The organism is Xanthomonas sp. DAR 35659 (genome assembly GCF_041242975.1).
Classification (GTDB): domain Bacteria; phylum Pseudomonadota; class Gammaproteobacteria; order Xanthomonadales; family Xanthomonadaceae; genus Xanthomonas_A; species Xanthomonas_A medicagonis.
The window spans coordinates 2,714,005-2,771,150 of record NZ_CP162488.1; the positions used below are offsets into that span (position 1 = coordinate 2,714,005).

52 protein-coding genes (1 of these 52 running past the window's edge) are annotated in these 57,146 nt (G+C 68.8%); 44 read left to right on the forward strand and 8 right to left on the reverse strand.

The features are described from left to right. Positions 1-92 precede the first annotated feature (92 nt). The 4 genes from AB3X07_RS11450 to AB3X07_RS11465 form a co-directional block, all read right to left on the reverse strand. Positions 93-1,016: an IS110 family transposase gene (locus tag AB3X07_RS11450; protein WP_369938742.1), complete on the reverse strand. Its 924-nt coding sequence runs from the start codon at positions 1,014-1,016 to the stop codon at positions 93-95. Positions 1,017-1,322: 306 nt separating this feature from the next. Then, complete coding sequence (locus tag AB3X07_RS11455; RefSeq protein ID WP_369938743.1) at positions 1,323-2,642, reverse strand: AAA-associated domain-containing protein; 1,320 nt, start codon at positions 2,640-2,642, stop codon at positions 1,323-1,325. Positions 2,643-2,658: 16 nt separating this feature from the next. After that, positions 2,659-4,416, reverse strand: coding sequence for an ABC transporter permease (locus AB3X07_RS11460; protein WP_369938744.1), 1,758 nt, complete (start codon positions 4,414-4,416; stop codon positions 2,659-2,661). 643 nt (positions 4,417-5,059) lie between these two features. Beyond that, positions 5,060-7,849 carry an EAL and GGDEF domain-containing protein gene (locus AB3X07_RS11465; RefSeq protein ID WP_369938745.1) on the reverse strand — a complete coding sequence of 930 codons (2,790 nt, stop codon included), beginning with the start codon at positions 7,847-7,849 and terminating at the stop codon, positions 5,060-5,062. 196 nt (positions 7,850-8,045) lie between these two features. On the opposite strand from AB3X07_RS11465, the gene AB3X07_RS11470 reads away from it, so the two are divergent. Further along, positions 8,046-10,145, forward strand: a complete 2,100-nt coding sequence (locus AB3X07_RS11470) for a PAS domain S-box protein (RefSeq protein WP_369938746.1) — start codon at positions 8,046-8,048, stop codon at positions 10,143-10,145. 4 nt (positions 10,146-10,149) lie between these two features. After that, positions 10,150-11,874 (forward strand): EAL domain-containing protein, encoded by a 1,725-nt coding sequence (locus tag AB3X07_RS11475; RefSeq protein ID WP_369938747.1) that lies wholly within the window; start codon positions 10,150-10,152, stop codon positions 11,872-11,874. Between the two features lie 161 nt (positions 11,875-12,035). Here AB3X07_RS11475 and AB3X07_RS11480 read toward each other — a convergent pair whose 3' ends face one another. The 4 genes from AB3X07_RS11480 to flgA all read right to left on the reverse strand — a co-directional run bounded on the left by AB3X07_RS11480 (position 12,036) and on the right by flgA (position 14,720). After that, a complete protein-coding gene (locus AB3X07_RS11480) occupies positions 12,036-13,265 on the reverse strand; it encodes an ATP-binding protein (protein ID WP_369938748.1) in 1,230 nt (409 codons plus the stop codon). 85 nt (positions 13,266-13,350) lie between these two features. Continuing rightward, the gene (locus tag AB3X07_RS11485; RefSeq protein WP_369938749.1) at positions 13,351-13,695 is read right to left on the reverse strand and encodes a flagellar protein FlgN; all 345 of its coding nucleotides are present in this window, start codon (positions 13,693-13,695) and stop codon (positions 13,351-13,353) included. After that, positions 13,692-14,009: a flagellar biosynthesis anti-sigma factor FlgM gene (gene flgM / locus AB3X07_RS11490; protein WP_369938750.1), complete on the reverse strand. Its 318-nt coding sequence runs from the start codon at positions 14,007-14,009 to the stop codon at positions 13,692-13,694. The genes AB3X07_RS11485 and flgM overlap by 4 nt, the downstream gene beginning before the upstream one ends. A gap of 66 nt (positions 14,010-14,075) precedes the next feature. Beyond that, positions 14,076-14,720 (reverse strand): flagellar basal body P-ring formation chaperone FlgA, encoded by a 645-nt coding sequence (gene flgA, locus AB3X07_RS11495; protein WP_369938751.1) that lies wholly within the window; start codon positions 14,718-14,720, stop codon positions 14,076-14,078. A gap of 355 nt (positions 14,721-15,075) precedes the next feature. Here flgA and AB3X07_RS11500 point away from each other — a divergent pair, with 355 nt between their 5' ends. The 42 genes from AB3X07_RS11500 to fliN form a co-directional block, all read left to right on the forward strand. Beyond that, positions 15,076-16,020, forward strand: a complete 945-nt coding sequence (locus AB3X07_RS11500; RefSeq protein ID WP_369938752.1) for a chemotaxis protein — start codon at positions 15,076-15,078, stop codon at positions 16,018-16,020. A 169-nt stretch (positions 16,021-16,189) separates the two neighbouring features. Then, positions 16,190-16,594 (forward strand): flagellar basal body rod protein FlgB, encoded by a 405-nt coding sequence (gene flgB / locus AB3X07_RS11505; RefSeq protein WP_369938753.1) that lies wholly within the window; start codon positions 16,190-16,192, stop codon positions 16,592-16,594. A 2-nt stretch (positions 16,595-16,596) separates the two neighbouring features. Beyond that, entirely contained in the window at positions 16,597-17,004 is a 408-nt protein-coding gene (gene flgC, locus AB3X07_RS11510; protein WP_369938754.1) for a flagellar basal body rod protein FlgC, read from the forward strand. 41 nt (positions 17,005-17,045) lie between these two features. Then, a complete protein-coding gene (locus AB3X07_RS11515; protein ID WP_369938755.1) occupies positions 17,046-17,711 on the forward strand; it encodes a flagellar hook capping FlgD N-terminal domain-containing protein in 666 nt (221 codons plus the stop codon). A 25-nt stretch (positions 17,712-17,736) separates the two neighbouring features. Next, positions 17,737-18,960 carry a flagellar hook protein FlgE gene (flgE, locus tag AB3X07_RS11520; protein ID WP_369938756.1) on the forward strand — a complete coding sequence of 408 codons (1,224 nt, stop codon included), beginning with the start codon at positions 17,737-17,739 and terminating at the stop codon, positions 18,958-18,960. Positions 18,961-19,066: 106 nt separating this feature from the next. Further along, positions 19,067-19,822 carry a flagellar basal body rod protein FlgF gene (locus tag AB3X07_RS11525; protein WP_369938757.1) on the forward strand — a complete coding sequence of 252 codons (756 nt, stop codon included), beginning with the start codon at positions 19,067-19,069 and terminating at the stop codon, positions 19,820-19,822. Positions 19,823-19,949: 127 nt separating this feature from the next. Next, positions 19,950-20,735 carry a flagellar basal-body rod protein FlgG gene (gene flgG, locus AB3X07_RS11530; protein WP_369938758.1) on the forward strand — a complete coding sequence of 262 codons (786 nt, stop codon included), beginning with the start codon at positions 19,950-19,952 and terminating at the stop codon, positions 20,733-20,735. 23 nt (positions 20,736-20,758) lie between these two features. Continuing rightward, entirely contained in the window at positions 20,759-21,460 is a 702-nt protein-coding gene (flgH, locus tag AB3X07_RS11535; RefSeq protein WP_369938759.1) for a flagellar basal body L-ring protein FlgH, read from the forward strand. An 8-nt stretch (positions 21,461-21,468) separates the two neighbouring features. Beyond that, complete coding sequence (locus AB3X07_RS11540; protein ID WP_369938760.1) at positions 21,469-22,587, forward strand: flagellar basal body P-ring protein FlgI; 1,119 nt, start codon at positions 21,469-21,471, stop codon at positions 22,585-22,587. A 1-nt stretch (position 22,588) separates the two neighbouring features. Next, positions 22,589-23,809, forward strand: a complete 1,221-nt coding sequence (flgJ, locus tag AB3X07_RS11545) for a flagellar assembly peptidoglycan hydrolase FlgJ (protein WP_369938761.1) — start codon at positions 22,589-22,591, stop codon at positions 23,807-23,809. Between the two features lie 11 nt (positions 23,810-23,820). Beyond that, positions 23,821-25,695 (forward strand): flagellar hook-associated protein FlgK, encoded by a 1,875-nt coding sequence (gene flgK / locus AB3X07_RS11550; protein WP_369938762.1) that lies wholly within the window; start codon positions 23,821-23,823, stop codon positions 25,693-25,695. Then, the gene (gene flgL, locus AB3X07_RS11555) at positions 25,692-26,897 is read left to right on the forward strand and encodes a flagellar hook-associated protein FlgL (RefSeq protein ID WP_369938763.1); all 1,206 of its coding nucleotides are present in this window, start codon (positions 25,692-25,694) and stop codon (positions 26,895-26,897) included. Before flgK ends, flgL begins: the two co-directional genes overlap by 4 nt. Positions 26,898-27,232: 335 nt before the next feature. Continuing rightward, positions 27,233-28,417: a flagellin gene (locus AB3X07_RS11560; protein ID WP_369938764.1), complete on the forward strand. Its 1,185-nt coding sequence runs from the start codon at positions 27,233-27,235 to the stop codon at positions 28,415-28,417. Between the two features lie 197 nt (positions 28,418-28,614). After that, positions 28,615-29,949 carry a flagellar filament capping protein FliD gene (gene fliD / locus AB3X07_RS11565; protein ID WP_369938765.1) on the forward strand — a complete coding sequence of 445 codons (1,335 nt, stop codon included), beginning with the start codon at positions 28,615-28,617 and terminating at the stop codon, positions 29,947-29,949. 168 nt (positions 29,950-30,117) lie between these two features. Beyond that, on the forward strand, positions 30,118-30,537 hold the full coding sequence (gene fliS / locus AB3X07_RS11570) for a flagellar export chaperone FliS (protein ID WP_369938766.1): 420 nt from the start codon (positions 30,118-30,120) through the stop codon (positions 30,535-30,537). After that, positions 30,534-30,836 carry a hypothetical protein gene (locus AB3X07_RS11575; RefSeq protein ID WP_369938767.1) on the forward strand — a complete coding sequence of 101 codons (303 nt, stop codon included), beginning with the start codon at positions 30,534-30,536 and terminating at the stop codon, positions 30,834-30,836. The genes fliS and AB3X07_RS11575 overlap by 4 nt, the downstream gene beginning before the upstream one ends. Then, entirely contained in the window at positions 30,833-31,411 is a 579-nt protein-coding gene (locus AB3X07_RS11580; RefSeq protein WP_369938768.1) for a PilZ domain-containing protein, read from the forward strand. The genes AB3X07_RS11575 and AB3X07_RS11580 overlap by 4 nt, the downstream gene beginning before the upstream one ends. Before the next feature lie 90 nt (positions 31,412-31,501). Continuing rightward, positions 31,502-32,134, forward strand: coding sequence for a response regulator (locus AB3X07_RS11585; RefSeq protein ID WP_369938769.1), 633 nt, complete (start codon positions 31,502-31,504; stop codon positions 32,132-32,134). Positions 32,135-32,402: 268 nt separating this feature from the next. After that, positions 32,403-33,800 carry an RNA polymerase factor sigma-54 gene (gene rpoN / locus AB3X07_RS11590; protein ID WP_369938770.1) on the forward strand — a complete coding sequence of 466 codons (1,398 nt, stop codon included), beginning with the start codon at positions 32,403-32,405 and terminating at the stop codon, positions 33,798-33,800. Positions 33,801-33,810: 10 nt separating this feature from the next. Next, the gene (locus tag AB3X07_RS11595; protein ID WP_010341669.1) at positions 33,811-34,194 is read left to right on the forward strand and encodes a response regulator; all 384 of its coding nucleotides are present in this window, start codon (positions 33,811-33,813) and stop codon (positions 34,192-34,194) included. Continuing rightward, entirely contained in the window at positions 34,191-35,681 is a 1,491-nt protein-coding gene (locus tag AB3X07_RS11600; protein ID WP_369938771.1) for a sigma-54 dependent transcriptional regulator, read from the forward strand. The genes AB3X07_RS11595 and AB3X07_RS11600 overlap by 4 nt, the downstream gene beginning before the upstream one ends. Positions 35,682-35,971: 290 nt before the next feature. Further along, entirely contained in the window at positions 35,972-37,159 is a 1,188-nt protein-coding gene (locus AB3X07_RS11605; RefSeq protein ID WP_369938772.1) for a DegT/DnrJ/EryC1/StrS family aminotransferase, read from the forward strand. Next, a complete protein-coding gene (locus AB3X07_RS11610) occupies positions 37,156-37,380 on the forward strand; it encodes an acyl carrier protein (RefSeq protein WP_369938773.1) in 225 nt (74 codons plus the stop codon). The genes AB3X07_RS11605 and AB3X07_RS11610 overlap by 4 nt, the downstream gene beginning before the upstream one ends. Position 37,381: 1 nt before the next feature. Then, positions 37,382-38,422 (forward strand): ketoacyl-ACP synthase III, encoded by a 1,041-nt coding sequence (locus AB3X07_RS11615; protein WP_369938774.1) that lies wholly within the window; start codon positions 37,382-37,384, stop codon positions 38,420-38,422. 8 nt (positions 38,423-38,430) lie between these two features. Further along, complete coding sequence (locus AB3X07_RS11620) at positions 38,431-39,192, forward strand: SDR family NAD(P)-dependent oxidoreductase (protein WP_369944734.1); 762 nt, start codon at positions 38,431-38,433, stop codon at positions 39,190-39,192. After that, positions 39,189-39,941, forward strand: coding sequence for an SDR family NAD(P)-dependent oxidoreductase (locus AB3X07_RS11625; protein ID WP_369938775.1), 753 nt, complete (start codon positions 39,189-39,191; stop codon positions 39,939-39,941). The genes AB3X07_RS11620 and AB3X07_RS11625 overlap by 4 nt, the downstream gene beginning before the upstream one ends. Continuing rightward, on the forward strand, positions 39,941-40,582 hold the full coding sequence (locus tag AB3X07_RS11630) for an acetyltransferase (RefSeq protein ID WP_369938776.1): 642 nt from the start codon (positions 39,941-39,943) through the stop codon (positions 40,580-40,582). Before AB3X07_RS11625 ends, AB3X07_RS11630 begins: the two co-directional genes overlap by 1 nt. Positions 40,583-40,596: 14 nt before the next feature. Beyond that, positions 40,597-41,742: an aromatic ring-hydroxylating oxygenase subunit alpha gene (locus AB3X07_RS11635; RefSeq protein WP_369944736.1), complete on the forward strand. Its 1,146-nt coding sequence runs from the start codon at positions 40,597-40,599 to the stop codon at positions 41,740-41,742. Next, positions 41,732-42,376: a UDP-3-O-(3-hydroxymyristoyl)glucosamine N-acyltransferase gene (locus AB3X07_RS11640; RefSeq protein ID WP_369938777.1), complete on the forward strand. Its 645-nt coding sequence runs from the start codon at positions 41,732-41,734 to the stop codon at positions 42,374-42,376. The genes AB3X07_RS11635 and AB3X07_RS11640 overlap by 11 nt, the downstream gene beginning before the upstream one ends. Next, positions 42,373-43,032 carry a class I SAM-dependent methyltransferase gene (locus AB3X07_RS11645; protein WP_369938778.1) on the forward strand — a complete coding sequence of 220 codons (660 nt, stop codon included), beginning with the start codon at positions 42,373-42,375 and terminating at the stop codon, positions 43,030-43,032. The genes AB3X07_RS11640 and AB3X07_RS11645 overlap by 4 nt, the downstream gene beginning before the upstream one ends. Further along, positions 43,032-43,985, forward strand: coding sequence for a hypothetical protein (locus AB3X07_RS11650; protein ID WP_369938779.1), 954 nt, complete (start codon positions 43,032-43,034; stop codon positions 43,983-43,985). Before AB3X07_RS11645 ends, AB3X07_RS11650 begins: the two co-directional genes overlap by 1 nt. Positions 43,986-44,299: 314 nt before the next feature. Continuing rightward, entirely contained in the window at positions 44,300-47,824 is a 3,525-nt protein-coding gene (locus AB3X07_RS11655; RefSeq protein ID WP_369938780.1) for a glycosyltransferase, read from the forward strand. Between the two features lie 389 nt (positions 47,825-48,213). Then, positions 48,214-48,576, forward strand: coding sequence for a flagellar hook-basal body complex protein FliE (fliE, locus tag AB3X07_RS11660; protein WP_369938781.1), 363 nt, complete (start codon positions 48,214-48,216; stop codon positions 48,574-48,576). A gap of 11 nt (positions 48,577-48,587) precedes the next feature. Next, positions 48,588-50,303, forward strand: a complete 1,716-nt coding sequence (gene fliF / locus AB3X07_RS11665) for a flagellar basal-body MS-ring/collar protein FliF (RefSeq protein ID WP_369938782.1) — start codon at positions 48,588-48,590, stop codon at positions 50,301-50,303. A 10-nt stretch (positions 50,304-50,313) separates the two neighbouring features. After that, the gene (gene fliG / locus AB3X07_RS11670) at positions 50,314-51,303 is read left to right on the forward strand and encodes a flagellar motor switch protein FliG (protein ID WP_369944737.1); all 990 of its coding nucleotides are present in this window, start codon (positions 50,314-50,316) and stop codon (positions 51,301-51,303) included. After that, positions 51,300-51,926: a FliH/SctL family protein gene (locus AB3X07_RS11675; protein WP_369938783.1), complete on the forward strand. Its 627-nt coding sequence runs from the start codon at positions 51,300-51,302 to the stop codon at positions 51,924-51,926. The genes fliG and AB3X07_RS11675 overlap by 4 nt, the downstream gene beginning before the upstream one ends. After that, entirely contained in the window at positions 51,923-53,299 is a 1,377-nt protein-coding gene (locus tag AB3X07_RS11680) for a FliI/YscN family ATPase (protein ID WP_369938784.1), read from the forward strand. Before AB3X07_RS11675 ends, AB3X07_RS11680 begins: the two co-directional genes overlap by 4 nt. 3 nt (positions 53,300-53,302) lie before the next feature. Then, the gene (gene fliJ, locus AB3X07_RS11685; RefSeq protein ID WP_369938785.1) at positions 53,303-53,770 is read left to right on the forward strand and encodes a flagellar export protein FliJ; all 468 of its coding nucleotides are present in this window, start codon (positions 53,303-53,305) and stop codon (positions 53,768-53,770) included. Continuing rightward, on the forward strand, positions 53,767-55,062 hold the full coding sequence (locus AB3X07_RS11690) for a flagellar hook-length control protein FliK (protein ID WP_369938786.1): 1,296 nt from the start codon (positions 53,767-53,769) through the stop codon (positions 55,060-55,062). The genes fliJ and AB3X07_RS11690 overlap by 4 nt, the downstream gene beginning before the upstream one ends. A 237-nt stretch (positions 55,063-55,299) precedes the next feature. Then, positions 55,300-55,827 carry a flagellar basal body-associated FliL family protein gene (locus AB3X07_RS11695; protein WP_369938787.1) on the forward strand — a complete coding sequence of 176 codons (528 nt, stop codon included), beginning with the start codon at positions 55,300-55,302 and terminating at the stop codon, positions 55,825-55,827. A 12-nt stretch (positions 55,828-55,839) separates the two neighbouring features. Further along, the gene (gene fliM, locus AB3X07_RS11700) at positions 55,840-56,847 is read left to right on the forward strand and encodes a flagellar motor switch protein FliM (protein WP_369938788.1); all 1,008 of its coding nucleotides are present in this window, start codon (positions 55,840-55,842) and stop codon (positions 56,845-56,847) included. After that, positions 56,844-57,146, forward strand: the 5' portion of a protein-coding gene (gene fliN / locus AB3X07_RS11705; RefSeq protein WP_369938789.1) for a flagellar motor switch protein FliN. It continues 36 nt past the right edge of the window; 303 of the gene's 339 nt are visible here — the first part of the coding sequence; the start codon lies at positions 56,844-56,846; the stop codon falls past the right edge of the window. Before fliM ends, fliN begins: the two co-directional genes overlap by 4 nt.

The window sequence follows — 57,146 nt, forward strand, 5'->3', positions numbered from 1 at the left end:
TGACGCCTCGCCGCGGAGCCGAGACCCTCATGACCGCCTATTGCCTGCGGGCTCGACACGTAACCTGATGCTGCATTTGTAGGAGTCAACTGTCATGCAGCAGCGATGACGGGAGGCGCGTAAGAAGCCTGATCGCGCGCGATGGCATTGAGCCAGCGTAGGTACTTGTGCATGCAGGCGACGATGGCGACCTTGGCCGGTTTGCCGGCCGCTTGCAGGCGCGCATAGGTTTGGGCCAAGGGGGATTTGGCGCGGATGCTGGCCCAGGTGGCCATGTACAGCGCGCGGCGCACGTCGCTGCGCCCGCCTTTGATGCGGCGCTGGCCTTGCCAGCGGCCGCTGTCGTGATTGAACGGCGCCAGCCCGACCAGGGCGGCCAGCTTGCGCGGCGGCAGCGTTCCCAGTTCCGGCAGGCGTGCGGCCAGGGTGGCGCGCAGGATCGGCCCCAGCCCCGGCACCTTGGGCAGGGTCGAACACGCGTCGGCCTGCTGCTGAAGGTCTCGCTTCAGCGCATCGCTCTGCCGCTTCAGTAGGTCGATCGCTTCCTGGCAGTGGCGCCGCACCTCCGGGCTGGTGATGTGCTCCAGACGCCGCCGCAGGGCGTCGTGCTGGCCGACCAGAGCATTGCGCAGATCCAGCAGTTCGCGCAGGTGCTGCAGGTGCTCGGGCAACACGTCCGTCGGGGGGGCCACAATGGCTTGGGCTGTCACGGCCAACAGACGCGCGTCCAGGGCGTCGGTCTTGGCCTTGATGCCCAGCGCCTTGGCCAACGCACGTGGGCGCTGCGCACACATCCGCACCGCCGGCAGGTTGGCCTGCCGCAGCGTCCGCAGCACCTCATGTTCGTAGCCGCCGCTGGCTTCCAGCACGATCCGTTCGCACTCCAGCCTCGCCAGACGCTGGACCAGCTCAACGCGCCCTTGCGGCGTGTTGGGCTGGGTCCAGGCCAGTCCGTCCGGCAGCACATGAATGACCAGTTCGGCCTTGGCAACATCGATCCCGACAAAGCGCCGCATAGACGTTCTCCGCAGTAGACTTAGGGTCGAGAGCGCTCCTGCCAATGCCCAGGCTTGTGATGTTCGAGCTCCCGGCTCAGGCAACTGTTCGGGCTTGTCAGGCAGGAGAACCGGGGTGCGGCGGCACTGACTCCTACTCGTGCTCGCTTGGCACTGCGGCTTAACGGCCTGCCGCACCCCGCTCTCACCTTCAACGATAGACCCTCTTTTGACACAAGCGGCTTCAGCCGCGACAGGCACTTTCCGAAGCTGCCTGTCGCGGCTGAAGCCGCTCCTACAGAAGCCGTAGGCGCCCGCGCGGCTGCGTTAGCTCGGATTCTCCAGCGAGAACAGATCCGCCTGCTTGTCGTAGGCGAAATACTCCGCATAGCGCGCCCAACTGGTCACCGCCTGCACGGTCTCGGCCGCGTAGGCCTCGGACATGTGGTCTTCCAGTTCGTCGCGGAAGCGCCGTGCCGGCGCGTGATGGCTCGGGCGTTCGTCGAGCACGCGGCGGATGTGCGCGGCCAGCGGCACGTAGGTGGCCAGGTGCTGGGCGAACAGTTGCTTGCGCGCATCGGTGCCGAGCTCGGCGAAACGCTGGCCGGCCGGGGTCAGTTGCAGGTCGCCCTGCTCGAATACCGCGAAGCGCAGCAGTTGCAGGGTCTCGGCGATCGGGAACAACTCGTCCACCTCCAACTGCAACCCGGCCGCCAGCGGCGGCAGGTCGGCGCGGCCATGGTAGGGCTCGGCCGCCACCGCCTCGATCAGGCCGGCCAGCAGATTGCTCGACACGCGCGGCAGCACCATCGCGATGCCGCTGCCCGGGAACACGCCCTCGCGCGCCTGCGGCCGCTGCGGGCTGGCGGTCATGCGCGCGTAGATGTCGTCGACCAGGGCGCGGAACGCCGGCGCCAGGCGGTTGCGCGGCTGCGGCAGGGTCACCTGGATCTCGCCGATCACCCGGCCTGGATTTGCGCCGAAGATCACGATGCGGTCGCACATCAGCACCGCTTCCTCGATGTTGTGGGTGACCATCAGGATCGACTCGATCGGCATGCGCCCTTCCGACCACAGGTCGAGCAGGTCGGTACGCAGGGTCTCGGCGGTCAGCACGTCCAGCGCCGAGAACGGCTCGTCCATCAGCAGCAGCTTGGGCCGCACCACCAGGGCGCGGGCTAGGCCGACGCGCTGGCGCATGCCGCCGGACAGTTCCTTCGGATAGGCGCCCTCGTAGCCGTCCAGGCCGATCAGGTCGATCGCCGCCAGTGCGCGCCGGCGGCGTTCGTCGGCGGCCACGCCGCGCGCCTCCAGCCCCACTTCCACGTTCTGCAGCACGGTCAGCCACGGGAACAGGGCGAAGCTCTGGAACACCATGGCGATGTCGTCGATCGCCTGAGCCGGCGTGGCGTCGCGGAACGCGATGCTGCCGGCGCTGGGCTGCAGCAACCCGGCGATGGCGCGCAGCAAGGTGGACTTGCCGGAGCCGGAGCGGCCGAGCAGACCGACGATCTGGCCCGAGTGCAGGGTCAGGTCGACGTCGTCCAGCACCACCAGCGGCGTCGCCCCGCCCTTGTCGTAGCTCTTGCGCACGCCCTGCACGCGGACCAGCGGGGCGCGCTCGGGCGCGCTTGCGGAAAAGGTCATGGTCGTCTCTCCAGGATCAGTCGAAGCGCAGGCGGCGTTCGGCGAAGGCGTACAGCCGCCGCCACACCGCACGGTTGAAGAAGGTCACGAACAGCGCCATCACCGCCACGCCGAGCAGCACCCGCGCGCCGTCGCCGGCGGCGGTGGCGCGGGCGATGTAGGACCCCAGTCCGTAGGCCTGCACCTGGGTATCGCCCCAACTGGCCAGTTCGGCCACGATGCTGGCGTTCCACGAGCCGCCGGAGGCGGTCAGCGCGCCGGTGATGTAGTACGGAAAGATCCCCGGCAGGATCACCCGCCGCCACCAGGTCCACGAGCGCAACTGGTAGACCGTGGCCGCCTCGCGAAGGTCGGTGGGAAACGCGCTGGCGCCGGCGATCACGTTGAACAGGATGTACCACTGCGTGCCGAGGATCATCAGCGGCGACAGCCAGATGTTCGGGTTGGCGCCGGTGGCGACGATCGCCAGCACCGCGAACGGGAACAGCACGTTGGCCGGGAACGCGGCCAGGAACTGCGCCAGCGGCTGCACCCGTTGCGCGATGCGCGGACGCAAGCCGATCCACACGCCGATCGGCACCCACACCAGGCTGGCCAGCGCGATCAGCACCACCACCCGCGCCAGCGTGACCAGGCCGCCGCCGAACGCCTCGGTCAGGTCGTGCAGCCCCAGGTGCCGGCGCCCGTAGTCGAACGCGAACCAGGCCGCGGCCAGCGCCGCGATCGCCAGCGCCGCGCTCCACGCGCGGTCGCCCCAGCGGCCGCCGCCGATGCCCTGCCCCGACGTGGCCGATGCCGGGCGCGCCTGCCGCGGTGCCCAGCGCAGCAGCAGGCTGCGCTGCCACAGCCAGGCCAGCGGCGCGACCAGGCGCTTGGCCAGGCGGGTGCGCCGCAGCAGGTCGTACAGCCACGACTGCGGCTTGTCCTGCGAGGCGGTGAGTTCGGCGCGGAACTTGTCCGACCAGGCGACGATGGGCCGGAACAGCAACTGGTCGTACAGCACGATCAGCACGCCCATCGCCAGCACCGCCCAGCCGACCGCGGCGAAGTCGCGCTGCGCGATCGCCAACGCCAGAAAGGCACCGATGCCGGGCAATTCGAGGGTGTGGTCGCCGACGGTGATCGCCTCGGAGGCGACCACGAAGAACCAGCCGCCGGACATCGACATCATCATGTTCCAGATCAGCGCCGGCGTCGCATACGGCGCTTCCAGCCGCCAGAAGCGCTGCCATGCCGAGAAGCCGAAGCCGCGGCTGACCTCGTCCAGGTCGCGCGGCACGTTGCGCAGCGACTGGTAGAACGAGTACGCCATGTTCCAGGCCTGGCTGGTGAAGATGGCGAAGATCGAAGCCAGCTCGGCGCCGATCTGGCGGCCGGGAAACAGGCCCAGGAAGAAGGTCACGGTGAAGGTCAGGAAGCCCAGCACCGGCACCGACTGCAGGATGTCCAGCGCCGGCACGATCACCCGTTCGGCGCGGCGGCTCTTGGCCGCCAGCGTCGCCACCACGAAGGTGAACAGCAACGAGGCGGCCATCGCCGCGAACATGCGCATGGTGGTGCGCAGGCCGTATTCGGGCAGTTGCCACCGGTCCAGCGACACCGCGGCGGCGCCCTGCGGCGGCAGCGGCGCGCGCATGTCGGCGGCGCCGTGCAGCAGCAGCACGCCCAGCGCCAGCAGCAGCGCGAAGACCGCCAGGTCGTGCAGGTTGGGCAGCACGCCGGGACGTGCGGCGACGGCGCCAGGCGCATTGCGGTCGCGGGGAGAGAACACCATGGGCAGCTTCCGGCTGGGAGGCGGCGATGCGCCGCGTGTGGATGGGCGATGAGGGGCGTGGACGGGCGCGCGGTCTGGCGACGGCGCGCACGGGTCAGGCGTCAGCCGGTGCTACGCCAGGCGTGCGTCGCGCGATCCGGCGCCGTCACCGCCGACCACGCGGCGCGACGTGGGATGCGCTTGCGGTTCCCCCATCGGCGGTCGGCCATGCGGCTTGCCATCGGCAGAACGCGGCAGCTTCGCCGTTGCAGACGCAGCGGCCCGACCGATGTGCGGCAACAGGCCACGGCGCGCACCGATGCAGGGGCGCGACGGGCGCAAGGCGACAGCGATGACAGATGCATGGGCGGCTCCGGACTGCGGAAAACGCCAGGGCGACGCTCGGAGGTCCTCGCGGATCGGGCATGCGTACTGCGGAAACATCGCGCCAGCGCCGCGGCGGCGGTGGCGAACGGTCCCGTCCTGAGCGGACGGGACCGGCTGGGACGAACCCAGACCTTGGCGGTCCTGTCAGCTCAGCAGCTGCAGCGTCGGTCTAGGATGACTGTCCAAGGTAGTGGCCTCTGGCCGTTGCGATCGGCGCGCAGTATAGCCAGCAAATGCGGCACCGCAATGACGCGCGGCGAACCGGCGCGGCCGGCGTTCACTGCGCAGCAAGCACCAGCCGCGGCTGGGTCGCCGGCAGCGTGTTGTGGCGGGCGCGCAACCAGGCCGCCAGTTCGCGCGGCGGCAGCGGCCGCGCGTGCAGGTAGCCCTGGATCTCGTCGCAGCCCTGCTCGCGCAGCAGCGCTTCCTCCTGCACGGTCTCCACGCCCTCGGCCACCACCTGCATGCCCAGCGCGTGGCCCAGTTGCACGATCGCCTGGGTGACCTTGGCGGTGCCGCTATCGTGCAGCATGTCCTGCACGAAGCTGCGGTCGATCTTCAGTCGCTGCACCGGGAAACGGTTGAGGTAATGCAGGTTGGAGAAGCCGGTGCCGAAATCGTCCACTGCCAGCAGCACGCCTTCCTGCTCGAACAGCTCGAAACAGCGGCGCAGCGATTCGGTGTCGCGGATCAGCGCGGACTCGGTCAGTTCCAGTTCCAGCCGTTTCGGCGACCAGCCGTTGCGCAGGCACAGCTCGATCACCCGCTCGGCGAAGCCGCGGTCGCGCAACTGCATCGCCGAGACGTTCACCGAGATGCGGTCGAAGCTCAGCCCCGCCGCGTCCCAGGCCGCGGCCTGGCGGCAGGCCTCGTTGATCACCCAGTCGCCCAGGCGCACGATCTCGCCGCATTCCTCGGCGATGGGAATGAATTCGGCCGGGTTGCAATGGCCGTGACCGGGCCGGTGCCAGCGCAGCAGCGCCTCCACCCCCGGCGCGCGTTCGCCGGCGGCGTGCACCAGCGGCTGGTACACCAGCGAGAATTCCTCGCGGTCCAGCGCGCCGTGCAGCGCGTGTTCGATCTCCAGGCGCCGCTGCGCGCGCAGCAGCACGTCCTGGCTGTAGTAGTGGCAGGTGTTGCGGCCCGATTCCTTGGCCGCGTACATCGCCGCGTCGGCGGCGCGCAGCAGGCTGTCGAATTCCTGGCGTCCCTCCTCCATCAGGGCGATGCCGATGCTGGCGCCGATCTTGATCACGTTCTCGCCGTTGTGCAGCGGCTCGGCCAGCGCCGCGATCAGCTTGCGCGCGACATGCCCGGCGTCGCCCGGCTCGGCCAGGTCGCGCAGCACCACCAGGAATTCGTCGCCGCTGAAGCGCCCGAACAGGTCGCTGGTGCGCAGCTGCTGGTGCATGCGCGTGGCCGCCAGCTTCAGCAGCGCATCGCCGGTGGCGTGGCCGAAGGAATCGTTGATGCTCTTGAACCCGTCCAGGTCCACGAACAGCATCGCCAGCGTGCTGCCGCGCTCCACCGCCTCGTGCATCGCCTTCTCGGCCTGCTCGCGCAGCAACTGCCGGTTGGGCAACCCGGTGAGCAGGTCGTAATGGGCCAGCAGTTCGATGCGCTCGGAGGCCTCGCGTTCGCGGGTGATGTCGCGGAACAGCACCACGAAGCGCGGCGGCAGGCCCTCGCGGTCGTCCAGTTCGATCAGCACCTGCACCCACACGCGATGCCCGGACGGCCGGTGGAAGCAAAGATCCAGCTGTTCCGGCAGGCCGCCGTGCAGGATCCGCGCCAGCGCCGCCTCGAACGCGTCGCGCGAGTCCTGGGTGTACAGGGCCAGCGCCTGGTCCAGGTCGATGTTCTCCTTGCGCAGGCCGTGGATGCGGTAGCACTCCTCGGTCCACTGCATGCGCCGGGTACCGACCTCGATCTCGCAGCCGCCGATCTTGCCCAGCGCCGAGACGCGGTTGAGCAGTTCGGTGCGCCAGCGGATCAGCGCGTCGGTCTGGCGCTGCTCGGTGACGTTCTGCACCTGGCCGAGCACGCGCTGGATGCGCCCGTCGGCGTCGGCCTGCGGTTGCGCCCAGACCCGCAGATGCAAGGGCGCCTCGGCGCCGCGCACCAGTTCGACCTCGAAATTGGCCTGCTTGCCGTCGCGCTGCATGCGCCGCCAGATCGCCAGCACCTGCGTGGCCGACTCGCGGCTGAGCAGGCGCAGCCAGCCGCGGCTGCTCGGCACCTGGTCCTCGGCCAGCCCGGTCACGCTGAAGAACTCGCGCGACCACCAGACCCGGTTCTGCGGCGGATCCCATGACCAACTGCCCATCCGGGTCATGCGCTGCGCCTCGCGCAGCAGGGTCTGCTGGTCGCGCAGGCGCTGCTCGAGCAGCTTCTGTTCGTGGATGTCGGTATGCGTGCCGACCATGCGCAGCGGGCTGCCGTCGGCGGTGCGCGCGACGATGCGGCCGCGGTCCAGGATCCAGCGCCACTGGCCGTCCTGCTGGCGCAGCCTGAATTCGCACACGTAGGTCGCGGTGCGGCCCTCGAAATGGGCGCGGATCGCCTCGCGCAGGCGCGGCTGGTCCTCGCTGTGCACCATCGGCAGCAAGGTGTTGAGGCCGTACTCCGGCACCTCGCCGGCGTAGCCCAGCATCTGTTTCCAGCGCTCGGAATGGAAGATCGTGTCGCTGGGGATGTCCCAGTCCCACAGGCCGTGCCCGGCGCTGTCCAGGGCGATTTCCCAGCGCGTGGCGCCGTGGCAGTCGACCGGCTCGGGCACGCTCAGGGTGTAGGCCAGCAACGCGCCGGCCTCGTCGCGGACCGCGCGCAGCCAGCCGTCCAGGCGCCGCCCGGCGGTGCCGGGCAAGGCGCAGGCGAGCATGCCCTCGCCGTCCAGCACGCGTTCGCGCACGTCGCGCATCAGCTCGGCATAGGCCTCGACGGTTCGCGGCAGCTCCAGCGCCTGCGCGGCCCGGTTCGCGGCCAGCGGCCGCCCTTCGGCGTCCAACAGGACCACAGCCGAGGTGAGCGGATGCTGCAGCAAGCTTGCGATGACGCCTTGATCCACGCCGAGGTGCTCCGTTTCTACCGCGCTGAGGGCCGGCGGACGAAGGTGATAACGGCACCCGTCGGCATTAATTGAGCGCGCCGCGGACCGGACCGGGCCGCGCGCCGGCCGCCGGGCGCGCGCATGCTGGGCCGCGACGAGCGCTTGCCGCTAAGATGGCGGCCGATCACTACCGCCGCACCGGGGCTGTCGGGGCATGCAACCACAACGCGATCACACCCCGGCCCGCCCGTCCTCGGACCTGCGCCTGGCGCAACGGCTGGACCGCGGCATCTGGCGGGCGGCGCTGCTGTACCTGCTGCTGGGCCTGGTCTGGTCGCTGGGCAGCGACCTGCTGCTGATCAGCCTGGTGGACGACCCGCGCACGCTGGCGATCCTGAACCTGGTCAACGACGCGGTGTTCCTGCTGCTGACCGCCGTGGCCCTGTACTTCCTGTTGCGCCCGCTGGTGCGCGGGGCGACGCAGGTGCACGCGCAGCTGGCGCTGTCCGAGGACGGCTACCGGCAGATGTTCCAGGCCAATCCCAGCCCGATGCTGGTCTACGATCCGGACACGCTGCTGGTGGTGGACGTCAATCCGGCCGCGGTCGCCTTCTTCGGCTGGCCGCACGACAGCTTCGTCGGGCTGGACCTGGCCCGGCTGTGGCCGCCGAGCGCGGCCGAGCGCATGGGCGAGGTGATCCAGGCGATCCGCGAGACGCCGTCCAAGGTCTGCGTGGTCGCCGAACCGCTGCGCCTGCGCGACGGCAGCCTGCGCATGGCCGAGGCGCGCAGCAGCAGCCTGGACTACCGGGGCCGCAGCGCGCGGCTGGTGGTGATCAGCGACCGCAGCGCCGAGCACGACGCGCAGCAGCGCCGCGACCAGGCGCTGCTGCGGCTGGAGGAAGCGCAGTCGATCGCCCGCCTCGGCTCCTGGCAACTGGACCCGGCCAGCGGCCTGGGCCGCTACTCCGACCAAGTCTACCGGATGCTGGGCCGGCGCGTGCCGGAGCAGCCGCGCCAGCACCGCCTGGAAGAACTGCTGGTGCCCGCCGACCTGGCCTCGCAGGCGCGCATCCAGCGCCTGATCGAGGACCTGTGCGGCCCGGCGCCGGTGCACCTGGACATGCTGCTGCCGGTCCTGGCCGCCGACGGCCAGGCGCGGATGGTGCACCTGCGCGCCGAGACCGGCCGCGACGACAGCGGCGCCCCCTGCGTGCGCGGCACCCTGCAGGACGTGACCGAACACGAGCGCTCGCGGCGCCTGCTGCACGAACGCGAGGAGCAGTTCCGCGAACTGGTGCGGGTGCTGCCCGACGGGGTGGCGATCCTGCACCAGGAACACGTGCTGTACGCCAACGCCGCCTGCGCCGGCCAGTTCGGCTATGCGGGCGAGAACCTGCTCGGCGAACCCTTGCAGGCGCTGGTCCATGCCGGCGACCTGCAACAGGTGCGCGAGCAGATGCGCGACCCCGGCGACAAGGGCGAGCGCGCCACGGCCACGCGCATGCGCCGCCGCGACGGCTCGCTGTTCCATGCCGGGCTGTCGTTCGGCCACGTGCGCTACAGCGGGCGGGACTGCAAGATGCTGGTGGTGCGCGACCTCAGCGAGCCCGAGCGCATGCGCGACGCGCTGGCGCTGAGCAACCGCGAACTGCAGGCGATGGCGCGGCGGCTGTTCTCGCTGCAGGAGGACGAGCGCCGTGCGATCTCGCGCGACCTGCACGACGACATCGGCCAGGCGATCACCGCGATGAAGCTGTCCGCACACGCGGCGCTGGACGAAGCCGACCCCGAGCGCCGCCGCGAGGACCTCGAGGAGATCGTGCAACTGGCCGACAGCAGCATCACCAAGCTGCGCAACCTCTCCACCCTGCTGCGCCCGCCGCAACTGGACGCGCTGGGCCTGGAAGCGGCGCTGCGCTGGCAGGCGGGCATGTTGTTCCGCGCCTCGCCGGTGCGCCTGCAGATGGACATCGCCGCGCTGCCCGAGCGGCCCAGCGGCGAGGTCGAGCAGGCCTGCTTCCGCATCGCCCAGGAAAGCCTGACCAACGTGCTGCGCCACGCCTGCGCCGGCGAGGTGCGCATGACCCTGAGCGACGAGCAGCACCGGCAGCTGCGCCTGGAGGTGGTCGACGACGGCGACGGCTTCGATCCGGCCGGGCCGCGCGGGCTCGGCCTGATCGTGATGCGCGAGCGCGCGCAGAGCGCAGGCGGTACCCTGCAGATCGATACCGCGCCCGGCGCCGGCACGCGGGTGACGCTGTGCCTGCCCTACACCACGGCGACGACGCCGACGCACTCACCTGGACCTTGACTCGATGTGGAATCCCGCTGCCCCCGCGCACACCGACGACGAACTGCCGTCGCGCTTGGGCGCCGGCCACCCGGCGCTGACCGGCATGATCGCCGAGGCGCTGGCCGGCGGGCCGGGGGTGATGCTGCTGCACATCGACATCGACCATTTCGCCTCGATCAACGAGAACATGAGCGCGGAAGTGGGCGATCACGCGCTGGCACTGCTCGCCCAGCGCCTGCAGGCGCATCTGCGCGGGCGCGGGCTGCTGTGGCGGCACGGCAGCGACGAACTGGTCATGGCGGTGCCGCGCAACGCCGACGTGCCGCCGCCGGAGGCGTTCGCCGAGGAGATCCGGCAGCAGATCGAACTGCCGCTGTCGGTGCTGCCGTACACCTTGTTCATGACCGGCAAGATCGGCGTGAGCCTGTGTCCGGAGCATTCCACGCGCCTGTCGACCCTGCTCGACTTCGCCGAGGATGCGGTCTACCAGGCCGCGCGCGAAGGCGGCAACCTGGTGCGCTTGTACGCCGCCGACGGCCCGCCCAGCGCGCACAGCGAGAGCATCATCTCGCGGCAGATCGTCGACGCGATCCCCAACGGCGAACTGCGCCTGCGCTACCAGCCGATGGTCAGCGCCCGCGACGGCCGCGTGGTCGGCATGGAATCGCTGCTGCGCTGGCAGTCGCCGACCCTGGGCATCCTGGTGCCGGAACGGTTCATGCGCACCGCCGAGCGGCTGGGCGTGATCGTGCAGATCGGCACCTGGGTGATGGAGGGCGCGCTGCGCCAGGCGCGGCTATGGCGCGACCAGGGCTTCGACGACTTCACCATCGCGGTCAACGTCTCCACCCTGCAGTTGCTGCGCCCGACCTTCTTCAACGAAGTGATGTCGGCGCTGCAGGCCGCTGGCGTGCCGCCGCAGATGATGGTGCTGGAGATCAACGAAAGCGCGCTGACCAACAACGTCAACTTCGTCCACGAGACCCTGGCCAACCTGTGCCGCGAAGGCATCAGCCTGAGCCTGGACAACTTCGGCACTGGCGATTCCAGCCTCAGCGCGCTGGTGCGCTACCCGGTGGACAAGCTGAAGATCGACCGCAGCTTCATCAAGAGCGCACCGGCCGGCAACCGCGAGGCGGCGATCGCCCGCGCCATCATCGCGATGGGCCACCAACTGGGCATGGTGGTGATCGCCAACGGCGTCGAATCGCAGGCGCAGTTGGGCTTCCTGCGCCGCAACGACTGCGACATCTTCCAGGGCTACCTGTTCGGCGAACCGATGTCCGCCGAAGCCGCGGGCATGGCCCTGCGTCGGCGTTACCTGCGCCCGGAATCGTTCACCGAGACCCGCCCGGACCGCACCCTGCTGCTGCTGGACGACGAGGAAAACGTGCTGCGCTCACTGGTGCGGCTGTTCCGCCGCGACGGCTACCGCATCCTCGCCGCGGGCAACGTCCGCGATGCCTTCGACCTGCTCGCCACCAACGACGTGCAGGTGATCCTGTCCGACCAGCGCATGTCCGACATGAGCGGCACCGAGTTCCTGGGCCGGGTGAAGATGCTCTACCCCGACACCATCCGCCTGGTCCTGTCCGGCTACACCGACCTGGCCACCGTCACCGACGCGATCAACCGCGGCGCGATCTACCGCTTCCTGACCAAGCCCTGGAACGACGACGAACTGCGCGAACACATCCGCCAGGCGTTCCGCACGCACGACGAACAGCGGCGGGATGCTGGGCCCTGACGGGCCGGGAATCGGGAACGGGGAATCGGGAATGGAAAAAGCCGCATCGCGGCTTTTCGTTCTTCAGATCAGTTCATTGAACGGGGGTGGGATGCGCAGGAAAAGAACGGCGAACGTACACCCGCTTTTCCCATTCCCGATTCCCGATTCCCCATTCCCAGCTACTTCGGCTGCCGCACCGGAATCACGATCCGGAACGTCGAGCCCTCGCCCACCACGCTGGTGACGTCGATACGGCCGTGGTGCTTGTTGATGATGCCGTAGGAGATCGACAGGCCCAGGCCGGTGCCGCTGCCGACCGGCTTGGTGGTGAAGAACGGGTCGAAGATGCGCTGCAGCAGGTCCGCCGGAATGCCGGCGCCCGAATCCTTGAACTCGATCCACACCTCTTCGCCGTCCTGGCCGGTGCTGACCACGATGGTGCCGCGCTCGCCGATCGCCTGGCCGGCGTTGAGCAACAGGTTCATGTACACCTGGTTGAGCTCGGACGGCAGGCACTCCACCAGCGGCAGGTTGCCGTAGTGGCGGTCCAGGGTGACCTTGTACTTGAGCTCGTTCCAGATGATGTTGATCGTGGACTCGAGCCCGGAATGCAGGTCCACCAGCTTCCAGGATTCCTCGCGGCCGGAGTAGGAGAAGTCCTTGAGGTCGCGCACGATGCGCGTCACCCGCTCGATGCCCTCGCGCGACTCGGCCATCAGTTGCGGCAGGTCGCGGCTGATGAAGTCGATGTCGAAGCGGTTGCGGATGTCGTCGATTTCCGGGATCAGCGCCTTCGGATCCGGCGCGCGCAGGGCGCGCTCGTAGGCTTCGATCAGGGTGAACAGGCTGCGCAGGTATTCCTGCAGGCTGCCCAGGTTGGAGTGAACGTAGCCGATCGGGTTGTTGATCTCGTGCGCCACGCCGGCGGCGAGCTGGCCGATGGAGGCCATCTTCTCCGACTGCAGCAGCTTTTCCTGCGCGCCGTTGAGGCGCAGGTAGGCCTGACGCAGTTCGGCATGGCGTTGCTGCAGTTCCTGTTCGTAGTCCTGCTGGCCTTCGATGCCCTGCAGCAGCGCCAGGTAGTGGCCATCGGCGTCGTCGCCATGGAAGTACAGGTGCGCCAGCACCACGTGCTCCTCGGTCGGCAGGCTGCCGCTCCAGCGGCCGTTGCTCCGCGCCTGCGAGCGCGCATCGTCGGGCAGCCATTGCGCCAGGCGTTCGCCCAGGGCGTGGTCGTCGACGCTCTCGGCATTGCACAGGTGGCGGCGCGCGGCGCGGTTGGCCAGCAGCAGGCGACCATCGCGGCGGAACAGCACCAGGCCTTGGTCGACCAGCTCGCTCAGGGCGAGCAGGCGCGCGCGCGACGGCAGCGGCACCGCATCGGTGTACTGGGGATCGGCAAGATTCACGACAGGCAACGGGTAACTAGCGGACGCTCAATATACGCCGATGCCCTCGCCAGGTGCGACGCCGGCCGCCGCCGACAGGGCGGACTCAGGCGATCGCCAGGTGCCGGCTGGTGCGCAGCGTGCTGGACTGGCCGTTGGCGTCGTAGGACGAGGAACTCTCGCTGCGGCCCAGGTGGCGCAGCGCCCAGTTCACCTCGCGCCGCCGCCGCGACAGCAGCGCGCCGTTGGCGCGGTTGGCGTCGGCCAGTTCGCGCAGCAGCGATTCGGCCTCGGCGCCGGCCGGCACATCGGCCTCCAGCGCGCGCAGCGCCGCCAGCTTGTCGCTGGTCGCCTGCATCAGGCGCTCGACATTGTGATCCAACAACGCCTGCCGTTCGCCGGCGAGCGCGTCGCTGAGCTGCTGCAAGGGGTTGGTCACGGCGGCGTTCATGCGCTGAGCTGCTTGTCCAGGTCGAGCATACGGTTGGCGATGGCGTCGGGGTTGATCTTGTAGCTGCCGTTCTGCAGCGCGCTGCGCACCGCATCGACGCGGTTGCTGTCCACCGCCGGCGCGGCCGACAGTTCGCGCTGCAGGGTCTGCAGGCCGGAGGCCTCGCCGGTCAGGCGCAGGCTGTCGGCGGCGGCCGAGGCATCCACTGCTCGCGCCTTCCCGTCCTCGGACGCACCGGTCGCCGCCTTGGTATTGACGGACGTGGTGCGAAGCGCGGCCTGGCTGGGCAAGCTCCCTTCGATTTTCTGGCTCATGGCGGAAATCCTGTTACGGGTTCGGTGTAGGTAACGGCCCTACACCCCCGAACTTTAGGCCGGATCTCACCGCGTCACTAAAACGTCGCCATTCTGTGACACAGTTCCCTGAATGACGCGACGTGAAGACAGGTTTTCGACGGTCACCCGCTCGTTCTCGCCGCCATCGCTGAGCGCGCGGCCCGCCATCCGCACTTCCAGGGCGCCGTTGCGCGCCACCAGCGCCACATTGTCGCCGCGCCGCACCAGCCGCTGCGCGACCAGGTCGCTGGACGACAACAGGCTGCCGGCCTGCAGGGTGCGCCGGACCACGCGGCCGATCGCCACCGCCGGATCGGTCATCGCGGCGCCGACGATGCGTGCCGCGTCGCGCTGCTCGGAGACGATATCGGTGGCGCCGACGGTCTCTCCAGCGGCCAGGCCGCGGCTGAGCACCAGCACGTTCTGCAGGCGCCGCACCTTGACCGGCACGAACAGGCGCCAGCCGGCCTCGCGCGGGCAACTCACCTCGACCGTGGTGGTGCCGGTCGGCTGCGCCTGCAACGGCACCGGGCACAGCGGCACCCGCACCGAGGGGTCCAGCGTCGCCTCGGCGGTCGCGTCCGGGCCGAGCGTGGACAAGGCCGCGGCGCGGATCGAGTCCACCGTCTGGAATTCCGCGGCCCAGGCGGGCAGTGCCGCGAGCAGGACCACTAGCAGGATCAGGCGCATCGCCATGTCTCGGAGAGAAGGTTCGCCATGCCAATGCAAAGCCCGTGCCGCACCCACGGATAGCGCGCTGGGAGCGGCATCTCCGACGGCAGTGCGATGCGGCGACTACGCCAAGGCCATTGCGGGTCGACACCGGGCCTCGGATCGCGCCAGATCCCAGACGCGGCACCACTAATAAGGCCGCGCCTGGCGATAGTGCCCCCTGACTGGCTTGCAAGAGCGCCGTCCTGCCTTGCTCGACGCAGTAGCCGTCGTCTGCGTGCGCGCGCCTTCGCACGCCCCACGCCCCGGCCTGGTCACGCGCGCCGCCGACTTGGCCCTCAAGTTCCGCCGCGCAGGCGCCGATATGAACGCCATGAGTCATGACCTCCTCAACCGAATCGACCAGCGCACCCGCTTGGCGGGCCACAACCGGCTTGCCCTGCTGCTGTTCCGGCTGGGTGGTCGTCAGCTTTTTGGCGTGAACGTCTTCAAGGTGCAGGAAGTGTTGCGCCGGCCGGAGCTGTTCCAGGTGCCGGGGCTGCCACTGCAATTCTCCGGCGTCGCCGACGTGCGCGGCCGCTCGGTACCGGTGCTCGACCTGGGCCTGGCGATCGGCCACCCGGAACGCGAGACGCAGGCCGACAAGGCGCCCGGCTACCTGGTGGTCACCGAGTTCAACCGCTCGGTGCAGGGCTTCCTGGTCAGCGGCGTGGAGCGCATCGTCAACATCGCGGTGGAGGACATCCATCCGCCGCCGGAACTGGGCGCCGAATCCAGCTACCTGACCGCGGTGACCCGTTTCCAGGGCGAGCTGATCCAGGTCATCGACGTGGAGAGCGTGCTGGCCGATATCGCCCAGACCCGGGTCGAGGCCAATCTCGATCCGTCGCTGGCGCTCACCGGCGCGCAGCTGCAGGTGCTGGTGGTGGACGATTCGCGGGTGGCGCGGCAACAGATCCGCAGCGTGCTGGACCAGCTCGGGGTCGGCGCCACCCTGCTCTCCGACGGCCGCCAGGCCCTGGACCACCTGTTGCAGATCCACGCCAGCGGCGAGAATCCGGCCGACCGCTACGCCATGGTTATTTCCGACATCGAGATGCCGGCGATGGACGGCTATACGCTGACGACGGAAATCCGGCGCCACCCGGGCCTGGCCGGCCTGTACGTGCTGCTGCACACCTCGCTGTCGGGCGTGTTCAACAACGCCATGGTCGAGCGCGTCGGCGCCAACGCCTTCGTCGCCAAGTACAGCCCGCACGAGCTGGCCGACTACGTGCTGGCGCGCCTGCGGGTGGTCGCCGAGGCCCAGGTCGCCTAGCTCCGCGGCTCCGGCGCGACGCCGGAGCCTGCGCACGTGGCGACGCGGATCGCCCGATCCTCCCTGTCGTGCAGGGGAACCGCCCCCCAATCCACTGCGCGATCGCCGGCCACCCCACTTTTGGCACAGGCCTTGCCTGTTCTCCTGCAACGAACCGCGGGAGCGCGCCATGTCCAATCTGATTTCATCCTACCTGGGGGTCCACGGCGACGCCCTGCCGCTGCGCGAGCAACGGATGAAGCTGATCGCCAGCAACCTCAGCAACGTCGACACCCCGGGCTACAAGGCCCAGGACCTGGATTTCGACGCGGCCATGCGCGCCGCCCAGGGCCAGCGCGACGGCAGCCAGATGCAGGTGACCGACAGCCGCCACATCGCCGTCGGCGGCACCGCCAACGGCCTCAACCCGTTCCAGATCACCCGCGAGGCCGCCCAGCCCAGCCTCGACGGCAATACCGTCGACGCCGATGCCGAGCGCGCCGCTTACGGCCGCGCCGCGCTGGAATACCGCGCGTCGCTGAGCTTCGTCGAATCCAAGGTGCGCGGCATGCTCACCGCGATCACGGGTCAATAAGCATGAGCAATCTACCGATCTTCGATGTCGCCGGCTCCGCGCTGCAGGCGCAGTCGGTGCGCCTGAGCACCATCGCCAGCAACCTGGCCAACGCCGACTCGGTGGCCGGCTCGGCCGAGGCCGCCTACAAGCCGATCGAACCGATCTTCCAGGCGGTGCGCAATCCGCACGACAGCAGCCTGACCGGGGTCAACGTCAAGGAAATCTCGCAGAGCAAGGATCCGCCGCTCAAGCGCTACGAGCCCGGCCATCCGCTCGCCGATGCCGACGGCTACATCTACTCGCCGGACGTGGACCCGGTGTCGCAGATGGTCAACCTGATCTCCGCCTCGCGCAATTACCAGGCAGGCGTGGAAGTCCTCAACACCGCCAAGGAACTGGCGTTGGCCACCTTGACCATGGGCCGCTAAGCGCCCCTCCCTCCCGCCGCCTCCCGGCCTAGGACGTCCCAATGAGTACCGTCAACAGCGACATCTATTCCAGCCTCGGGCTGACCGCCTCCAGCGCCAGCAAGCCCAAGACGTCGGCATTGAACCAGGCCGACTTCCTGAAGCTGATGACCGAGCAGTTGCAGCACCAGGATCCGCTCAAGCCGATGGACAACAGCCAGATGGTGTCGCAGATGGCGCAGCTGTCCACCGTGCAGGGCATCGGCGACCTCAACAAGACGGTCACCGCGCTGTCCGATTCGATGGGCACCGACCAGATCCTGCGCGGCGCGCAGCTGGTCGGGCACAAGGTGCTGGTGCCGTCGGCGACGATGCCGCTGGGCGCCACGGGCGGGGTCGACGGCGTGATCGCCGCGCCCGGCGCCGGCATCGTCAACCTCACCGTCAGCGACGCCAACGGCAACGCGATCAAGCAGATCAGCGTCAGCGCCAGCAAGGCCGGCGAGGTCAACTTCAACTGGGACGGCACCGACGTCAACGGGATCCGCCAGGCCGCCGGCAAGTACACCGTCACCGCCACGCATACCGACAGCCAGGGCGCCAACACCACGCTGTCCACCTACGTCCAGGCCCCGGTCGAGAGCGCCACCATCGGCTCGGACGGGATCTATCTCGATCTGACCGGGCTGGGCACCGCCCCGCTCGCCAACGTGCTCCGCGTCAGCTGAGCCGGCCAATCCACAGGAGTCCATCATGGGTTTCAATACTTCGCTGTCCGGCATCAAGGCGGCCAACTCCGACCTCAACGTCACCGCCAACAACATCGCCAACGTCAACACCACCGGCTTCAAGGAATCGCGCGCCGAGTTCGCCGACCTGTTCTCCACCACCGGCTACGGCCTGGCGCGCAACGCCATCGGCGCCGGCGTGCGGGTGAGCAACGTGGCCCAGCAGTTCTCGCAGGGCAACGTCGACCCGACCGGGCGCAACCTGGACCTGGCGATCTCCGGCGAAGGCTTCTTCACCCTGACCAACAACGGCGCCAAGGTCTACTCGCGCGCCGGCAACTTCCAGACCGACGCCAACGGCTATGTGGTCAATCCGCAGGGCGCCAAGCTGCAGGTGTTCCCGCCGGCGGCCAACGGCAACGGCTTCGCGGTCGGCACGCTGACCGACCTGCAGTTGCTGACCACCGACAGCTCGCCCAAGCAGAGCGGCATGGTGAACCTGATGTTCACCCTGCCCGGCAACGCCAGCCAGCCGACCGTGGCCACCTTCTCCCCGAGCGACGCCAACAGCTACAACCACTCCACCGGCGGCATCACCGTCTACGATTCGCTGGGCGTCAGCCATACCCAGACCTCGTACTTCGTCAAGACCGCCAACCCGAACGAGTGGCAGGTGCACAACTATGTCGACGGCGTGGCGGTGGGCACGCCGAGCACGCTGCAGTTCGATGGCAACGGCAAGCTCACCTCGCCGACCGACGGCCGCATCGCGCTGAGCACGTTCACTCCGAGCACCGGCGCCGGCACGCTCAACCTGACCCTGGACGTGAGCGGTTCGACCCAGTACGGCGAAGCCTTCGCCCTGCGCGATGCGCGCCAGGACGGCTACGCCAGCGGCAAGCTCAACTCGATCAGCATCGACGCCAACGGCGTGGTCTACGCGCGCTACTCCAACAACGCCGACAAGGCGCTGGGCCAGGTGGCGATGACCAACTTCGTCAACCCGCAGGGCCTGAGTTCGCTCGGCGACAACGTGTGGGCGGAAAGCTCGGGCTCGGGCAATGCGCGCACCGGCGCCCCAGGCACCTCGGACTTCGGCGGCATCCAGTCCGGCGCGCTGGAATCCTCCACCGTGGATCTCACAGAACAGCTGGTCAACATGATCGTCGCGCAGCGCAACTTCCAGGCCAACTCGCAGATGATCTCGACCCAGGATCAGGTCACGCAGACGATCATCAATATCCGTTGATGAGCGCCGGGAATCGGGAATGGGGAGTCGGGAATCGTAAGCGCGGTTCCCGTCGCCGCCGTCCCGCTTTCCTCCATTCCCGATTCCCCATTCCCGGTTCCCGCCCATGGACAAAGCACTCTACGTCGCCATGACCGGCGCCCGCGCCTCGCTGCAGGCGCAGAGCACGGTCTCGCACAACCTGGCCAACGTCGAAACCGCCGGTTTCAAGGCGGCGCTGGCCAATACCGAGGCGTTCCGCATCAAGGGCGCCGGTTATCCGTCGCGCATCGATGCGCTGCACATCGACCAGGGCTTCAACCGCGACGTCGGCGCGCAGCAGGTGACCGGCAATGCGCTGGACATCTCGCTCAGCGCCGACAACTGGCTGGCGGTGCAGGCCAGCGACGGCAAGGAGGCGTACACGCGCGGCGGCGAACTGGCGTTGACCGCGAACGGGCAACTGGTCACCTCCAGCGGCCGCGCGGTGCTCGACGACCAGGGCAATCCGATGGCGATCCCGCCGCACCAGGCGCTGGAGATCGGCGAGGACGGCACGGTGTCGATCGTGCCGCTGGGCGAAGGCCCGCAGGCGATGACCGCGGTCGGCAAGATGAAGGTGGTGCAGGCGCCCTACGAGCGCCTCGAGCGCCGCCCCGACGGGCTGATGCGCAACATCAGCGACGATCCGACCCAGGCCTTCGCCCTGGCCACCGGCACCGCGGTCCACACCGGCGCGCTGGAAGGCAGCAACGTCGATGCGGCCGGCGCGCTGGTGCAGATGATCCAGTTGCAGCGCCAGTTCGAGATGCAGGTGAAGGTGATCAAGCACGGCGACGAGAATGCGCAGTCGGCCAACACCATGCTGCGCCTGAACGGCTAAGCGCGACGCGCCGGAAACCGGCGCCGCGGCGGCGCCCGCCGAAACGCCGGCGCGATTCTGGCACGGCACATGCATCAGTCCCCCTGCCCCTCGCGGTTGTCGGGGCCACCATCAGAGGAATCGCGTCATGAATCAGGCTTTGTGGGTCGCCAAGACCGGACTGGATGCGCAGCAGACGCGCATGTCGGTCGTGTCCAACAACCTGGCCAACACCAACACCACCGGCTTCAAGCGCGACCGCGCCAGCTTCGAGGACCTGCTGTACCAGCAGGTGCGCCAGCCGGGCGGCGCCACCTCGGCGCAGACCCAGCTGCCGTCGGGCCTGCAACTGGGCACCGGCGTGCGCGTGGTCGCCACCTCCAAGGATTTCGAGCAGGGCAACCCGCAGCAGACCGGGCGCGCGCTGGACGTGATGGTCAACGGCCGCGGCTTCTTCGAAGTGCAGATGCCCGACGGCACCTCGGCCTATACCCGCGACGGCAGCTTCCAGATCAACGCGCAGGGCGAACTGGTCACCAACAGCGGCTACCCGGTGCAGCCCGGCATCCAGATCCCGGAAGGCGCGCAGTCGCTGACCATCGGTACCGACGGCACGGTCAGCGTGCAGGTCGCCGGCACCGCCGCGGCGCTGCAGATCGGCTCGCTGACGCTGAGCGACTTCATCAATCCGGCCGGCCTGCAGGCCAAGGGCCAGAACCTGTACGCGGAAACCGCCGCGTCCGGTCCCGCGCAGGCCGGCACCCCCGGCCTCAACGGCCTGGGCACCACGGTGCAGGCCTCGCTGGAAGGCAGCAACGTCAACGTGGTCGAGGAGCTGGTCAGCATGATCGAGACCCAGCGCGCCTACGAGATGAACGCCAAGGCCATCTCCACCACCGATTCGATGCTCGGCTATCTGAACAACAACGTCTGATCCCGACTCTCCTGGAACCTGCCATGTCGCGTCCGTTCTCTCTCTCTCTCCTCGCCGCGTTGGTCCTGCCGACCCTGCTCGGCGGCTGCGCCGGCCTGGGCGTGGCCGCGGGCGACATGCGCCCGTACGCGCCGATGGCGCCGGTGGTGCCGGTGCAGGCGCCGCCGGCGCAGGCCAGCGCCGGCGCGATCTACGCCGCCGGCCCGGGCCTGTCGCTGTACTCGGACCGCCGCGCCCGCGATGTCGGCGACCTGCTGACCATCACCCTGGTCGAAAGCACCAACGCCAGCTCCACCGCCAACACCAGCATCAGCAAGAAGGACGCGGTGACGATGGCCACGCCGACCCTGCTCGGCGCGCCGCTGACCGTCAACGGCGTCAACGTGTTGAATAACTCCACCAGTGGCGATCGCAGCTTTGCCGGCAAGGGCAACACCGCGCAGAGCAACACCATGCAGGGCAGCATCACCGTGACCGTGATGCAGCGCCTGCCCAATGGCAACCTGGTGATCCAGGGCCAGAAGAAGCTGCGTCTGAACCAGGGCGACGAACTGGTGCAGGTGCAGGGCATCGTCCGCGCCGCCGACATCTCCCCGGACAACACCATCCCGTCCAGCAAGGTCGCCGACGCCCGCATCGCCTATGGCGGCCGCGGCGCCGTCGCCCAGTCCAACGCGATGGGCTGGCTGAGCCGCTTCTTCAACTCGCGCATCTCGCCGTACTGAGGCCCGCCATGAATCTCGTCTCCCTGTCCTGCCGCCTGCTCGCCGCGTTCGCGCTGTGCGCGGGCCTGGCCGCCCCGGCCGCGGCCGAACGCATCAAGGATCTGGCCCAGGTCGGCGGCGTGCGCGGCAACGCGCTGGTCGGCTACGGCCTGGTGGTCGGCCTGGACGGCAGCGGCGACCGCACCAGCCAGGCGCCCTTCACCGTGCAGAGCCTGAAGAACATGCTCGGCGAGCTGGGCGTCAACGTACCGTCGAACGTCAATCCGCAGCTGAAGAACGTCGCCGCGGTGGCGATCCACGCCGAACTGCCGCCGTTCGCCAAACCCGGCCAGCCGATCGACATCACCGTGTCCTCGATCGGCAACGCGGTGTCGCTGCGCGGCGGCTCGTTGCTGATGGCGCCGCTGAAGGGCGCCGACGGCCAGGTCTACGCGATCGCGCAGGGCAGCCTGATCGTCGGCGGCTTCGGTGCGCAGGGCAAGGATGGCTCGCGGATCTCGGTCAACGTGCCCAGCGTCGGCCGCATCCCCAACGGCGCCACCGTGGAGCGGGCGCTGCCGGACGTGTTCGGCAGCAGCAACGAGATCACCCTGAACCTGCACCAGAACGATTTCACCACGGTGTCGCGGATGGTCGCGGCGCTGGAGAACGCGTTCGGCCCCGGCAGCGCGCACGCGGTCGACGGCGCCACCGTGGCGGTGCGTTCGCCGACCGACCCGGGCGCGCGCGTCGGCCTGCTGGCGCGGATCGAGAACATCGAGCTGTCGCCGGGCGCGGCGCCGGCCAAGGTAGTGGTCAACGCGCGCACCGGCACGGTGGTGATCGGCTCGCAGGTGCGGGTCAGCCCGGCGGCGATCTCGCACGGCTCGCTGACCGTCACCATCAGCGAAGGCAGCCAGGTCAGCCAGCCCAATGCGTTGAGCGGCGGCCAGACCGTGGTCGCGCCGAAGTCGACCATCACCGCCACCAACGAAGGCAGCCGCATGTTCAAGTTCGAGGGCGGCACCTCGCTGGATCAGATCGTACGCGCGGTCAACGAAGTCGGCGCCGCGCCGGGCGACCTGATCGCGATCCTGGAAGCGCTCAAGCAGGCTGGCGCGCTGAGCGCGGAGCTGGAGGTGATCTGACATGCGTATCTCGGCCTCTCCCATCGAACTGAACCCGACCACCAAGAACGATCCCGCGCGGATCGACAAGGTGTCGCGCCAGTTGGAAGGACAGTTCGCGAATCTGCTGGTCAAGAGCATGCGCGACGCAAGCTTCGGCGATTCCCTGTTCCCGGGCGAGAACCAGACCTTCCGCGACATGTACGACCAGCAGATGGCCAAGGCGCTGACCGAGGGCAAGGGGCTGGGCGTGGCGGCGATGATCGCCAAGCAGTTGGGCGGCGGCAAGACCGCCGACGCGCCGCCGGTCAATACCGCGATCGGCGCGGCGCAGGCGGCCAAGGCGTATTCGCTGGTGTCCGGCCAGGGCCGCGGCGACGCCGGCAGCACGGGGATCGGCACAGTGGCCGACACCGGCGCGGCGGCTGGCGTCGGCGCAGGCGCCTGGGGCGGCATGGACGCGGGGGATGCGTCGCAGCACCAGGTGTCGCGCGTGCTCGACCTGATCGCCGGCCGCGAGACCAGCGCCATGCACGAAGCGATCGGCAGCAATCCGGCCGACGGCAGCGCCACGCTGGCATGGACCACCGTCGCCGACGACCGCTGGGCGGACCTGGCGGCGACCGGCAACGGCGGCGGCGACGTCGACGCCAGCACCGCGGCCGCCGCCAACGCCGCCGCGGCCAGCCTCGGCGAGCGCACTCCGGAAGGCTTCGTCGCCAAGATCTGGAACCATGCGCAGAAGGCCGCGCAGGAACTGGGCGTGGACGCGCGCGCCCTGGTCGCGCAGGCCGCGCTGGAAACCGGCTGGGGACGCCGTGGCATTTCCCGCGGCGATGGCGCCAGCTCCAACAACCTGTTCGGGATCAAGGCCACCGGCTGGAGCGGCGATCGCGTCACCACCGGCACCCACGAGTACGTGGACGGGGTCAAGCAATCGCAGACCGCCGATTTCCGCGCCTACGCCTCGCCGGCCGAGAGCTTCGCCGACTACGTGCGCCTGTTGAAGACCAATCCGCGCTACCAGCAGGCGCTGAAGGCCGGCACCGACATCCGCGGCTTCGCGCAGGGCCTGCAACGCGCCGGCTACGCCACCGATCCGTCGTACGCGGCCAAGATCGCCGCGATCGCCGGCGGCCCGACCATCGGCCGCGCCGTCGCCGCGATCGGCAACGCCGCCGCCGGCGGCCTGGAGCGCGCGTTCGCCAGCACCTCCGACCCGTCCACCAGCGTCCTGCGTTGAGGTAGCCGCTCATGTCCGTCCTGTCCACCGGCACCAGCGCCCTGATCGCCTTCCAGCGGGCGCTGTCGACCGTGAGCCACAACGTCGCCAACATCAACACCGATGGCTACAGCCGGCAGCGGGTCTCCTTCGCGACCACCGTGCCGACCCGGTACGGCGCGGACTACATCGGCAACGGCACCCAGATCACCGACGTCTCCCGCGTCGCCGACCAGTTGGCCACCTCGCGGCTGCTGGACAGCGGCGGCGAACTGTCACGGCTGAAGCAACTGTCGGCCCTGTCCGACCGCGTCGATGGCCTGTTTTCCGACACCGCCACCAACATCTCCGGCCAGTGGTCGAAGTTCTTCGACGCCAGCACCGGCCTGTCGGCCAACGCCTCGGCCACCGCCACCCGGCAGAACCTGCTCGACAACGGCGGCGCCCTGGTGACCCGCTTCAAGCAGCTCAACGGGCAGATGGACGCGCTCGGCAACGAGGTCAACAACGGCCTGCTTTCCGGCACCACGGAAGCCAACCGCCTGGCCGCCGAAGTGGCCAGGATCAACGGCCAGATCGGCAGCAACGCGGCCACGGCCGCGCCGGACCTGCTCGACCGCCGCGACCAGCTGATCACCCAACTGGTGGGCTACACCGGCGGCAACGCGGTGCAGCAGGACGGCGGCGCGATCAACGTCTATACCGCGGGCGGCCAGGCGCTGGTGGTCGGCACCACCGCCTCCACCCTGACCACCGTCACCGATCCCTACCAGCCCGGGCGGCTGACGGTCGCGCTGCAGGCGCAGGGCGCGACCATCAGCCTGAGCAACAGCGCGCTGGGCGGCCAGATCGGCGGCCTGCTGGAATTCCGCGCCGACGTGCTGGATCCGACCAAGGCCGAACTGGGCCGCCTGGCCACCGGCCTGGCGGTCAGCTACAACCAGCAGCACAGGGCCGGCATGGACCTGTACGGCAATCTCGGCGGCGACTTCTTCTCGCTGCCGGCGCCCAGCGTCAACGCCAATGCCGCCAACACCGGCAGTGCCAGCTTCAGCGCCAGCGTCGGCGACCTGAGCAAGCTCGACGGACAGAACCTGTTGCTGAAGTTCGACGGCAGCACCTGGACCGCCAGCCGCGCCGACACCGGCGCCAGCGTGGCGATGACCGGCACCGGCAGCAACACCGATCCGTTCGTGGTCAACGGGGTGACCCTGCGGGTCTCCGGCAGCGCCGCCGCCGGCGACAAGTTCCTGCTGCAACCCACCGCCAACGCGGTCATCGGCCTGGGGGTGGCGATCACCGACCCATCGCGCATCGCCGCGGCCACGCCGGTCACCGGCAGTGCCGACCTGAGCAACCTGGGCACCGGCAAGGTCAGCAACGTGCGCGCCACCGACGCCAGCAACGCCAATCTGCTGACGCCCTCCAGCATCGCCTTCATCGACGCCAACCAGTACACCATCGACGGTGCCGGTCCGTTCCCCTACACCGCCGGACAGACCATCAGCGCCAACGGCTGGAGCATGACCCTGGACGGCGCGCCGGTCGCCGGCGACACCTTCGCGGTCAAACCCACCGGCGCCGCCTCCAGCAACAACGGCAATGCCCTGACCCTGTCCAACCTCGACGATGCCAAGGCCTTCAATGGCGGCACCATCACCCTCAACGGCGCGGTGTCCGGGCTCACCACCACGATTGGTTCCGCGGCGCGGCAGGCGAAATACGCCGCCGACGCGCAGGACGTGATCCACACCAGCGCGCAGGATGCGCGCGACTCGGTGTCCGGCGTCAACCTGGACGAGGAAGCCTCGGACATGCTGCGCCTGCAGCAGGCCTACCAGGCCGCGTCGCAACTGATCTCCGCCGCCGACACCATGTTCCAGTCCATCCTGGGGGCGATCCGATGAGCAACCGCATTTCCACCGGCATGATGTTCAGCCAGTCGGTCAACAACATGCTGGGCAAGCAGGCCAAGATCTCACATCTGGAGCAGCAGTTGGCCACCGGCAAGCGCCTGGTCACCGCCGCAGACGACCCGGTCGCCTCCGGCACCGCGGTCAACCTGGACCGCGCCGTGGCCGAGCTGGAGCGTTTCGGCCAGAACGCCAACAACGTGCAGAACCGCCTCGGCCTGCAGGAGAACGCCCTGTCCCAGGCCGGCGAACTGATGGCGCGCGTCAACGACCTGACGGTGCAGGCGAACAGCTCGGCGCTGACCACCGACAACCGCAAGGCGATCGCCGCCGAACTCAAGACGCTGCACGCCAGCCTGCTCAGCCTGTCCAACAGCACCGACGGCAGCGGCCGCTACCTGTTCGCCGGCGCCGCCGACGACAAGGCGCCGTTCGCGGTGGTCAACGGCAGCGTGGTCTACAGCGGCGACCAGACCCAGCGCAGCGTCGAAGTGGCGGCCGACACCCAGGTCGCCGACGCCCTGCCCGGCAGCGAGATCTTCATGCGCATCCGCACCGGCGACGGTACCGTCGACGCGCACGCGGCCAGCACCAACACCGGTACCGGGCTGTTGCTGGACTACAGCCGCGACGCCGGCGCCGGCGGCTGGAACGGCGGCAGCTACAGCGTCGCCTTCACCGCCGCCGACGCCTACGAAGTGCGCGACAGCAACGGCACCGTCGTCACCACCGGCACCTACGCCGCCGGCGAAACGCTCAGCTTCGGCGGCCTGAAGATGCGCCTGGACGGCGCGCCGGCGGTCGGCGACAGCTTCCAGATCGGCGCCGCCACCACCAAGGACGTGTTCTCCACCATCACCAACCTGGTCAACGCGCTGAACTCGGACCCGGTCACCGCCACCGACAAGGCCGCGCTGCAGAACACCCTGCAGTCGTCGATGCGCGACATCAGCCAGGCCTCGGCGAAGATGATCGATGCGCGCGCGGCCGGCGGCGCGCAGCTGGCCGCGCTCGACAGCGCCGCCGAACTGCGCGAATCCAACGAAGTGACGCTGAAGACGACCTTGTCCTCGCTGCGCGACCTCGACTACGCCGATGCGATCGGCCAGTACCAACTGGAACAATCCGCGCTGAAGGCGGCACAGACCATCTTTACCCAGATGCAGTCGATGTCGTTGTTCAACATGATCCGCTGATCGCCGATCCGGCTTATATAGATGGAAAGGCCCGGAGCGTGGCGATGCTCCGGGCCTTGCCGTTTTATACCGGGATCGTCATGCATGCGCCGGCAAGCCAGCATCCGCGCGACGCCGCTAAAGTTTGCCGAAACACTGCCGAAACAAGCTGTTCGCCGCGAGTGCCCCAGGCTCCGGTTCGCAAAATCGCGATATTTTCCGCAGCGAATCGCTAAAGGTTGTTGGGCTCCCGCCGTTATTTATCTCAGCAGCGGCAACGGCCAATTGATGGCCCCCCTGCGGAGGCTCCAGGCACCCACAGGTTGCCGGATAAATCGCTTAGAGGAGATATCAAAATGGCACAGGTCATCAACACCAACGTAATGTCGCTGAACGCTCAGCGTAACCTCAACAGCACCAGCTCGAGCATGGCCACGACGATTCAGCGTCTGTCCTCGGGCCTGCGCATCAACAGCGCCAAGGACGACGCCGCCGGTCTGGCGATCTCCGAGCGCTTCACCACCCAGATCCGCGGCCTGGACGTCGCCTCGCGCAACGCCAACGACGGCATCTCGCTGGCGCAGACCGCGGAAGGCTCCATGGTCGAAATCGGCAACAACCTGCAGCGTATCCGCGAGCTGTCGGTGCAGTCGGCCAACGCCACCAACTCCGCCACCGACCGCCAGGCGCTTAACTCGGAAGTCAAGCAGCTGACCTCGGAAATCGATCGCGTCGCCAACCAGACCAGCTTCAACGGCACCAAGCTGCTGGACGGCTCGTTCTCCGGCGCGCTGTTCCAGGTCGGCGCCGACGCCGGCCAGACCATCGGCATCAACAGCATCGTCGACGCCAACGTCGATTCGCTGGGCAAGGCCGGCTTCGCCGCCACCCAGACCGGCTCGGCCGCCCTGGCATCGGGCACCGCGACCGCCAGCGGCAGCTTCTCCGGCATGTCGGTCAACGGCGTCAGCATCGCCTCGGTCGCGGTCGCGGTCGGCGACGTCGATTCCGACGTGTCCAAGAAGATCGCCGCCGCGATCAACGACAAGCTGGACCAGACCGGCGTGTACGCCTCGGTCGACAGCACCACCGGCGCGCTGAAGCTCGAATCGCTGAAGGCCGGCAAGGACTTCTCGTTCACCGCGGGCTCGGCCACCGGCGCCACCGGCATCACCTTCAGCAACGCCGGCATCGCCACCTCGGCCACCGCCGTCGCAGGCACCACCAGCACGCTGAAGGATCTGGACATCTCCACCTTCTCCGGCGCGCAGAAGGCGCTGGAAATCGTCGACAAGGCGCTGACCTCGGTCAACTCCTCGCGCGCCGACATGGGTGCGGTGCAGAACCGCTTCACCTCCACCATCGCCAACCTGAGCTCCACCTCGGAGAACCTGTCGGCCTCGCGTAGCCGCATCCGCGACACCGACTACGCCAAGGAAACCGCCGAACTGACCCGCACGCAGATCCTGCAGCAGGCCGGTACCGCGATGCTGGCGCAGGCCAAGTCGGTCCCGCAGAACGTGCTGAGCCTGCTGCAGTAACAGCCCGCTGGACACCGGCAAGACCCAAAGCCCCTCCGCAAGGAGGGGCTTTTTTGCGCCTGGCCGCCCGCAGGCACAGGATTTGCATCACCTCCACGGCATGACCGGCGCACGCGCGGCCTCAAGAACCGCCGTGCGCCGCCGATACCCCTATCTACCGCTGGCCTTCGTGCCCGCCACTGTAAGGAAGCCTGCCCATGGCTACTTCATCGCTGTCCGCCGTCGGTTCCGGCATGGACGTCGCCGCCGTCGTCAAAAGCCTGGTGGCCGCCCAGCGCGCGCCGCAGGAAAACCGGATCAACGCCGACGGCACCGCGTCCAGCGCCAAACTTTCGGCGCTGAGCACGATCAAGGGCGCCCTGTCCAACCTGCAGACGGCGATGAACGCGATCGCCAAGAGCGCGGACAAGAGCGCGGTCAAGGCCACTGTCGCCGACGGCGCCGGCTATACCGCCAGCGTCACCGAGAGCGCCACCGCCGGCAACTACAGCGTGGAGGTAGTGAAGCTGGCCGAACGGCAGAAGCTGACCTCGGCCGCCTACGCCGATGACGCGGTGGTGGGCGACGGCACCTTGAGCATCGGCTATGGCGACAAGACGCTGAACGTCACCGTCGCCGAAAACAGCAAGCTCAGCGACGTCGCCGCGGCGATCAACAAGGCCGCCGGCGGCAGCGGCGTGACCGCCAGCGTGGTCAGCGCCGACGACGGCGACCATCTGGTGCTCAACGCGGTCGATTCCGGCGTCAAGGGCGCGCTGACCATCAGCAGCACCGGCGGCAACGGCGGACTCGCCGCGCTGACCTACAGCAGCGGCAGCAGCGGCGGCCTGACCCAGACCGTGGCCGCGGCCGATGCGGTGGTCCGCGTGGACGGCTTCGAACGCACCTCCAGCAGCAACGCGATCGCCGACCTCGTGCCCGGCGTCACCTTGAACCTGACCAAGGCCGAGGCAGGCACCAAGTACAGCCTGAGCATCGCCAACGACAGCAGCAGCCTGAAGGCGAACCTCACCGCGTTCGTGACCGCCTACAACACCACCAACACCTTGCTGAAGTCCTCCAGCGCCTACGACGCCACCAACAACAAGGCCTCGGCGCTGACCGGCGACGCGATGGTGCGCGGACTGCAGCAATCGCTGCGCGGCCAGGTCAGCGGCAACATCGTCGACCTCATGGCGCTGGGCGTGACCATCGACAAGGCCGGGGTGATGAGCTTCGACGGCGCCAAGTTCGACAGCGCCGTCGCCAGCGATCCGGCCTCGGCGAAGGCACTGTTCGGCACCAGCGGCAGCTTCACCGCGGGCGTGACCACGCTCCTGAACAGCAACCTCGATGTCACCAACGGCAGCATCACGCAGCGTACCGCGTCGCTCAACAAGCACATCAGCGACCTGACCAACCAGCTCAGCGACCTGGACAAGCGGATGGACACGCTGACCACCAACTACACCGCCAGGTTCACCGCGATGGACACGATGGTCGCGCAGATGCAATCGATCAGCGACGCCCTCACCAAGCAGTTCTCGACGTAGCGGCGACGGCATCGGAATGAAAGACGCCGCCGGCGCTCAAGTCCGAGCGGGCAGCGGCCGATATCTTTAGCATCGACAGTCATTCCGGACTGGCAGCACGTACCGCCGCCACGGCGCCTTCGCCGCCCGCCGCGGCGGCACGGCACCAGGCCACCCGAGGGAGTTTCCATGTACGGTTCCAGCCGCCAATACGCCGAGCAATACCGCAAGATGAGCGTGTCCACCAGCATCACCGATGCCGATCCGCACAAGCTGGTGGCGCTGCTGTTCGCCGGCGCGTGCCAGCGCATCCGCCAGGCCCAGGCCTGCCTGGCGCAGGGCGACCAGGCGCGCAAGGGCAAGGCGATCGGCGAGGCCTGCGCCATCGTCGGCCACCTCAACGGCTCGCTGGATCACGAGGCCGGCGGCGAGATCGCCAGCAACCTCTCGGCGCTGTACGACTACGTGATGCATCGGCTCACCGAAGCCAATCTGCACAACGACGACAGCGCCCTGGTCGAATCGCTGGAACTGCTCAGCGAGATCGATGCGGCGTGGAACGCCATTCCCGTCCAGCAACGCGACCTCGCCGCGGTCGCCGCCCTATGATCGCCGTCAGCATCGAGGCGCTGCACGCCGAACTGCAGCAACTGCAGCAGGTGCTGCAGGGCGACGACCATGCGCTGGCCGAGCGCATGGTCGCCGAGCACGAGCAGCACCTGCGCGAGTACCTGCAGCTGGCCGGCAACGACGTATCGCGCGAGAGCGTCGCCTCGCTGCTGAAACTGCAGCACGCGGTGATCGCGCAGATGCTGCAGGCGCGCGACGAAGCCGGCGACTGGCTGCGCGCCAACCGCCTGTCCAACAATGCCGCGCGCGCCTACTCGCAGGCCGGATCGCTGAGATGAACAGCGCGTCCGACGGCGGCGTCCACCACCCCGCCGAAGCCGACCTGTTCCACGACACCCTCAGCTGCGAACTGGCGCTGCCGGCCGATTTCAAGCTCGGCAACGGCGCTGGCCGCTTCGGCGCGGCCGAGGCGCTGCTGCGCGGCCTGGCCCAGGTCGAGGACCTGCGCAGCGACGAAGGCAGCGAGGACCGCAGCGATCTGCCGCTGCAGTTGCAGCGCATGGACGCCAAGCTCGACCTGATGCTGGTGCTGCTCGGCCGGCTGGCCCGCCAGAACGAGGACGGGCTGCCGTTGCGGCCGCTGCGCTGGTCGCGGAACGGCGTGAGACTGGAACTGGGGTCGCGCTCCAACGCCCCGTCCGGGGCCGCCGGCCTGTTGCGCCTGCAGCCCTCCGACTGGCTGCCGGACTACCTGGAACTGCCGGTGCGGGTGCTGGCCGAAGCCGCCGCCGCGGGCAGCTTCCATCTCTGGCTACGATTCGAGACACAGCCGCCTGGCCTGCAGGAGGCGCTGGAGCGCCACCTGTTCCGGCTGCACCGGCGGCAGATCGCCGACAGCCGGCGCGCCCGCTGAGCCACGGACCGTCCCTTCCCCGCCCACGCCTGGTTGGCGGCGGCGGCGCGCTCGGCTAAGGTGCGAGACACGTAAGAGGGACCTTCCACCGTGCGAGTCATCATCGTCGACGATCACACCCTGGTTCGCGCCGGCCTGAGCCGGCTGTTGCAGACGTTCGCCGACGTCGATGTGATCGCCGAGGCCAGCAATGCGCAGCAGGCGGTGGACCTGGCCACCCTGCACCGCCCCGACCTGGTGCTGATGGACCTGTCCCTGCCCGGTCGCAGCGGCCTGGACGCGTTGACCGACGTGCTGCAGACCTCGCCCAAGACCCGCGTGGTGATGATGTCGATGCACGACGACCCGGTGCACGTGCGCGACGCGCTGGACCGCGGCGCCACCGGCTTCGTGGTCAAGGACGCGGCCCCACTGGAACTGGAACTGGCGCTGCGCGCGGCCAGCGCCAACCAGGTGTTCCTGAGCCCGCAGATCTCCTCCAAGATGATCGCGCCGATGCTCGGCCGCGAGCGCCCGGTGGGGATCGCCGCCCTGTCGCCGCGGCAGCGCGAGATCCTGCGCCAGATCGGCCGTGGCCAGAGCAACAAGGAAATCGCCTCGGACCTGGGCATCAGCGTCAAGACCGTGGAGACCCATCGCGCGCGGATGATGGAGTCGCTGGGCTGCCGGCGCGCCAACGACCTGGTGCTGCTGGCCGCGCGGCACCAGAACGAACTGACCTGAGGGCAGGAACGGCTTCCCGACGCGCGGGACTGGCACGCAGCTTGCCTTAACCAGTCAGCTGCCGACGTAACCCCGTCGAGGCCCGCCAGCATTGGCCTGCCGCGCCAGCCTACCGGCACACCCCTACACGAATGTCGGGATTTTCCTGACACCATGTCGGGAATTTGACTACCTCACTCAGGAACCTCCCGATTCTGTTACCGTCAGGTGGCAAGCACTATGCATTCCACGGGCGCCAGAGGCTTGGCGCCAAACCGAGGAAGTTCGCATGAAGCCGACCGTCTCCGCTCAGCTAGGCCAGCAACTCCACCTGACCCCGCAACTGCTGCAGTCGATCCGGCTGCTGCAGCTCGACGGCATGCAACTGGAACTGGAAATCCGGCGCGCGCTGGAGACCAACCCGCTGCTGGAACTGGAAGAGCCGGAAGGCGTGCTCGAGCCGGTGGTCGATCATGACGCGGCGCTGGACACCGCCGCGTTCGACGAACTGCCCGAGTCCTCGATGTGGGACCTGCCCGGTGCCGGCTGGAGCGAGGGCGAAGACGACCGCATGCAGCGCATCGCCGCCGGCGAATCCACCGACCCGCAGCTGCGCGTGCTGCAGCGCCTGGCGCTGGAACTGGACGAACGCGAACTGGAAGTGGCCGCGTTCTGGCTGGAACACAGCGACGACGCCGGCTATCTCGACGATGCCCTGGACACGCTGACCCTGCTCGCCTGCGCGCGCTTCGACCTGCCCGCCGCGCGCGTGGAGGCGGTGCGCCAGCGCCTGCTGCACGGCGATCCCACCGGCCTGGCCGCCTGCGACCTGCGCGAGTGCCTGAGCGTGCAGCTGGCCGCCCTGTCCGGCCGCGTCGCCGGCCGCCATCTGGCCGCGCGCATCCTCGCCGGCGACCTGAACCTGCTCGCCAGCCACGACTACCCGCTGCTGGCGCGCCAGCTCGACGCCGAGGCCGACGATGTGCGCGAGGCGGTACGGCTGATCCTGTCGCTGCAGCCGCGTCCCGGCGACAGCCTGCTGCCGGAGAACCTGGGCCACGTGATCCCGGACGTGGTCGCCTGGCATGGCGATGGCGTGTGGCGGGTCGCGTTGAACCCGGCCACCACCCATCGCGTCACCGTCAACCCGATGCACGAGCGCGCCCTGGCCGAGGCCGGCGAGGCGGCGGCGCCGCTGCGCGAGATGCTGCAGGAGGCGCGCTGGCTGACCCGCGGCCTGTCGATGCGCTACGAGACCCTGCTGCGCACCACCCGCGCCATCGTCGAGCGCCAGGCCGCGTTCCTGGTCAAGGGCGAGGAAGCGATGGCGCCGTTGACCCTGAAGGAAGTGGCCGACGCGATCGGCATGCACGAGTCCACCGTCTCGCGCATCACCACCGGCAAGTATCTGCAGACGCCGCGCGGCACCTTCGAACTCAAGCATTTCTTCGCGGTGCGCCTGGAAGGCGCCACCGTGTCCGGCCAGGCGGTGCGCGCGATGGTGCGGCGCCTGATCGAATCCGAACCGGCCGGACGGCCGCTCGCCGACGAGGCGATCGCCGGGCTGCTGTCGCGACAGGGCGTGAACGTGGCCCGGCGCACCGTGGCCAAGTACCGCGAACAACTGGATATCGCCCCCGCCCGCGAACGCCGTCGCGCCAAACCCCTGCTGGCCCGCGCGGGCTAAGGAACTGCACATGAACAAATTGTCCGTGCTTCTGGTCGACGACCACGAAGGCTTCATCAACGCCGCGATGCGCCACTTCCGCAAGCTCGACTGGATGGAAGTGATCGGCAGCGCCGCCAACGGCCTGGAGGCGATCGAGCGCTCCGAGTCGCTGCGTCCGCAGGTGGTGCTGATGGACCTGGCCATGCCCGAGATGGGCGGCTTGCAGGCCACGCGCCTGATCAAGACCCAGGACCAGGCCCCGTACATCGTGATCGCCAGCCATTTCGACGATGCCGAGCACCGCGAGCACGCCATGCGCGCCGGCGCCGACAACTTCGTCAGCAAGCTGTCCTATATCCAGGAAGTGATGCCGATCCTGGAGGGCTTACGCACAGAGGGAGTGCCGGCATGAGCGAATCCCGGATCCTGGTGATCGACGACGACGCGGTTCGCGCCGAGCGCACGGTCAGCCTGCTTGAGTTCATGGACCTCAATCCGCGTTGGGTCACCGACGTGGCCGACGTCAATCCGGGCCGTCACCGGCAGACCGAATGGATGGCGATCCTGGTCGGCGGGCTCGACGATCAAGAACAGGCCGACGCCTTCTTCGGCTGGGTCGCGCGCAGCCCGCTGCCGCCACCGGTGCTGCTGCTCAACGGCGACGCGCAGGCGTTCGCGCAGCGCCACGGCCTGCACGAAGCCAACGTGTGGCAACTGGAGGCGCCGCTGCGCCACGCGCAACTGGAAACCCTGCTGCGCCGCGCCAGCCTCAAGCGGCTGGACGCTGAGCACCAGGCCGGCGCCGCGCAGGACAACGGCCCGACCGGTACCAGCGCGGCGGTCACCCGCCTGCGCCGGCTGATCGACCAGGTCGCCGCGTTCGACACCACCGTGCTGGTGCTGGGCGAGTCCGGCACCGGCAAGGAAGTGGTGGCGCGCGCGATCCACCAGCAGTCGCCGCGTCGCGACGGGCCGTTCGTGGCGATCAACTGCGGCGCGATCCCGCCGGACCTGCTGGAGAGCGAACTGTTCGGCCACGAGAAGGGCTCGTTCACCGGTGCGCTGAGCGCGCGCAAGGGCCGCTTCGAGATGGCCGAGGGCGGCACCCTGCTGCTGGACGAGATCGGCGACATGAGCCTGCCGATGCAGGTCAAGCTGCTGCGCGTGCTGCAGGAACGCAGCTTCGAGCGGGTCGGCGGCAACGTGACCATCCGCTGCAACGTGCGGGTGATCGCCGCCACCCATCGCAACCTGGAAGAGCGCATCGCCGGCAACCAGTTCCGCGAGGACCTGTTCTACCGGCTCAACGTGTTCCCGATCGAGATGCCGGCGCTGCGCGAGCGCAGCGACGACCTGCCGGCGCTGGTCAACACCATCGCCGCGCAACTGGCCCGCACCGGGCGCGGCGAAGTGCGCTTTTCCGAGGAGGCGCTGCAGGCGCTGCGCGGCTACGAGTGGCCGGGCAATGTGCGCGAGCTGACCAATCTGGTCGAGCGCCTGGCGGTGCTGCATCCCAGCGGCTTGGTGCGGGTGCAGGACCTGCCGGCGCGCTACCGCGGCGACTTCGCCTCCTCCATCGACGTGTCCGCGCCGCCGGCGCCGGCCGCGACGCCGGATCCGCGCCGCGTGCCCAACGTGGTCGATCTGCATGCTGGGCCCAAGGCGCTCACCGACGCCCCGGAATCGGCCGCGCAGGCCGCGGCGACGTTGCCGGAAAGCGGGCTGGACCTGCGCGGGCACATGGCCAACATCGAACTGGCGTTGATCAACGAGGCGCTGGAACGCACCCAGGGCGTGGTCGCGCACGCGGCGCAACTACTGGGCCTGCGCCGCACCACCTTGGTGGAGAAGCTGCGCAAGTACGGCATCGACCGCGACCAGACCGAACTGGCGAGCTGAGCCAGGCGCGGCCGTCGCCCGCATCCGCGCTATCGCGCGTGCTGCGCCACGGAACGACTGCGGGTCGAAGCTGAAGTACCCTTTCCCTTCGCATGCGCTGGCGCGCTGGACGCGCGCGGGGATCACGCCCGTGTTGCGCAATCGGGATCGTGGATCGCATGGCATATCATCGACGCGGACACCTGCGAAAGCAGTGGACAGGTTCGTTGGCATATGGCTTGCTTCCAGACTCCGTACCCCGTCGCAACGCTCCGCGCCGCGGACTTTCACAGGCACCCACGCAGGCCACCATGCCCATCCCCGTCACCAGTCCGCTGCTGCCGCCCCTGGACGAGTTCGTGCCGTACCTGGAGAAGATCTGGAGCAGCCGCATCCTGACCAATGGCGGGGACATGCACCGGGCGCTGGAAAAGGCACTGGCCGAATACCTGGGCGTGAGCCATCTGGCGTTGTTCGCCAACGGCACCCTCGCCCTGCTCACCGCGCTGCAGGCGCTGCGCATCACCGGCGAGGTGATCACCACCCCGTACTCTTTCGTCGCCACGGCGCATTCGCTGCTGTGGAAGGGAATCAAGCCGGTCTTCGTCGACATCGACCCGGCCACGCTGAACCTGGATCCGCACAAGATCGAGGCGGCGATCACCCCGCAGACCACCGCGATCATGCCGGTGCACTGCTACGGCACGCCGTGCGACACCGCCGCGATCGAGCGCATCGCCGACACCTACAATCTCAAGGTCATCTACGACGCCGCGCATGCCTTTGGGGTCAAGGACGAAGGCGGCTCGATCCTGCGTCATGGCGATCTGAGCATCCTCAGCTTCCACGCCACCAAGGTGTTCAACACCTTCGAGGGCGGCGCGATCGTCTGCCCGGACGAGAAAACCTACCAGCGCATCAGCCGGCTGAAGAACTTCGGTTTCGTCGACGAGACCACCGTGGTGGCCACCGGCATCAACGGCAAGATGAGCGAGATCAACGCCGCGTTCGGGCTGTTGCAGCTGCAGCATATCGACCGTGCGCTGGCGCAGCGGCGGGAGATCGACGCCGACTACCGGCGCCGCCTGGCGCAGGTGCCTGGCGTGCGCTGCCTGGCGCCGCGCTCGCCGGCGCTGTCCAACTACGCCTCGTTCCCGATCCTGATCGAGGACGAATTCCCGCTGACCCGCGACGCCCTGCATCAGCGGATGCGCGAGCACGAGGTGCTGGTGCGGCGCTATTTCTATCCGCTGATCAGCGATTTCCCGATGTACCGCGGCCTGCCCTCGGCGGCGCCGGCCGGGCTGCCGGTCGCGCGGCAGATGTCCGACCGGGTGCTGTGCCTGCCGATCTATCCCGGCCTGGGCGCGGCGGACGTGGCGGCCATCGTCGACCTGATCGCAGGCGCCGGTGATGCCCCGGCAACGCTCCCTCACGATGCCGGCCGCAGCGCGGTTTCCCTCACCCCTTCCTCCGCACAACCCGTGGAACACGAATGAGCCAAGACGCCTTTATCGAGAACTTCCTGTCGGCGACCGACTTCCAGACGCCGGTCGAGGTGACCGCCGATACCGTGCTGCGCGAGTTGCCCGAATGGGATTCGCTGGCCGCGCTGGGCGTGATCGTGATGTTCGACATGGAGTACGGCAAGACCATCACCGGCGAACACCTGGCCAAGGTGGTCACCATCGGCGACCTGTACAAACTGACCGAGGCATAAGATGCCGACCTCCACCCTGCACAACGTGCGTTTCGCCGGCATGGCGACCTGCGTGCCCAAGCGCGTGGTCTCCAACCTGACCGACTGCCGGCCGCAGATCCGCTCCGAGCGCGAGCGGCTAGTGCGCAACATCGGCATCGAGACCCGACGCATGGCGCAGGAGTGGCAGTGTTTTTCGGACCTGGCGTTCGATGCCGCGCAGGTGCTGCTGGAACGGCTGCAGTGGGCGCGCGAGGAGATCGACGCGCTGATCGTGGTCACCCAGTCGCCGGACTATCCGATCCCGGCCACCGCGATCATCCTGCAGGACCGGCTGGGCCTGTCGCATGCCACCGTGGCCTTCGACGTGAATCTCGGCTGCTCGGCCTACCCGTTCGGCATCAATCTGCTCGGCTCAATGATCGCCGCCGGCGGGGTAAAGAAGGGCCTGCTGCTGGTAGGCGACCGCAGCGCCAACCTGGACGACCCGATCTTCTCCGATGCCGGCACCGCCACTGCGCTGGAGTTCAGCGCCGACGCGGCGCCGATGCATTTCGACCTCAACAGCGACGGCAGCGGCTACAAGGCGATCATCGTCCCGGTGGGCGGTCAGCGCGAGCCGATCGCCATCCAGCACCTGATGCCGTTCCGCGCCGACGAGAACGACCACTGGCACCGCGGCATTGACCTGCAACTGGACGGGGTGGCGGTGTTGAGCTTCTCCACCCAGCGCGTGCCGCCGGCGGTGCAGAAGCTGCTCGACTATACCGGCGTGTCCAAGGACGAGATCGACTATTTCGTGTTCCACCAGGCCAACCGGATGATCAACGAGACCATCCGCAAGAAGCTCGGCCTGCCGGTGGAGAAAGTGCCCTCGACTCTGCGCGACTTCGGCAACACCAGCGGCGCCTCGCTGCCGGTGACCATGACCGCACGCATCAACAAGGAACTGGAATCGGGCCGCAAGCGGGTGCTGCTGTGCGGCTTCGGCATCGGCCTGTCGTGGGGGACGTGCCTGATTGATATCGAGGGCGCGGTGTTTCCGGAGTTGATCGAGTCGTGAATACCGATATGGCTCCGAGAGACCCGTTCGCGCTTGAGGGCAAACGCATCCTGATCACCGGTGCCTCGTCCGGCATCGGGCGGCAGATCGCGCTGAGCTGCGCGGAGATGGGCGCGCAGCTGGTCATCAGCGGTCGCAACGCGGCCCGCCTGGCCGAGACCTTCGCCGCATTGCAAGGCGCAGGGCACGAGCAGGTCATCGCCAACCTGGACAAGCAGGAGGACATCGACCACATGGTCGCCTCGGTCGGCGTCCTGGATGGCGTCGCACACGCGGCCGGGATCGCCCGGCTCGCCCCATTCCGAATGATCAACCGCGCGCATCTGGACGAAACCTTCGCCAGCAATGTGTATGCGCCACTGCTGCTGACGCGCGGCCTGCTGGCGAAGAAACGCATCAACGCCAACGGCTCGATCCTCTTCATCTCGGCGATCGGCTCGCACGTCGGTCCTGTCGCCACCGCCGCCTACTCTGCCAGCAAGGCGGCGCTGCTCGGCGCAATGCGCACCCTGGCGCTGGAAGTGACCAAGCAGGGTATCCGCGCCAACTGCATCGCGCCCGGCTATGTGCGCACGCCAATGCTCGATGGGCTCAACCAGAGTGGCGGCAACATCGACGAGCACGCGAAGCTAACGCCGCTTGGGCTGGGCGAAGCGGAAGACGTGGCTTATGCGGCGGTGTTCTACCTGTCCGACGCCAGTCGCTGGGTGACCCGCAACTACTTCGTCGTGGACGGCGGTCTGACCGTGCCGATGGACATCTACGCATGAGCAACCCCACCCGCAACGCGTTTTCCCTGGAGGGCAAGACCATCCTGGTTACCGGCGCGTCATCCGGCCTGGGCCATGAAATCGCACTGACCTGCGCACGGCGCGGCGCGCGACTGGTGGTCAGCGGTCGCGACGCCGCGCGTCTGCAGGCCACCCATGCGCAGCTGGCCGGCGACGGGCATGTGCAGGTGCAGGCCGACCTGACTGTTGCGGAGGACCGGGAGCGCGTGGTGCAAGCCAGCCAGCGCATCGACGGCGTGGTGCACTGCTTCGGCGGACAGATGCTGTCGCCGATCCGCCAGTTGAAGGAAGAACTGATGACGCGCATCTACGAGGTTCATTTCCTGGCCCCGGTCATGCTGACCCAACGTCTGCTGCAGGCCAATGCCATCGCCGCGCAGGGCTCCATCGTGTTCATGCTGTCCACTTCGGCGCATATCGGCACACGGGGCGTGGGGCCATATTCAGCAATGAAGTCCGGCCTGCTGGGCATCATCCGCTGCTTGGCGCTGGAACAGGCGAGGCACCGCATGCGAGTCAACGGGATCTCGCCGTCGGTCGTACCCACCCCGCGCCTTTGGGGCGAGGACAACGAACATAACGAACCACTGAAGCAGCAACGTGCGCGCCATCCACTTGGTCTGGGCACACCGCAAGATGTCGCCAACGCCGCGGTCTATCTGCTGTCAGACGCCAGCCGTTGGGTCACCGGCACCAGCCTGGTCATGGACGGCGGAGCGGTGCTCTGATGGACCGCGCACTCATTATCGGCGCCGGCGGCTGGGGCCGGGAAGTCCTGGAGCAAATGCATGACGACGTCGGGCATGGCAAGGACTGGCTGATCGGCGGGTTCCTGGACAGCCGCGCCAACATCCTCGACCGCTACGACGTCGACATGCCGATCATCGGCGATCCGATGAGCTACCTGCCACAGCCTGACGATGTATTCGTCTGTGCGATGGGCAACCCCTACGATCGCCACCGCTACGCGCTGCCGATCCTCGAGAAAGGTGGGCGCTTCATTCCCATCCTGACCGACGTCCGCCTGGGGCGGCGGGTGCACTTCGGCCAGGGCTGCTTCTTTGGCCTGTTGGTCCAGTCCGGGCCGGACGTGCGCATCGGCGACTTCGTCACCATCCACGCCCAGAGCATGCTCGGGCACGACGTCAGCATCGGCGACTACGTGCACGTTGGCGCAATGGCGTTCATGGGCGGCGGCGTCCAGATTGGCAACTTCGTCACCGTACATCCGCGCGCCACGCTGATGCCCGGCGTCAAGGTCGGTGACGGCGCGGTCATCGGGGCCGGCGCGGTGGTCATGAAAAACGTACCAGCCGGCGCCAGCGTGTTCGGCAACCCTGCCCGCATCGTGTTCCAGAAAGACATTTGACAGGCAGCTACTTCATGCGCTCGCGAATGCACCCCAAGTACTACCTGTCACCGGAGATTTTTGCCCGTGAGCAGGAAAAGATCTTTCGCAAGGTCTGGCTTTTCGCCGGCCTGAAGACCCTGCTGACGGAAAACAACGGCTTCATCACCCGCAAGATCGCCGGCATCCCGGTCGTCATCCAGAATTTCAACGGCCAGTTGCGCGCGTTCGAAAACGTGTGTCTGCACCGCAGCGCGCCGCTGCAGACCGCGCCGATCGGACGACGTCCGCTGGTATGCCCCTACCACGCCTGGAGCTACGACCAGGACGGCGCGATCAAGAACATCCCCGAATGTCGTGCCCTGTATCGCATAAGCCAGGCCGAACAGCAGAAGCTCCGGCTGCGCGAGTTCGCCCTGCACGCCATCGGCAACGTGCTGTTCGTCAACCTGGACAGCGACCCGATGCCGATCGAGGAACAGTTCCCCGCGCACTTCATCTCCATGCTGGAAAGCAGCTCCAACCTGTACGACGGCGAGGTGATGGTGACCACCTGGCACTGCAAGTTCAACTGGAAGCTGGCGTACGAGAACCTGCGCGACGCCAATCACCCGCGTTTTGTCCATCCCAAGAGCCTCGCCCGGGAATTCGATTTCACCGCCTACGTCGACACCGAACTGGCGGCCGAAAGCCTCCGTCCGCTGACCGACACCAGCCCAACCGGTCTACGCGCGGAGATGCGCCGCTTCAGTTCGGCCGGCGCCGACGCGCCGATCACCGAACCCAAGCGTCTGCCGTTCCATGAGATGGTCGAGCGCTGGGGAGAACAGGACGCCTATTTCAACTGGCTGACGTTTCCCAACATGCACATCGCCTGCCCCAACGGTGGCTACTCCTTCACCCTGGAACACCACATCCCCGTGGCCCCGGACAGGACCGACCTGGAAATCTACTGGTTCACCACGCGCAAGAAGAAGCCTTATGCCTTTTCCAGTTGGAACCTGCTCTCGCACATGCATGGCAGCCGGCTGGTGACTGGCGAGGACGTGGAGATCATGGAACATGTGCAATCCGCACTGCACATGGACGCACCGATGCCGACCCAGGGGGTCTACGAGTTCACCAACCGCCTGGTGGAGCGCTGGTACGCGACTCTGATGGAGACAGATCATGGCCTCTAGATGCGTCATCGGAACCGGCATCTGCCTGGAACAGGTCTTCAATGCCTGGAGGCAGGCCGAGCCGCAGGCCGACGTGCGCAGGATCGAAGTTTCGCTACGCGCCGACTACAGCTTCGATCTGGACGCACTGGATGGTCTGGACCCGGATGCGGACAGAGTGTTCATCGCCTACGACGAAAGCTTCGGCAATTTCAACCGGATGGAGCTGATGCAGTTGGCGATGGCGCGCGGCTTTAGCCTGGAGTCTTTCGTCAGCACGTCGGCCGTGGTCGCTGCCGACGCAGTGATCGGCCGCAACTGCTTCATCGGCGACGGCGTGGTGGTCGGCGCGGGCAGCCGTATCGACTACAACACCGTGGTGCACGACGGAGTCAAGATCGGCGCTGGCGTGCATCTGCGCCCGTCATGTTGGTGCGACATCGGCGTAAGCATCGGCCACGGCACGGAGATCGGCACGCACGCCATCCTGCGCATGGGAGCGGTGGTCGGCCCTGGCGTCCGAATCGGCCGCCACTGCGAACTGGGCTGGCCACGCCTGTATGACCGGGATGTGCCCAGCCGTACGGTGTACGACACCCGCTATGACGAGCCAATCCATGTCTATGGTCATGAATCCAAGGAAGCCGCACGATGAAAGACTACGCACTGAAGAGCGGAGAGAGATATCCCACCCTCGACCAGAACCTGATCGGCAAGGATCACTTGTGGCGATATCGCTACGCAGCCTCGCGTTTGCCCAACGATCATCCCCGGCTTTTCGGCGCGGACGTGTTCTGCGGTTCCGGATACGGAGCGGCACTGGTGGCACGCGAAACCCACGCATCGATCCTTGCAATCGACGGATCGGAGGAGAGCATTGCCCTGGCGAGCCGCAAAATCCCGGCTCCAAATATCATCTGGGCCGCCAAGTTGTTTCCCTTCGACCTGCCCGAAGCCTGCTTCGACTTCGTCATGAGCATGGAGTCACTAGAGCATGTCAAGAACCATGAAGCTCTTTTCTGGGTGCTGAGCAAGTCTCTGAAACGCGGCGGACAACTGTTCATTTCCTGTCCCAACGAGAGCGTCATGCCCTACGGCGGCTACAAATGGCATTACCGCCATTTTTTGCCGGAAGAAGTTCGTGCGCTTGCGCGCGAAAACGGGCTTGAGGAAGTCGCCGCATTCGCCACCCTGTGTTGCGGACTGAAGGACGGAAGGACCGTGATCGCCTATCCCCACCAGATGCGCAGCGACCAAGGCCTGAGTATCGAGGCCGGCGACACCCTGTTCTTTGAATTCAGGAAGCCATGATGCGAATTTATGCAGCCGGCTGGGCCTTGCAGAACCCGGCACTCAACTTCTTCAAGCAGTTCCTAGTCCTGAATGCGATTCAACTCTCGGGCATCGTGTATCCGCGCAAAATCCCCGATGATCTGGACGGCATTCCCGTGCTGGACTTCGAAGCTGCCAGGAGCGAACTGCGCGTGGGAGATATCGTGCTGGAGTGCCTTCGTCACGACGTGGATAACACGCGCCTGGGCATTGTGCTCAGTGAATTTTTCGCAACGCTCGGTATCCAGACCGTGGGGGTAACCGCCTTCATTTCCAGCCTGATCGAGCAGGATCAGGACGATCTGCTGCGCTTCCCGGTTGCCGGCGTCACGTCGACCCATTTGCGCGCCCTGCGCGATGAACCGATCCCGCGGCTCATTGAAGACGGCTTCGCGGATCTGCGTTCTCATCAGGTTGCCACCAGGCTCGATGCAATCGCCAGAAGCTACGATTGGGACCAGATGCTGGCCTTCGATCAGGATCAGACGCCGGAAGGCGAGCTGCATGCCGTCGTGGCGGAGTTGCATGCTTGCGGCGCGCTCCAACGCGTCCATGTACTGGACACGCCGCTGCCCTTTCTGGAGGCGCTGCTGGCCCTGAAGATCCAGGCTCCCGAAAGCGAGGTCGTCGTGGAACTGGCACCTGCTGCGGCACAGGCACTAGGACAGCAACTGGAATTCTATCGGCGTAGCCTGGGCTGTCTTCAGGTCGCCGAGGCCTCGGCTGGAGTCGCCTATTGGTCCGGTTCGGCGGACGGAATCGCCAGCGTGCTGCGCCCAGGGCAGAGGAGTGCGCCTGCGGTCTTCTTCATGCGGCGTTCGATCCTGGACATGGGTACGATACGGCGCGCGAGCGGTGCCCAGCCGTATCGCGTCATGCTGCGCCAGCCGGACACCAGTCCCGGCAATTTGATCGCGGCGCTGCTGAACTGAAGGCCGAGAAATGCGGCACTGAAAAAACCTTGGCAAAGGCGCACTGAAAGCACTCAAGCGGCTGAACGTCATCAAGCAAGCAGCTTCGCCCGCGCGAGCTGTCCTGCTAGGCGTCGGACAGCTAGCGCGCCTCCACTCACATGCTAGTCGACCATGCATCAGCCGCACGGCAGGCAAGTCCATCACCGCGGCACGCCACCGCTAGGCACGATCCATGCTTACGAACCCGAGCGGGTCATGGGTCGCATCGGGTTCTTTCGACCTCGGTCTAGCACTGCTGCAGTTCTTTCCTTCTTCGAGACGGCCAATCCTCCATGAGTGGCAACGCCCTGGTCAGCATCGTCATGCCGGCCTACAAGTTACGGTACTTCGAGCGGACGCTGGACAGCGTGCTGGGCCAGACCTATCCGGCGCTGGAACTGGTGATCTGCGACGACAACCCCGATGGCACGATCGCCGCGGTGGTGGAGCGCAAGCGCGCCGACGCGCGCTTCCCGATCCGCTACCAGCGCAACCCCAGCCGCCTGGGCGAACTCGGCAGCACCATCAAGGGCATCGGCCTGGCGCAGGGCGAGTACGTCAAGTTCCTGCACGACGACGACGTGCTGGACCCGGACTGCATCGCCGCGTTGGTACACGCCATGGAGACCGGCCCCGATGTGGTGCTGGCCTCCTCGCGCCGGCAACGCATCGACGGCGACGACGCGCCGCTGCCGGACATCCACGCCACCAGCTTCCCGTTCGCCGGCGATGTGGTGCTCGATGGGCCCGAACTGCTGTCCTTCCTCGCCGACCACACCATCAATTTCATCGGCGAGCCCAGTTGCGTGCTGTGCCGGCGCCAGGATCTGCTGGAGATCGGCGACCAGTTGATGATGCTGGACGGCCGCCTGATCCACTGGGTCGGCGACCTGGCGCTGTACGCCAAGCTGCTGCACCGTGGCAACCTGGCCCTGCTGGCGCGGCCGCTGACCCGCTTCCGGGTGTCGCAGGACCAATTCAGCCAGGCCGGGCGCGACCAGCCGGGCATCGGCGACCAGGGCCACGCGGATTTCCGCCACGGTGTGCGCGCGATGGGGTGGTACCGCGGCGACGGCGACGTGCGCCTGGTCCACGTGGCGCCGCTGGACGGCTCGGCCGCGGCCGCACCGGTGGATCTGCTGCAGGCGATCCAGGCGGCGTATGCGCGCGGGCGGGCGCAACTGGCGCTGCGCGACTGGCAGGCGCGGCGACACCTGGCGCCGGCCCAGCGCGCCCTGCTGGACGCGCGTCTGGCGGAGCTGGGCGGCGGCGCCAAGCTCGCGGTCCTGCTGGACGCGCGCGCCGGCGATGCCGCCGGACTGGCGGCGAGCCTGCACAGCCTGCTGCAGGACGGCGCCGCCGGCGCCACGCTGACGGTGGCGATACTCGGCGATGCGGGCACCATGCCATGGCCAGATCCGCGAGTGCGATACCTGCCGCAGGCGGCCGCCCAGGAGGCCGCCGGCCTCAACGCCGCGTTGGGCGAACTCGGCGATGCCGACTGGTTCCTGTGCGCTGCCGCCGGCTCCCGCTTCTGCGCCGGCGGCCTGCTGCGGCTGGTGCTGGAACTGGCCCAGCATCGGCAATGCAGCGCGCTGTATGCCGACGAATGGCTGGCGGCGGATGCCGAGACGCTGGCGCCGGTGCTGCGTCCGGATCCGGACCTGGACCTGCTGCTGGGCAATCCGCTGGCCACCGCCCGCCACTGGGTGTTCCGCCGCGCGCTGGTGGAGGAACTCGGCGGCTTCGATCCCGCCCACGATGGCGCCAACGAACTGGACCTGATCCTGCGCCTGTTCCTGCGCGATGCCGGCGCCAGCCTCGTCCATCTGCCCGAACCGCTGCTGATCGCCGCCCCGCTCCAGGCCGACACCGGCGCGGAGGCGCGGCAGCGCGCCATCGCCGACCATCTTCGGGCGCGCGGCTACGCCGACGCCAAGGTCGAGGCGCTGCCCGGCGGCCTGCACCGCGTCGACTACGGGCATGCCGACCAGGCGCCGGTCTCGATCGTGATGCTCGGCCAGGACAACCTGCCCGAACTGCAACGCGCCGTGGTCGGCCTGCTCGAGCACACCGCCTACCCGGCCTACGAATTGCTGCTGGTCGACAACGGCAGCGCCTCGCCGGCGGTCGCCGAGTGGATGCAGGCGGTGGCCGAATTGGGCGCCGGACGCGTCCGCGTGTTCGCGCTGGACGCGCGCGTCGCCCCGGCGCAGGCGCGCAACCTGGCCGCGACCCAGGCGCGCGGCGACTACCTGCTGTTCCTGGATGCCGACAGCGCCGTGGTCCAGGACCGTTGGCTGCACGCTCTGATGAACCACGCGCAGCGCCCGGAGGTCGGCATCGTCGGCGCCAAGGGCGTGTCCGCCGATGGCACGATCACCCACGCCGGGCTGCTGCCGGGGCTGCTACCCGGGTCCGGGCATGCCTTCGCCGGCGAACCGATGGCGCAGGCCGGCTACCTGGGCCGGCTGCAGGTGGCGCATCGCTACAGCGCGGTCTCCGAGCGCTGCATGCTTGTACGGCGCGCGCTGTTCGAGCGTCTGTCCGGGTTCGATGCGGACGGCTTCGAAGCCGGCGGTGCCGACGTGGATCTGTGCCTGCGTGCCGCGGCGTTGGGCGAATGGACGCTGTGGACGCCGGAGGCGCTGCTGCTGCAGGCGCCCGCACCGGCGCGCCCGGAACGCGCGGACGACGCGTTGCTGCAACACTGGCTGCCGGCCATGGCGCACGACCCGGCCTACTCGCTCAGCCTGGGCCTGGAGCAACCGGGCGGGTTCAAGCTCGGCGAATCGGAGTTCTCCTGGCAGCCGCTGTCGTGGCGGCCGCTGCCGCGGATCCTGGCGCATCCCGGCGATGCCTTCGGCAGCGGCCACTACCGGGTGATCCAGCCGTTCCAGGCGCTGGCCGAGGCCGGCCGGATCGATGGCGTGTACTACGCGCGCCTGCTCGACCCGGTGGAAATGGAGCGCATCGCCCCCGACGCGGTGGTGGTGCAGCGCCGGGTCGGCGATGCCGAACTGGCGAAGATGGAGCGCATGCGCCGCTTTTCCCGCGCGTTCAAGGTCTACGAACTGGACGACTACCTGCCCAATCTGCCACTGAAGAGCGTGCATCGCGAGCAGATGCCCAAGGACGTGCTGCGCTCGCTGCGCCGCGCCGCGGCGCTGGTCGACCGGGTGGTGGTATCGACCCCGGCCCTGGCCGAGGCCCTCGCCGGCCTGCATGCGGACCTCCGTGTGGTCCACAACCGGCTCGATCCGCGCATGTGGGGCGACCTGGCGGCCCCGTCCGCGCCCGCCGCCGGCGCCAAGCCACGGGTCGGCTGGGCCGGCGGCGCCAGCCACACCGGCGACCTGGAACTGATCGCCGACGTGGTGCAGGCGCTGGCCGGCGAGGTGCACTGGGTGTTCATGGGCATGTGCCCGGAGCGGCTGCGCCCGCACGTGGCCGAGGTCCACCCCGGCGTGGACTTCGACCGCTATCCGCGGGCGCTGGCCGCATTGCGCCTGGACCTGGCGCTGGCGCCGCTGGAGGACAACCTGTTCAACCGCTGCAAGAGCAACCTGCGCCTGCTCGAATACGGCGCCTGCGGCTACCCGGTGGTGGCCAGCGACCTGGCGCCCTACCAGGACGGCCCGCCGGCGACGCTGGTGAAGAACCGCTTCCGCGACTGGACCAATGCGATCCGCATGCACCTGGCCGATGCCCAGGCGCGGGCGGCGGCCGGCGCGGCGCTGCACGCGGCGGTGCGCCGCGACTGGATGCTGCAGGGCGCCAACCTGCATGCCTGGCGCGCGGCCTGGCTGCCGGACTGAGCGCCGCCGACAACGGGACCGGCACCCGGATTGCATCCCGATCCGCACAGCGGTCCGCTCCGGCGCGGCGCGTCAATCGGCCGGCACCCGCGCACGCGGGACGCTGGCCGGGCCGCGTCGGGAAGCCGACGCCGAGGGCGATGGCCGTCGCGGCGCGATGCGCCGCGCATTGACGGAGGCGGAAGCGGCGCCGTGAGCGCCTGTCGCGGCTGAAGCCGCTCCTACAGCGACGGCCTCTGTAGGAGCGGCTTCAGCCGCGACAGAACGCCCATCGCCCCGCCGCCGGCGTGCTGTTCGACTCCGCCCAGGGCCCCTCTCCGCAGGGCTCTCCGTTTCGGCACGCCGCTTGCATCCATCTCCGGTAGCCGCCCCGGCATGGACATCCCCGTATGAGCGACTCCATCAGTTCGATCCTCTCGCAGATCCGCAGCTACCAGAGCCAGGTCGGCCAGGCCGCGCCGGCGCGGGTGGACGATGCCGCGCGCAGCAATGCGATCGAGGGCCTGACCGGGACCCAGGGCACGCAGGGGCCGAGCTTCAGCGAGACCCTGCGCAGCGCGATCAGCGGGGTCAACGAGACCCAGCAGAAGGCCGGCGACCTGGCCAAGGCGTTCGAAATGGGCGACCCCAACGCCGGCCTGGCCAAGGTGATGATGGCCGCACAACAGTCCCAGGTGGCGTTCCGCGCCACCGTGGAAGTCCGCAACCGACTCGTCCAGGCCTACCAGGACGTGATGAACATGCCGCTGTAAGGTAGACGACGATGGCTCTTGCGCTCAGCAAAGACTCTTTCAACGGCGAAAAGGCAGGCGCCTGGTTCGATCGCCTGCAAAGCCTGCAAATCACCCGTCGCATCGGCCTGATGGCGATGATCGCGGTGGCCGTGGCCGCCGGCCTGTTCGTGTTCTTCTGGTCGCAGAAGCCGGCCTATACCCCGCTCTACACCGGCCTGGACGAAAAGGGCACGGCCGAGGCCACCGACCTGCTGCGCACCGCGCAGATCCCGTTCAAGCTCGACCCGGCCACCGGCGCGATCACCGTGCCGCAGGACAAGCTCTACGACGCGCGCCTGAAGCTGGCCGGCTCCGGCCTGACCGACAACGGCAACATGGGCTTCGAGGTCATGGAGAAGGACCCGGGCTTCGGCGTCAGCCAGTTCGTGGAGAACGCGCGCTACCAGCACGCGCTGGAAACCGAACTGGCGCGCACCATCGCCAGCCTGCGCCCGGTGCGCGAGGCCCGCGTGCACCTGGCCATTCCCAAGCCCAGCGCGTTCACCCGCCAGCGCGACGTGGCCAGCGCCTCGGTGGTGCTGGAACTGCGCGGGGGCACCACCCTGGAACGCAACCAGGTCGATGCGATCGTCAACATGGTCGCCTCCAGCATCCCCGACCTGGCGCCGGACCGGGTCACCGTGGTCGACCAGAGCGGACGCATGCTGACCATCGCCGACCCGAACAGCGATGCGGCCCTGAACGCCGCCCAGTTCGAACAGGTGCGCCGCCAGGAAGCCTCCTACAACCAGCGCATCCGCGAGCTGCTCGAGCCGATGACCGGCCCGGGCCGGGTCAATCCGGAAGTCAGCGTGGACATGGACTTCTCGGTCACCGAGGAAGCCCGCGAGCTGTACAACGGCGAGCCGCCGAAGCTGCGCAGCGAGCAGGTCAGCGACAGCAGCACCGCCGCCGCCGGCCCGCAGGGCGTGCCGGGCGCGACCAGCAATTCCCCGCCGGGCGCCGCCGCGCCGGGCCAGCCGGGTGCCGCCGGCACCCCGGGCGCCACGCCGGGCGCGACCCAGCAGGCCGCCGCCGCGACCCCGACCGAAACCTCCAAGAGCGCGACCCGCAACTACGAGCTGGACCGCACCCTGCAGCACACCCGGCAGCCGCCGGGCCGGATCAAGCGCGTGTCGGTGGCGGTGCTGGTCGATCACGTGCCGCGGCCGGGCGCCAAGGGCAAGATGGTCGAGCAGGCGCTCAGCGCCGCCGAACTGACCCGCATCGAGGGCCTGGTCAAGCAGGCGGTCGGCTTCAACGCCGAGCGCGGCGACACCGTCTCGGTGATGAACGCCCCGTTCGTGCGGCAGGCGCCGGAAGCGGCGGACAAGCCCGGTTGGTGGGAAGATCCGCGGGTGATGAACGGGCTGCGCCTGCTGCTCGGCGCGGCGGTGGTGCTGGCCCTGCTGTTCGGCGTGCTGCGCCCGGCGCTGCGCCAGATCGCCGGGCCGGCCCCGGCCAAGAACAAGGAGCGCGCCGAGCCGCACAGCGCCGATGTCTCGATGCTGGACGACGAGGATCCGCTGCTGCCGTCGCTGGCCGAGGACACCGCGCGCATCGCCGGCGGCGGCAGCGGCGGGCAGGCGGCGATCGCCCTGCCCGACGCCTACGAGGAGCGCCTGCGCCTGGCGCGCGAGGCGGTCAAGCAGGATTCCAAGCGCGTTGCGCAAGTCGTGAAGGGATGGGTCGCCAGTGAAGCCTGATACCAGCGCCATCAACGGAGTGCAGCGTGCCGCCGTGCTGCTGCTGTCGCTCGGCGAGGCCGACGCGGCCGAAGTGCTCAAGCACATGGACCCCAAGGAGGTGCAGAAGATCGGCATCGCCATGGCGACCATGAGCGGCATCTCGCGCGACCAGGTCGAGAAGGTCATGGACGAGTTCAACAACGAACTCGGCAGCAAGACCTCGCTGGGCGTGGGCGCCGACGACTACATCCGCAACGTGCTGGTGCAGGCGCTGGGCGCGGACAAGGCCGGCGGCCTGATCGACCGCATCCTGCTCGGCCGCAACACCACCGGCCTGGACACGCTGAAGTGGATGGACCCGCGCGCGGTCGCCGACCTGGTACGCAACGAGCACCCGCAGATCATCGCCATCGTCATGGCGCACCTGGACAGCGACCAGGCCGCCGAGGCGCTGAAGCTGCTGCCTGAGCGCACCCGCGCCGACGTGCTGATGCGCATCGCCACGCTCGACGGCATCCCGCCGAACGCGCTGAACGAACTCAACGAGATCATGGAGCGGCAGTTCTCCGGCAACCAGGGCCTGAAGTCGTCCAACGTGGGCGGGGTCAAGGTCGCGGCCAACATCCTCAATTTCATGGACAGCGGCGCGGACCAGGGCGTGCTGGCGGCGATCAGCAAGATCGACGCCGAGCTCAGCACCCGCATCCAGGACCTGATGTTCGTGTTCGACAACCTGGTGGAACTGGAGGACCGTGCGCTGCAGACCCTGCTGCGCGAAGTCAGCGGCGACCGCCTCGGCCTGGCCCTGCGCGGCGCCGACATCAAGGTGCGCGAGAAGATCACCAAGAACATGTCGCAGCGCGCCGCCGAAATCCTGCTCGAGGACATGGAAGCGCGCGGCCCGGTGCGCCTGGCCGACGTGGAAGCGGCGCAGAAGGAGATCCTGACCATCGTGCGGCGCCTGGCCGATGAAGGCGTGATCAGCCTCGGCGGCGCCGGCGCGGAGGCGATGGTATGAACGGCAACGTGGTGCGCTGGCTGGCGCCGGAACTCAACGTGGCGCCGCTGCCGGAGCCGGAGCCGCAGGACGACGAGGCGTTTCCCGAAGAGCCGGTGCTGCGCCCGCCGAGCCTGGAGGAGATCCAGGCGATCGAGGCTGCCGCGCAGCTCGAGGGCTTCGAACGCGGCCATGCCGAGGGCCTGGCCCAGGGCCAGGCCGAGATCCGCCGCCTGACCGCGCAGATCGAAGGCATACTGGACAATTTCTCGCGGCCGCTGGCGCGGCTGGAGAACGAAGTGGTCGGCGCGCTCGGCGAGCTGGCCGTGCGCATCGCCGGCAGCCTGGTCGGGCGCGCCTACGAGGCCGATCCGGCGCTGCTGTCGGACCTGGTCGGCGAGGCCCTGGACGCGGTCGGCGGCGCGCGCCGCGAGGTCGAGGTGCGCCTGCACCCGGACGACATCGCCGCGCTGACCCCGCTGCTGGCGCTGATGGCCGACGGCACCCGGCTGGTGCCGGACCTGACCCTGAGCCGCGGCGACCTGCGCGTGCACGCCGAAGCGGTGCGCATCGACGGCACCCTGGACGCGCGCCTGCGTGCGGCGCTGGAGACGGTGATGCGCAAGTCCGGAGCGGGCCTGTGAGCGCGCTGTCCGGCACCCATCCGGCCGACTGGCTGGACGCGCGCAACCTGCGCCTGGCCTCGCGCCTGGGCAAGCTCGAACTCGACCCCGCCGCCGGCCGCGGCCTGATCCGCGAAGGCATCCTGCGCCGCGCGGTCGGGCTGACCCTGGAAGCGGTCGGCTGCGAAGCGCCGATGGGCGCCACCTGCAAGGTCGAGGTCGACGGCGGCTGGGTCGATGCCGAAGTGGTCGGCTTCTCCGGCGAACGCACCTCGCTGATGCCCAGCGCCGAAACCCACGGCCTGCTGCCCAACGCGCGGGTGGTGCCGGTGCGCCGCCGCGGCGGCGTGGAAGTCGGCGAAGGCCTGCTCGGCCGGGTCATCGATTCGGACGGCGTGCCGCTGGACGGCAAGGGCCCGATCCGCGCCGAGGGTTCGGTCGGCATGGCCGGCGTGTCGATCAACCCGCTGGCGCGCGAACCGATCACCACCCCGCTGGACGTGGGCGTGCGCGCGATCAACGCGTTGCTGCCGATCGGCCGCGGCCAGCGCGTGGGGCTGTTCGCCGGTTCCGGCGTCGGCAAGTCCACCCTGCTGGGCATGATGACCCGCTACACCGCCGCCGACGTGATCGTGGTCGGGCTGATCGGCGAACGCGGCCGCGAAGTGCGCGATTTCGTCGAGACCACCCTGGGCGAGGAAGGCCTGCGCCGCGCCGTGGTGGTCGCCGCCCCGGCCGACCGCCCGCCGCTGGCGCGCCTGCACGGCGCCTACCGCGCCACCGCCATCGCCGAGTGGTTCCGCGACCAGGGCCTGAACGTGCTGCTGCTGATGGACTCGCTGACCCGCTTCGCCCAGGCGCAGCGCGAGATCGGCCTGTCGGTCGGCGAGCCGCCGACCACCCGCGGCTACCCGCCGTCGGTGTTCGCCAAGCTGCCGGCGCTGGTGGAGCGCGCCGGCAACGGCGCCAAGGGCCGCGGCTCGATCACCGCCTTCTACACCGTGCTGACCGAAGGCGACGATCCGCAGGACCCGATCGCCGATGCCGCGCGCGCCATCCTCGACGGCCATATCCTGCTGTCGCGGCGCGTCGCCGACAGCGGCCTGTACCCGGCCATCGACGTCGAATCCTCGGTCAGCCGCGTGGTCCAGGACATCGCCGACGAGCCGTGGCGGCTGCGCATCCGCGCGCTGAAGCGGCTGGTGGCGGCGTACTCGGCCAACCGCGACCTGATCACCATCGGCGCCTACCAGCGCGGCAACGATCCGGCCGTGGACGAGGCGCTGGAGCGCTGGCCGGAGATCATGGAATTCCTCGGACAGGACGTCGCCAAGGCCGCCGATCTGCCCCACAGCCAGGCCGCGTTGCGGCGCCTGGTCGAACGTGAGAACTAAGCCATGATGCAATCACAGCGTCTCGATCCCCTGCTCCGCCGCGCCCAGCAACACGAGGACGAGGTCGCCCGCGACCTGGCCGAGCGCCAGCGGGCGCTGGCCACCCACGAGTCGCGGCTGGAGGAACTGCGCCGCTACGCCGAGGAGTACGCCAACAGCCAGATGGCCGCCACCAGCCTGGCGCAACTGGCCAACCGCCGCGCCTTCCTGGACCGCCTGGAGAGCGCGGTGCAGCAGCAATGCCAGACCGTGGACCGCAACCGCGAGAAGGTGGAGATGGAACGCAGCCGGCTGCTGCTGGCCAGCCGCGACAAGCAGGTGCTGGAACAGCTCGCGGCCAGCTACCGCGCACAGGAACGCAAGGTCGACGATCGCCGCAGCCAGCGCGAGATGGACGACCTCGGCGCGCGCCGGGTACGCCTGGCGGTGGCCGCCGCCGACAGCGACAGCGACAACGGAGACAACCGATGAACAACGCACTTTCCGCCCTCGGCGGCAGCGGCCGCACCAGCCTGCCGGGCGGCGCGCCCGATCCGCAGGGCGCGGACCGCGGCGGCGGCCAGGACTTCGCCCGCCTGCTCGGCAACGACAGCAAGAACGCCGCGCCCAAGCCGGCGCCGCGCCCGGCGGCCAAGCCGCAGCAGCCGTCCGGCAAGGACGCCGATGCCAAGCGTCCCGAGGCGGAGGACGGCACGCGCGACCCGGCGCGCAGCGCCGAGGCCGGCAGCCAGGCGGCGCGCGACACCGCCAAGAGCGGCACCCCCAAGGGCAGCGAGGAAACCAAGGCGCCGGCCAAGAGCGCCAAGGCCGACGACAGCGCGGACCAGGACCACGAGGAAGACGCCGGCTGGCCGCCGGCCGGCCTGGCCGGCATCGGCCTGAGCCTGCTGCCGGCGCTCGGCGCGGCGCTGCCCGCGGCCAGCGCCGGTCCGCTGGGCGCGGCCGCCGGGCTGGCGATCGGCGCCGCCGGCGCCGCGGCCAAGGGCATCGCCGGCCTGCTGGGCGGCGATGCGCTGGCCAGCGCCTCCACCGATCCCGCGGCAACGGCGACGACGGCGGCCACGCCGAGCGCGACCGGCGCCAGTGCGGCCGTCGCCGCCGGCGGTTTCGGCGGCCTGCTGGCGCAAGTGGCCGGCGCCACCGCGCAGGCGGCGGGCGCAGGCGACGCCGCGGCGCCGGTGGCCGCGCTGGCGGCGCTGGCCACCGCCGCGGACAAGAGCAGCGATGGCGGCAGCGCCGACGCCGGCAGCGGCACCGATCCGATCAATCTGCTGGCCCCGGCCGGCATCCACGCCCCGGCCCGCGCGATGGACACCGCCGCGCCCTTCACCGGTTCGCCGACCCCGACCCCGAACCTGCATGGCGACGCGTTCGACGAGGAAATGGGCGCGCGGGTGAGCTGGCTGGCCGACCAGAAGATCGGCCATGCCCACATCAAGCTGAATCCGGCCGAGCTGGGCCCGGTCGAGGTGCGCCTGCACATGAGCGGCGACCAGGTCAACGCCAGCTTCAGCAGCAACCAGGCCGACGTGCGCCAGGCGCTGGAGAACAGCCTGCCGCGCCTGCGCGACATGCTCGGCCAGCACGGCTTCCAGTTGGGCCAGGCCGACGTCGGCCAGCAGCACCAGCAGACCTCGCACAACGCGCCGCAGGGGACGAGCGCCGGCGCCGGCGGCGATACGCGCGGCGAGGACGCCCTGACCAGCGTCGGGATTCCGTCGGTGGTGCTGCGCCAGCGCGGCCTGCTCGACGCCTACGCCTGATCCGGCCGCGCCGCGGCGGGTGCGCCGGGGACGCGAGCGCCCCCGGCCGGCCGGCGCCACTCCCCGATCGCTCCGCCGGCAACGCCCGGCGGCGCTTGAGTTTGCGCCCCGCGCCAGCCGCGCGCATCGCGGCCGAGGCGCACCGCCGCGCGCCCGTCAAATATCCGGCAAGCCGGATCCCCGATTTCGGCACGCCGATTGCATCCCTAGGGGCAGTCACCCTCTAAGGAGCCATCCGTGGCAGCTGCCGCCGACAAATCGAAGAAATCCGCCGACGCCAAGGACGCCCCGGAAGGCGGCAAGTCGAAGAAGAAGCTGCTGGTCATCGTCGCCGTCGCGGTGCTGCTGCTCGGCGGCGGCGGCGCGGGCGCCTGGTTCTTCCTGAAGAAGCCCGATGCCGCGCACGGCAAGGCCGAGGCCAAGACCACCGAGCCACCCAAGCCGGCGCAGTACTTCGCGATGGATCCGGCGTTCGTGGTCAATCTCAACGGCAGGGGCGAGGACGATCCGCGCTACCTGCAGCTGGAAGTGCAGCTGATGACCCGCGACCCGGAAGAACTGAAGCTGATCACCGAGAACGCCCCGGCGATCCGCGCGCATCTGCTGATGCTGTTCTCGCAGGTGCAGGCGCAGGACATCGCCGACATCACCGGACGCAAGAAGCTGCAGGCCGCCGCGCTGGCCGACGCGCAGAAGCTGATGACCGCCGAGACCGGCAAGAAGTGCGTGGAAGACCTGCTGTTCACCAGCTTCGTGACCCAGTAAGGCGCCGCCGCGATGACCGACCTGCTTTCCCAAGACGAAATCGATGCGCTGCTGCACGGCGTCGACGTCGGCGCGGTGGACACCGAGCCGCCGCCGCCGGCGCCGGGCGAGGCCCGCCAGTACGATTTCTCCAGCCAGGACCGGATCATCCGTGGGCGCATGCCGACCCTGGAGATGGTCAACGAGCGCTTCGCGCGGCTGTGGCGGATCGGCCTGTTCAACCTGATCCGGCGCTCGGCCGACCTGTCGGTGCGCGGCATCGACCTGATCAAGTTCAACGACTACATGCACTCGCTGTACGTGCCGAGCAACCTGAACCTGATCAAGTTCAAGCCGCTGCGCGGCACCGGCTTGATCGTGTTCGAGCCGACCCTGGTGTTCACCGTGGTCGACAATTTCTTCGGCGGCGACGGCCGTTATCCCACCCGCATCGAGGGCCGTGAGTTCACCCCGACCGAGATGCGGGTGATCCAGCTGATGCTCAAGCAGACCTTCGCCGACCTGCACGAGGCCTGGGCGCCGGTGATGGAGGTGGAGTTCGAGTACCTCAATTCCGAGGTCAACCCGCACTTCGCCAACATCGTCACCCCGCGCGAGTACGTGGTGGTCAGCCGCTTCCACGTGGAGCTGGAAGGCGGCGGCGGCGAGATCCACGTGACCCTGCCGTACTCGATGCTGGAACCGATCCGCGAACTGCTCGACGCCGGCATCCAGAGCGACCGCGTGGACCGCGACGAAAGCTGGAACGTGATGCTGCGCGAACAGCTCAACACCGCCGAGGTCACCATCTCCAGTGTGCTGGCGCAGAAGCAGATGACCCTGCGCGAGCTGACCCGGCTGAAGATCGGCGACGTGCTGCCGATCGACCTGCCCAAGCAGGTGCCGCTGTGCGTGGAGAACATCCCGGTGTTCACCGGCGAGTTCGGCGTCTCGCGCGGCCAGAACGCCGTGAAGATCATTTCCAACCAACCCCCGGGCGCGCCGCGTCGCCGCCCCGCCCTGCAGGAAGACCCGTCATGAGCCAGAACGAAAACCCCGAGGCCGTCCCGGCCCAGTTCGACAGCCTGCAGGCCGACCCCGGCGCCGCCGGCAACGACCTGAATCTGGACATGATCCTGGACGTGCCGGTGACGCTGTCGCTGGAAGTCGGCCGCAACCGCATCCCGATCCGCAACCTGCTGCAGCTCAATCAGGGCTCGGTGGTGGAACTGGAGCGCGGCGCCGGCGAGCCGCTGGACGTGTACGTCAACGGCACCCTGATCGCGCACGGCGAAGTGGTGACGATCAACGACCGCTTCGGCGTGCGCCTGACCGACGTG

What these genes read in the sequence shown, in the direction of transcription:
- AB3X07_RS11450 (WP_369938742.1), bottom strand. Translation starts at nt 1,016, where the DNA reads ATGCGGCGCTTTGTCGGGATCGATGTTGCCAAGGCCGAACTGGTCATT.
- AB3X07_RS11455 (WP_369938743.1), bottom strand. Translation starts at nt 2,642, where the DNA reads ATGACCTTTTCCGCAAGCGCGCCCGAGCGCGCCCCGCTGGTCCGCGTG.
- AB3X07_RS11460 (WP_369938744.1), bottom strand. Translation starts at nt 4,416, where the DNA reads ATGGTGTTCTCTCCCCGCGACCGCAATGCGCCTGGCGCCGTCGCCGCA.
- AB3X07_RS11470 (WP_369938746.1), top strand. Translation starts at nt 8,046, where the DNA reads ATGCAACCACAACGCGATCACACCCCGGCCCGCCCGTCCTCGGACCTG.
- AB3X07_RS11475 (WP_369938747.1), top strand. Translation starts at nt 10,150, where the DNA reads ATGTGGAATCCCGCTGCCCCCGCGCACACCGACGACGAACTGCCGTCG.
- AB3X07_RS11485 (WP_369938749.1), bottom strand. Translation starts at nt 13,695, where the DNA reads ATGAACGCCGCCGTGACCAACCCCTTGCAGCAGCTCAGCGACGCGCTC.
- flgM (WP_369938750.1), bottom strand. Translation starts at nt 14,009, where the DNA reads ATGAGCCAGAAAATCGAAGGGAGCTTGCCCAGCCAGGCCGCGCTTCGC.
- flgA (WP_369938751.1), bottom strand. Translation starts at nt 14,720, where the DNA reads ATGCGCCTGATCCTGCTAGTGGTCCTGCTCGCGGCACTGCCCGCCTGG.
- AB3X07_RS11500 (WP_369938752.1), top strand. Translation starts at nt 15,076, where the DNA reads ATGAGTCATGACCTCCTCAACCGAATCGACCAGCGCACCCGCTTGGCG.
- flgB (WP_369938753.1), top strand. Translation starts at nt 16,190, where the DNA reads ATGTCCAATCTGATTTCATCCTACCTGGGGGTCCACGGCGACGCCCTG.
- flgC (WP_369938754.1), top strand. Translation starts at nt 16,597, where the DNA reads ATGAGCAATCTACCGATCTTCGATGTCGCCGGCTCCGCGCTGCAGGCG.
- AB3X07_RS11515 (WP_369938755.1), top strand. Translation starts at nt 17,046, where the DNA reads ATGAGTACCGTCAACAGCGACATCTATTCCAGCCTCGGGCTGACCGCC.
- flgE (WP_369938756.1), top strand. Translation starts at nt 17,737, where the DNA reads ATGGGTTTCAATACTTCGCTGTCCGGCATCAAGGCGGCCAACTCCGAC.
- AB3X07_RS11525 (WP_369938757.1), top strand. Translation starts at nt 19,067, where the DNA reads ATGGACAAAGCACTCTACGTCGCCATGACCGGCGCCCGCGCCTCGCTG.
- flgG (WP_369938758.1), top strand. Translation starts at nt 19,950, where the DNA reads ATGAATCAGGCTTTGTGGGTCGCCAAGACCGGACTGGATGCGCAGCAG.
- flgH (WP_369938759.1), top strand. Translation starts at nt 20,759, where the DNA reads ATGTCGCGTCCGTTCTCTCTCTCTCTCCTCGCCGCGTTGGTCCTGCCG.
- AB3X07_RS11540 (WP_369938760.1), top strand. Translation starts at nt 21,469, where the DNA reads ATGAATCTCGTCTCCCTGTCCTGCCGCCTGCTCGCCGCGTTCGCGCTG.
- flgJ (WP_369938761.1), top strand. Translation starts at nt 22,589, where the DNA reads ATGCGTATCTCGGCCTCTCCCATCGAACTGAACCCGACCACCAAGAAC.
- flgK (WP_369938762.1), top strand. Translation starts at nt 23,821, where the DNA reads ATGTCCGTCCTGTCCACCGGCACCAGCGCCCTGATCGCCTTCCAGCGG.
- flgL (WP_369938763.1), top strand. Translation starts at nt 25,692, where the DNA reads ATGAGCAACCGCATTTCCACCGGCATGATGTTCAGCCAGTCGGTCAAC.
- AB3X07_RS11560 (WP_369938764.1), top strand. Translation starts at nt 27,233, where the DNA reads ATGGCACAGGTCATCAACACCAACGTAATGTCGCTGAACGCTCAGCGT.
- fliD (WP_369938765.1), top strand. Translation starts at nt 28,615, where the DNA reads ATGGCTACTTCATCGCTGTCCGCCGTCGGTTCCGGCATGGACGTCGCC.
- fliS (WP_369938766.1), top strand. Translation starts at nt 30,118, where the DNA reads ATGTACGGTTCCAGCCGCCAATACGCCGAGCAATACCGCAAGATGAGC.
- AB3X07_RS11575 (WP_369938767.1), top strand. Translation starts at nt 30,534, where the DNA reads ATGATCGCCGTCAGCATCGAGGCGCTGCACGCCGAACTGCAGCAACTG.
- AB3X07_RS11580 (WP_369938768.1), top strand. Translation starts at nt 30,833, where the DNA reads ATGAACAGCGCGTCCGACGGCGGCGTCCACCACCCCGCCGAAGCCGAC.
- rpoN (WP_369938770.1), top strand. Translation starts at nt 32,403, where the DNA reads ATGAAGCCGACCGTCTCCGCTCAGCTAGGCCAGCAACTCCACCTGACC.
- AB3X07_RS11595 (WP_010341669.1), top strand. Translation starts at nt 33,811, where the DNA reads ATGAACAAATTGTCCGTGCTTCTGGTCGACGACCACGAAGGCTTCATC.
- AB3X07_RS11600 (WP_369938771.1), top strand. Translation starts at nt 34,191, where the DNA reads ATGAGCGAATCCCGGATCCTGGTGATCGACGACGACGCGGTTCGCGCC.
- AB3X07_RS11605 (WP_369938772.1), top strand. Translation starts at nt 35,972, where the DNA reads ATGCCCATCCCCGTCACCAGTCCGCTGCTGCCGCCCCTGGACGAGTTC.
- AB3X07_RS11610 (WP_369938773.1), top strand. Translation starts at nt 37,156, where the DNA reads ATGAGCCAAGACGCCTTTATCGAGAACTTCCTGTCGGCGACCGACTTC.
- AB3X07_RS11615 (WP_369938774.1), top strand. Translation starts at nt 37,382, where the DNA reads ATGCCGACCTCCACCCTGCACAACGTGCGTTTCGCCGGCATGGCGACC.
- AB3X07_RS11620 (WP_369944734.1), top strand. Translation starts at nt 38,431, where the DNA reads ATGGCTCCGAGAGACCCGTTCGCGCTTGAGGGCAAACGCATCCTGATC.
- AB3X07_RS11625 (WP_369938775.1), top strand. Translation starts at nt 39,189, where the DNA reads ATGAGCAACCCCACCCGCAACGCGTTTTCCCTGGAGGGCAAGACCATC.
- AB3X07_RS11630 (WP_369938776.1), top strand. Translation starts at nt 39,941, where the DNA reads ATGGACCGCGCACTCATTATCGGCGCCGGCGGCTGGGGCCGGGAAGTC.
- AB3X07_RS11635 (WP_369944736.1), top strand. Translation starts at nt 40,597, where the DNA reads ATGCGCTCGCGAATGCACCCCAAGTACTACCTGTCACCGGAGATTTTT.
- AB3X07_RS11640 (WP_369938777.1), top strand. Translation starts at nt 41,732, where the DNA reads ATGGCCTCTAGATGCGTCATCGGAACCGGCATCTGCCTGGAACAGGTC.
- AB3X07_RS11645 (WP_369938778.1), top strand. Translation starts at nt 42,373, where the DNA reads ATGAAAGACTACGCACTGAAGAGCGGAGAGAGATATCCCACCCTCGAC.
- AB3X07_RS11650 (WP_369938779.1), top strand. Translation starts at nt 43,032, where the DNA reads ATGCGAATTTATGCAGCCGGCTGGGCCTTGCAGAACCCGGCACTCAAC.
- AB3X07_RS11655 (WP_369938780.1), top strand. Translation starts at nt 44,300, where the DNA reads ATGAGTGGCAACGCCCTGGTCAGCATCGTCATGCCGGCCTACAAGTTA.
- fliE (WP_369938781.1), top strand. Translation starts at nt 48,214, where the DNA reads ATGAGCGACTCCATCAGTTCGATCCTCTCGCAGATCCGCAGCTACCAG.
- fliF (WP_369938782.1), top strand. Translation starts at nt 48,588, where the DNA reads ATGGCTCTTGCGCTCAGCAAAGACTCTTTCAACGGCGAAAAGGCAGGC.
- AB3X07_RS11675 (WP_369938783.1), top strand. Translation starts at nt 51,300, where the DNA reads ATGAACGGCAACGTGGTGCGCTGGCTGGCGCCGGAACTCAACGTGGCG.
- fliJ (WP_369938785.1), top strand. Translation starts at nt 53,303, where the DNA reads ATGATGCAATCACAGCGTCTCGATCCCCTGCTCCGCCGCGCCCAGCAA.
- AB3X07_RS11690 (WP_369938786.1), top strand. Translation starts at nt 53,767, where the DNA reads ATGAACAACGCACTTTCCGCCCTCGGCGGCAGCGGCCGCACCAGCCTG.
- fliM (WP_369938788.1), top strand. Translation starts at nt 55,840, where the DNA reads ATGACCGACCTGCTTTCCCAAGACGAAATCGATGCGCTGCTGCACGGC.